The organism is Halomonas urumqiensis (genome assembly GCF_003028575.1).
Taxonomy (GTDB): domain Bacteria; phylum Pseudomonadota; class Gammaproteobacteria; order Pseudomonadales; family Halomonadaceae; genus Halomonas; species Halomonas urumqiensis.
In genome coordinates this window covers 1-57,671 of record NZ_PYUD01000011.1, presented here as the reverse complement: position 1 = coordinate 57,671, position 57,671 = coordinate 1, and the positions used below count along the sequence as shown (strand labels likewise).

General features: G+C 62.8%; 48 protein-coding genes and 1 pseudogene (1 of these 49 running past the window's edge). 29 read left to right on the top strand and 20 right to left on the bottom strand.

What is annotated here, in order from left to right:
• From C6V82_RS17290 to C6V82_RS17280, 3 genes are all read right to left on the bottom strand, one after another.
• Positions 1-1,121, bottom strand: the 5' portion of a protein-coding gene (locus C6V82_RS17290) for an HlyD family type I secretion periplasmic adaptor subunit (RefSeq protein WP_102588499.1). 310 nt of this gene lie to the left of the window's left edge; the window shows 1,121 of its 1,431 coding nt (coding positions 1-1,121); the start codon lies at positions 1,119-1,121; its stop codon lies beyond the left edge, outside the window.
• On the bottom strand, positions 1,121-3,271 hold the full coding sequence (locus tag C6V82_RS17285; RefSeq protein ID WP_180978293.1) for a type I secretion system permease/ATPase: 2,151 nt from the start codon (positions 3,269-3,271) through the stop codon (positions 1,121-1,123). Before C6V82_RS17285 ends, C6V82_RS17290 begins: the two co-directional genes overlap by 1 nt.
• 135 nt (positions 3,272-3,406) lie before the next feature.
• Positions 3,407-5,419 (bottom strand): TolC family outer membrane protein, encoded by a 2,013-nt coding sequence (locus C6V82_RS17280; protein WP_102588497.1) that lies wholly within the window; start codon positions 5,417-5,419, stop codon positions 3,407-3,409.
• Positions 5,420-5,812: 393 nt separating this feature from the next.
• Between C6V82_RS17280 and C6V82_RS17275 the strand changes: the two genes are divergently transcribed.
• Both C6V82_RS17275 and C6V82_RS17270 read left to right on the top strand, forming a co-directional pair.
• Complete coding sequence (locus C6V82_RS17275; protein WP_102588496.1) at positions 5,813-6,094, top strand: hypothetical protein; 282 nt, start codon at positions 5,813-5,815, stop codon at positions 6,092-6,094.
• A 194-nt stretch (positions 6,095-6,288) separates the two neighbouring features.
• Positions 6,289-9,351, top strand: a complete 3,063-nt coding sequence (locus tag C6V82_RS17270) for a transglycosylase domain-containing protein (RefSeq protein WP_102588495.1) — start codon at positions 6,289-6,291, stop codon at positions 9,349-9,351.
• Between the two features lie 60 nt (positions 9,352-9,411).
• On the opposite strand, the gene C6V82_RS17265 is transcribed toward C6V82_RS17270, so the two are convergent.
• Positions 9,412-9,681 carry a hypothetical protein gene (locus C6V82_RS17265; protein WP_102588494.1) on the bottom strand — a complete coding sequence of 90 codons (270 nt, stop codon included), beginning with the start codon at positions 9,679-9,681 and terminating at the stop codon, positions 9,412-9,414.
• Positions 9,682-9,903: 222 nt separating this feature from the next.
• Here C6V82_RS17265 and metG point away from each other — a divergent pair, with 222 nt between their 5' ends.
• The 3 genes from metG (at position 9,904) to nth (ending at position 13,457) form a co-directional block, all read left to right on the top strand.
• Positions 9,904-11,946 carry a methionine--tRNA ligase gene (metG, locus tag C6V82_RS17260; RefSeq protein ID WP_102588493.1) on the top strand — a complete coding sequence of 681 codons (2,043 nt, stop codon included), beginning with the start codon at positions 9,904-9,906 and terminating at the stop codon, positions 11,944-11,946.
• Between the two features lie 9 nt (positions 11,947-11,955).
• Complete coding sequence (locus C6V82_RS17255) at positions 11,956-12,753, top strand: RnfABCDGE type electron transport complex subunit B (protein WP_102588492.1); 798 nt, start codon at positions 11,956-11,958, stop codon at positions 12,751-12,753.
• 65 nt (positions 12,754-12,818) lie between these two features.
• Positions 12,819-13,457, top strand: coding sequence for an endonuclease III (gene nth, locus C6V82_RS17250; protein ID WP_102588491.1), 639 nt, complete (start codon positions 12,819-12,821; stop codon positions 13,455-13,457).
• 30 nt (positions 13,458-13,487) lie between these two features.
• Here nth and C6V82_RS17245 read toward each other — a convergent pair whose 3' ends face one another.
• A complete protein-coding gene (locus C6V82_RS17245; RefSeq protein ID WP_102588490.1) occupies positions 13,488-14,159 on the bottom strand; it encodes a glutathione S-transferase family protein in 672 nt (223 codons plus the stop codon).
• 130 nt (positions 14,160-14,289) lie between these two features.
• On the opposite strand from C6V82_RS17245, the gene C6V82_RS17240 reads away from it, so the two are divergent.
• From C6V82_RS17240 to C6V82_RS17220, 5 genes are all read left to right on the top strand, one after another.
• Positions 14,290-14,661: a response regulator transcription factor gene (locus C6V82_RS17240; RefSeq protein WP_102588489.1), complete on the top strand. Its 372-nt coding sequence runs from the start codon at positions 14,290-14,292 to the stop codon at positions 14,659-14,661.
• Positions 14,661-16,730: a 3'-5' exonuclease gene (locus C6V82_RS17235; protein ID WP_102588488.1), complete on the top strand. Its 2,070-nt coding sequence runs from the start codon at positions 14,661-14,663 to the stop codon at positions 16,728-16,730. The genes C6V82_RS17240 and C6V82_RS17235 overlap by 1 nt, the downstream gene beginning before the upstream one ends.
• A complete protein-coding gene (locus C6V82_RS17230; RefSeq protein ID WP_102588487.1) occupies positions 16,727-16,924 on the top strand; it encodes a hypothetical protein in 198 nt (65 codons plus the stop codon). Before C6V82_RS17235 ends, C6V82_RS17230 begins: the two co-directional genes overlap by 4 nt.
• A gap of 28 nt (positions 16,925-16,952) precedes the next feature.
• Positions 16,953-19,736, top strand: coding sequence for an ATP-binding protein (locus C6V82_RS17225; protein WP_102588486.1), 2,784 nt, complete (start codon positions 16,953-16,955; stop codon positions 19,734-19,736).
• 62 nt (positions 19,737-19,798) lie between these two features.
• The gene (locus C6V82_RS17220) at positions 19,799-20,929 is read left to right on the top strand and encodes a DUF294 nucleotidyltransferase-like domain-containing protein (RefSeq protein ID WP_102588485.1); all 1,131 of its coding nucleotides are present in this window, start codon (positions 19,799-19,801) and stop codon (positions 20,927-20,929) included.
• A gap of 97 nt (positions 20,930-21,026) precedes the next feature.
• Here C6V82_RS17220 and C6V82_RS17215 read toward each other — a convergent pair whose 3' ends face one another.
• Entirely contained in the window at positions 21,027-21,335 is a 309-nt protein-coding gene (locus tag C6V82_RS17215; protein ID WP_102588484.1) for an HlyU family transcriptional regulator, read from the bottom strand.
• 36 nt (positions 21,336-21,371) lie between these two features.
• A complete protein-coding gene (locus C6V82_RS17210) occupies positions 21,372-22,589 on the bottom strand; it encodes an argininosuccinate synthase (protein ID WP_102588483.1) in 1,218 nt (405 codons plus the stop codon).
• 315 nt (positions 22,590-22,904) lie between these two features.
• Here C6V82_RS17210 and rnt point away from each other — a divergent pair, with 315 nt between their 5' ends.
• Positions 22,905-23,573, top strand: coding sequence for a ribonuclease T (gene rnt / locus C6V82_RS17205; protein WP_102588482.1), 669 nt, complete (start codon positions 22,905-22,907; stop codon positions 23,571-23,573).
• Positions 23,574-23,703: 130 nt separating this feature from the next.
• Here rnt and C6V82_RS17200 read toward each other — a convergent pair whose 3' ends face one another.
• Positions 23,704-24,048: a Grx4 family monothiol glutaredoxin gene (locus tag C6V82_RS17200; RefSeq protein ID WP_102588481.1), complete on the bottom strand. Its 345-nt coding sequence runs from the start codon at positions 24,046-24,048 to the stop codon at positions 23,704-23,706.
• Positions 24,049-24,221: 173 nt separating this feature from the next.
• Here C6V82_RS17200 and argF point away from each other — a divergent pair, with 173 nt between their 5' ends.
• Positions 24,222-25,142: an ornithine carbamoyltransferase gene (gene argF, locus C6V82_RS17195; RefSeq protein ID WP_102588480.1), complete on the top strand. Its 921-nt coding sequence runs from the start codon at positions 24,222-24,224 to the stop codon at positions 25,140-25,142.
• Positions 25,143-25,250: 108 nt separating this feature from the next.
• Positions 25,251-25,556, top strand: a complete 306-nt coding sequence (locus C6V82_RS17190) for a hypothetical protein (protein WP_102588479.1) — start codon at positions 25,251-25,253, stop codon at positions 25,554-25,556.
• A 103-nt stretch (positions 25,557-25,659) separates the two neighbouring features.
• On the opposite strand, the gene C6V82_RS17185 is transcribed toward C6V82_RS17190, so the two are convergent.
• Positions 25,660-27,465 carry an IlvD/Edd family dehydratase gene (locus C6V82_RS17185; protein WP_102588501.1) on the bottom strand — a complete coding sequence of 602 codons (1,806 nt, stop codon included), beginning with the start codon at positions 27,463-27,465 and terminating at the stop codon, positions 25,660-25,662.
• A 279-nt stretch (positions 27,466-27,744) separates the two neighbouring features.
• Here C6V82_RS17185 and C6V82_RS17180 point away from each other — a divergent pair, with 279 nt between their 5' ends.
• Positions 27,745-29,322 (top strand): aldehyde dehydrogenase (NADP(+)), encoded by a 1,578-nt coding sequence (locus C6V82_RS17180; RefSeq protein WP_102588478.1) that lies wholly within the window; start codon positions 27,745-27,747, stop codon positions 29,320-29,322.
• Positions 29,323-29,411: 89 nt separating this feature from the next.
• On the opposite strand, the gene C6V82_RS17175 is transcribed toward C6V82_RS17180, so the two are convergent.
• Positions 29,412-30,134 carry a FadR/GntR family transcriptional regulator gene (locus tag C6V82_RS17175; RefSeq protein WP_102588477.1) on the bottom strand — a complete coding sequence of 241 codons (723 nt, stop codon included), beginning with the start codon at positions 30,132-30,134 and terminating at the stop codon, positions 29,412-29,414.
• 324 nt (positions 30,135-30,458) lie between these two features.
• On the opposite strand from C6V82_RS17175, the gene C6V82_RS17170 reads away from it, so the two are divergent.
• The 10 genes from C6V82_RS17170 (at position 30,459) to C6V82_RS17125 (ending at position 41,177) form a co-directional block, all read left to right on the top strand.
• The gene (locus C6V82_RS17170) at positions 30,459-31,436 is read left to right on the top strand and encodes a TRAP transporter substrate-binding protein (protein ID WP_102588476.1); all 978 of its coding nucleotides are present in this window, start codon (positions 30,459-30,461) and stop codon (positions 31,434-31,436) included.
• Positions 31,437-31,513: 77 nt separating this feature from the next.
• Positions 31,514-32,068, top strand: coding sequence for a TRAP transporter small permease (locus tag C6V82_RS17165; RefSeq protein WP_102588475.1), 555 nt, complete (start codon positions 31,514-31,516; stop codon positions 32,066-32,068).
• Positions 32,065-33,345, top strand: a complete 1,281-nt coding sequence (locus C6V82_RS17160; protein ID WP_102588474.1) for a TRAP transporter large permease — start codon at positions 32,065-32,067, stop codon at positions 33,343-33,345. The genes C6V82_RS17165 and C6V82_RS17160 overlap by 4 nt, the downstream gene beginning before the upstream one ends.
• A 13-nt stretch (positions 33,346-33,358) precedes the next feature.
• Entirely contained in the window at positions 33,359-34,390 is a 1,032-nt protein-coding gene (locus C6V82_RS17155) for a 4-hydroxythreonine-4-phosphate dehydrogenase PdxA (RefSeq protein WP_102588473.1), read from the top strand.
• A gap of 35 nt (positions 34,391-34,425) precedes the next feature.
• Positions 34,426-35,598: an L-rhamnonate dehydratase gene (locus C6V82_RS17150; protein ID WP_102588472.1), complete on the top strand. Its 1,173-nt coding sequence runs from the start codon at positions 34,426-34,428 to the stop codon at positions 35,596-35,598.
• A 9-nt stretch (positions 35,599-35,607) separates the two neighbouring features.
• Positions 35,608-36,594, top strand: a complete 987-nt coding sequence (gene araD1, locus C6V82_RS17145) for an AraD1 family protein (RefSeq protein ID WP_107164748.1) — start codon at positions 35,608-35,610, stop codon at positions 36,592-36,594.
• A gap of 253 nt (positions 36,595-36,847) precedes the next feature.
• The gene (locus tag C6V82_RS17140) at positions 36,848-37,597 is read left to right on the top strand and encodes an SDR family oxidoreductase (RefSeq protein WP_102586509.1); all 750 of its coding nucleotides are present in this window, start codon (positions 36,848-36,850) and stop codon (positions 37,595-37,597) included.
• A 24-nt stretch (positions 37,598-37,621) separates the two neighbouring features.
• A complete protein-coding gene (locus C6V82_RS17135; protein ID WP_102586508.1) occupies positions 37,622-38,473 on the top strand; it encodes a fumarylacetoacetate hydrolase family protein in 852 nt (283 codons plus the stop codon).
• A gap of 14 nt (positions 38,474-38,487) precedes the next feature.
• Positions 38,488-39,543, top strand: coding sequence for a zinc-binding alcohol dehydrogenase family protein (locus tag C6V82_RS17130; protein WP_102586507.1), 1,056 nt, complete (start codon positions 38,488-38,490; stop codon positions 39,541-39,543).
• Positions 39,540-41,177: a UxaA family hydrolase gene (locus C6V82_RS17125; RefSeq protein ID WP_102586506.1), complete on the top strand. Its 1,638-nt coding sequence runs from the start codon at positions 39,540-39,542 to the stop codon at positions 41,175-41,177. Before C6V82_RS17130 ends, C6V82_RS17125 begins: the two co-directional genes overlap by 4 nt.
• 118 nt (positions 41,178-41,295) lie before the next feature.
• Here C6V82_RS17125 and nanR read toward each other — a convergent pair whose 3' ends face one another.
• The 8 genes from nanR to C6V82_RS17085 form a co-directional block, all read right to left on the bottom strand.
• Complete coding sequence (gene nanR, locus C6V82_RS17120) at positions 41,296-42,021, bottom strand: transcriptional regulator NanR (protein ID WP_102586505.1); 726 nt, start codon at positions 42,019-42,021, stop codon at positions 41,296-41,298.
• A 64-nt stretch (positions 42,022-42,085) separates the two neighbouring features.
• Positions 42,086-43,162 (bottom strand): Ldh family oxidoreductase, encoded by a 1,077-nt coding sequence (locus tag C6V82_RS17115; protein ID WP_102586504.1) that lies wholly within the window; start codon positions 43,160-43,162, stop codon positions 42,086-42,088.
• A 69-nt stretch (positions 43,163-43,231) separates the two neighbouring features.
• A complete protein-coding gene (locus C6V82_RS17110; RefSeq protein WP_102586503.1) occupies positions 43,232-44,611 on the bottom strand; it encodes a TRAP transporter large permease in 1,380 nt (459 codons plus the stop codon).
• A gap of 39 nt (positions 44,612-44,650) precedes the next feature.
• Positions 44,651-45,184: a TRAP transporter small permease gene (locus tag C6V82_RS17105; protein WP_102586502.1), complete on the bottom strand. Its 534-nt coding sequence runs from the start codon at positions 45,182-45,184 to the stop codon at positions 44,651-44,653.
• Between the two features lie 123 nt (positions 45,185-45,307).
• Positions 45,308-46,309: a sialic acid TRAP transporter substrate-binding protein SiaP gene (locus C6V82_RS17100; RefSeq protein ID WP_102586501.1), complete on the bottom strand. Its 1,002-nt coding sequence runs from the start codon at positions 46,307-46,309 to the stop codon at positions 45,308-45,310.
• Between the two features lie 270 nt (positions 46,310-46,579).
• Positions 46,580-47,821 (bottom strand): four-carbon acid sugar kinase family protein, encoded by a 1,242-nt coding sequence (locus tag C6V82_RS17095; protein ID WP_102586500.1) that lies wholly within the window; start codon positions 47,819-47,821, stop codon positions 46,580-46,582.
• Positions 47,818-48,819, bottom strand: coding sequence for a 4-hydroxythreonine-4-phosphate dehydrogenase PdxA (gene pdxA, locus C6V82_RS17090; protein ID WP_102586499.1), 1,002 nt, complete (start codon positions 48,817-48,819; stop codon positions 47,818-47,820). The genes C6V82_RS17095 and pdxA overlap by 4 nt, the downstream gene beginning before the upstream one ends.
• Entirely contained in the window at positions 48,816-49,580 is a 765-nt protein-coding gene (locus C6V82_RS17085) for an SDR family NAD(P)-dependent oxidoreductase (RefSeq protein WP_102586498.1), read from the bottom strand. Before C6V82_RS17085 ends, pdxA begins: the two co-directional genes overlap by 4 nt.
• A gap of 150 nt (positions 49,581-49,730) precedes the next feature.
• Between C6V82_RS17085 and C6V82_RS17080 the strand changes: the two genes are divergently transcribed.
• Positions 49,731-50,894 carry a fumarylacetoacetate hydrolase family protein gene (locus tag C6V82_RS17080; protein WP_102586497.1) on the top strand — a complete coding sequence of 388 codons (1,164 nt, stop codon included), beginning with the start codon at positions 49,731-49,733 and terminating at the stop codon, positions 50,892-50,894.
• Between the two features lie 63 nt (positions 50,895-50,957).
• Positions 50,958-52,373, top strand: coding sequence for an FAD-binding oxidoreductase (locus C6V82_RS17075; protein WP_229843248.1), 1,416 nt, complete (start codon positions 50,958-50,960; stop codon positions 52,371-52,373).
• A gap of 102 nt (positions 52,374-52,475) precedes the next feature.
• Here C6V82_RS17075 and hpaI read toward each other — a convergent pair whose 3' ends face one another.
• Both hpaI and C6V82_RS17065 read right to left on the bottom strand, forming a co-directional pair.
• Complete coding sequence (gene hpaI / locus C6V82_RS17070; protein WP_102586495.1) at positions 52,476-53,246, bottom strand: 4-hydroxy-2-oxoheptanedioate aldolase; 771 nt, start codon at positions 53,244-53,246, stop codon at positions 52,476-52,478.
• Positions 53,247-53,353: 107 nt separating this feature from the next.
• Positions 53,354-55,111: an IlvD/Edd family dehydratase gene (locus C6V82_RS17065; protein ID WP_102586494.1), complete on the bottom strand. Its 1,758-nt coding sequence runs from the start codon at positions 55,109-55,111 to the stop codon at positions 53,354-53,356.
• A 198-nt stretch (positions 55,112-55,309) separates the two neighbouring features.
• Between C6V82_RS17065 and C6V82_RS17060 the strand changes: the two genes are divergently transcribed.
• The 3 genes and pseudogenes from C6V82_RS17060 to C6V82_RS17050 form a co-directional block, all read left to right on the top strand.
• Positions 55,310-56,251, top strand: coding sequence for an acetaldehyde dehydrogenase (acetylating) (locus C6V82_RS17060; protein ID WP_102586493.1), 942 nt, complete (start codon positions 55,310-55,312; stop codon positions 56,249-56,251).
• Positions 56,252-56,270: 19 nt separating this feature from the next.
• On the top strand, positions 56,271-57,296 hold the full coding sequence (gene dmpG / locus C6V82_RS17055) for a 4-hydroxy-2-oxovalerate aldolase (protein WP_102586492.1): 1,026 nt from the start codon (positions 56,271-56,273) through the stop codon (positions 57,294-57,296).
• Positions 57,297-57,373: 77 nt separating this feature from the next.
• A pseudogene (locus C6V82_RS17050) lies at positions 57,374-57,671 on the top strand (C4-dicarboxylate ABC transporter substrate-binding protein); the annotation flags it as partial.

The window sequence follows — 57,671 nt, the reverse complement described above, 5'->3', positions numbered from 1 at the left end:
GGGGCGATTCTTGCCTCCACCAGCAGTTGATCATCGCTCGGGATGATATCCACGACATCCTGGCCGGGTTGCACGACCCCACCCAGGGTGTTGATCGCGAGCCTCTGGACGACACCATCGACAGGAGAGCGCAGTTCAGCGAGTCTGACCCGATCCTGCAGGCCGGCACTGGATTCATCCAGAGCCGAGAGGTCACCCAACACCTGGGCAAGATCGTTACGCCAGTCACTGCGGCGCTCGACGCCGACCTCACTCAGTTGCGCTTTGGCTTCCTCCACCGCCGACTCGAGCCGGGCAACGGCAGCCGCCGCCTGATTCCGCTCACCCGTCGCTCGTGACACGTCACGCTGCAATCGCAACACTTCGACTTCGGAGACCGCCCCTGAGGAAAGCAGCGGTCGGGTGAGGTTGAGCTCCTGGCTCGCCATGTTGGCCTCACGCTGAGCCGTATCACGTCGCGCGATGGCTTCATTGAGCTCCTCTTCCCGCTGACGGATGCGATCCTCGAGGATACCTTCCTGCTGACGTAGCTCCTCGCGCCGACTTTCGTACACCTCACGCTCCTGGGCGACGATGTCGGGCGCATTGGTACGCAAGTCTTCCGCGGGATTGAATGGCGTCTCCGTCACCAGTGCACGCAGGCGCTCGGCCTTGGCTCGAAGCGACTGGGCCTGGGCGCGATTCTCGCGAAAATTGGAAACGAAGCGTGTCGGGTCGATGCTCATCAGCACCTGGCCAGCCTCGACGAGTTGCCCCTCACGCACCTGGATGTTCTGAACAACACCACCATCGAAGGACTGTACTTTCTGCAGTTGGCTCGACGGGATAACGCGCCCAGAGCCCCGAGTAACCTCGTCGATCGGAGCAAAGTACGCCCAGGTAATCAATCCCGCTACCGCCAGTACCACGACATAAAGGAAGGTACGCGCGCGAATCGGGGCTTGTTGCATGCGAGCCCAATCGGCATCGTTTGCCCAATCACGATCGAGATGGGCCGAACTCACACGGCGTGCGAACAGCCGATCCATGAATGGTCGGAACGGCTTGCGCCCCACTTCCGAGAAACGCCCAATGGCCTCGAAACCCTGTTGTTCGGCCGTTTTCGTTGCTGCCTTGGCCATTATCCCGCCCTCCCGATCTGGCCCTTGCGCAGCGCTTCCACCACCTTGTCACGCGGACCATCTGCCACGATCTTTCCGGCATCGATGACGATGATTCTGTCCACCAGCGAAAGCAGCGACGTCCGGTGGGTCACGACCACCATGGTCTTGCTCTGGGCATACTGCTTGAGCTGTGTCTTGAAGGATTCCTCACTGGCATGATCCATGGCACTTGAAGGCTCATCGAGCAGGAGTATCTGAGGGTCACCGACTAACGCCCTGGCAATTGCCACCCCTTGACGCTGGCCACCCGATAGCGCCTGACCGCGCTCGCCCACCTGCAGCTCGACCCCCTGAGGATGGGCGTTGACCAGCCTGTCGAGCCCGCTCAGTTCAATGGCGCGAAGCAGAGCTTCGTCACTCACCCCATCACTACCGCCACCAGCCACGATGTTGTCGCGCAACGTGCCGTAAAACAGGCTGACATCCTGCGGCACGTAACCGATGTGGCGCCTCAACTGGATAGGGTCGAACTGACGGATATCGACACCATCGATCGATACCGCACCTGCCGTCGGTTGGTAGAGTCCCAGCACCAGCTTGTTGATGGTGGTCTTGCCACACCCGATACGCCCAAGTAACGCGACTTTCTCGCCCGGCGTGATAGTGAAGGACATATCCCGCAGTGCTTCCTGATCCTGCTCGGAATAACGAAACGAGACCTTGTTGAACTGGATGTCGCCTCGAACCACCGGCCGGCTGACGAAGGAAGTTCCCTCAGCGCGCTCCACTGGCTTCGCCATCACCTCGTTGAGCGATTGCAGAGCAGTCGAGGACTGATGGTACTGGGCCAGCAATGCCGCCGCCTGGCTGACAGGTGCCATGGCGCGTGAAGAAAGCAGGTAGGCGGCAATCAGGCCACCTTGGGTCAGATCACCTTCGATGATCAGGTAGACACCGACCAGGATCACGCAAACCGCCACGCTGTGCTGCGCCCAAAGCGCCACGCTGGAGACTGAGGAACTGACCAATCGCAGCTGCGCCGACGTGCGTGACAGAAAGGCCGATGCCTTCTCCCAGAGATGCTGGATACGGCTCTCGGCACGCAATGTCTTGACGGTTTCCAGCTGCGATACCGATTCGACAAGCGTCGCGTTTCGCTGCGCGCTCACCCGCCAGGTGGTTTCGGATAGCTCGTGCAATTTGCCTTGCGCAGCCAGTGCGTAGAGTAAGACGAAGACCACGCCCACGATCACCGGAATCACCAATGGGGGGCCGATCAGGGCGATGATAGCCATGAACATCAATACGAAAGGCAGGTCGACGAGCCCGACGATCGTCGCCGAGCCAATGAATCCTCGCACCGCTTCGAACGACTGCAACGTAGCGGCAAAAGAGCCGGTCGACGCTGGCTTGGCATGCATCCGCATACCCAGCACCCGCGACATGATCGACGAGGAGAGCTTGACGTCGGCACGGCTTGCCGCAAGATCGACGAAGGCGTTGCGCATCAAGCGCAGTGCCAGGTCGAAACACAGCACAAGAAAGATACCGACGGCCAGCACCCAGAGGGTCTCGGTGGCGTGGTTGGGCACCACCCGGTCATAGACATTGAGCACGAACAACGGCATCGCCACGGCGAACAGGTTGATGATCACGGATCCGGCGATCACATCGCGGTACAGCTTGCGGTTTTCGCGGATCACCCCCCAGAACCAATGGCGAGAACGCTGCTTCTTGACTTCAGGCCCACGGTCATCGAAATGAAAACGTGGACGTACGTAAATGGCTTGCCCGCTGTAACCGTCTTCCAGGCCATCCAGACTGATCTCGCTTGTGGCATCTCCCAGCTCAGGGAAGATCACCTGGGCAGATCGGGACTTAAGATCCAGGGCGACCAGGACACATGCACGCCCAGGCTCGAGCAACAAGACCACCGGAAACAATGCTGGATTGAGCTGGACCAGCCGACTCTTGACAATACGTGCGGTCATGCCGGCACGGCTGGCAGCACGTGGGAATACACCAGGCGTCAGGCATCCATCTTCCAGGGGGAGTCCCGCAGTCAAGGCTTCCGCGGTGGTGGTGTGATCATGGAGCTTGGCAATGGCCTGCAGGCATTCGAGAAGTTCATCACGAATGGCGGGGCGCGAAGCCCCAGGTGGATCCAAGGGTTCTCTGCGCGACACAGTTACCTCTCAACTGGCGCGTGGCTCCGCAGGTAAACCTGACGGAGCCACTCGAATGAAAGTCGAATCGGGGAGGTGACGTTGATCCGGCGGCAGCATGACCGCCGGAGACGGGCGTCACCCCCGACCGGCGATGTCGCTACTCGATGAAGCCAGCTCCGTTGGCACCGTGGAAATTTCCGAGTAGACGCTGAAAGCACTTGGCGCAGGCTGCGTTTCCCAGGCACTCGATAGCGCATCGTTATCGCTGAATTGACGTGTCGGTTGTCTCTTCACTGGGGCGGAGGTCATGTCCAGGCGCTCGTCCTCGCGCTCCAGCGTCACTTCGACCCGACGATTCTGGCGTCGCCCTTCTACGGTATCATTGGTGGCGACTGGCTCGCGGGAGCCATATCCCTCCGTCTGGATCAACTCTCTCCTTACCCCTTGGCTGACCAGGTGACTGGCGACGCTATCGGCTCGATCCTGAGACAGCGGATCATTGATGGCGTCATTGCCTGTGGTGTCGGCATGCCCGGCAATGAAGATACGCACGAGATCGTTACGCCCGCGGATCTGGCTGGCAAGCTCGGTGAGTTCGCCCCGCGCCTCGGCGCTGAGTTCAGCGCTATTGATGGCAAACAGCGCATCAGCGGACATCGTGATATCAGGCGCACGAGTCGGCGCTGGTGCGTCACCCCCGGTAAAGTCCGCCAGGGTGTAACCCATCGGCCCTTCCGTGGGGCAGATTGAATCGGGATCCAGGTCGACACCATCCGAGCCCATTTCAGAGAGGGTCGGCATGTCATCACCCACGACATCCAGGGTCTGCATCAACTGGCCCATGGCGGCAAGCGTTCGCGCATCGGCCAGTGCCACGTCGTACTCGGCGTTCACGAAGGCACGACTGGCCTCGAAGAATTCGTTCTCGCTGTCCAGCACATCGAGCAGCGTCCTCTCACCGATATCGAACTGCTGCTGGTAGGCGCCGCGCACTCTGTCGATGGACTGACGATGCTGATTGAGGTAATCGAGTTGTTCACGCAGGCGGCGGGTATCGTTGTAGGCGATCTGGGTGGTCTGACGGACATTGTTGCACGCCACTTCCCGCTGATTGACTGCCTGTTCCACACGATCACTGGCGGCTCTGAATGATGCCAGATCACTACCGCCGCGGTAGAGATTCATGCTGGCCACCAGCTCGAGGCGGTGACGGTCACGACGCCCGACGCCATCGAAGCCGGATTCATTGCGGTAATTGCCGGTTCGGCCACGCAGGTCCAGGCGAGGTTGAAATGCGGCCCGCGTGCCCTGCTGCTCAGCACGACTGGACTCGATATTCTCGATGGCTGCATGAAACTCGGGGTTGCCCTGGAAGGCCAGATCTATCGCCTCGGACACCGAGGCAGGCAAGCGATTATCGAGTTGTGGTGCGGCTGCCAAGGTCTCGGTTGGGAGCTCGCCGACGATACGCAGGTAGCGTGCCGTGACATCATGGAGATTGGCGGCTTCGGTCATCAAGTTGGACTCGGCCAGAGCCAGGCGACCGCTGATCTGCTCGAGATCCACGCCACGGCCGGCACCAGAGCGGACCCTTTCCTCGATCTGGTCGTACACTCGCTGATGCTGCGCATAATTGTCCTGGGCGAGCCTGACCAACTCTCGGTAACGACTGACGTCCAGGTAAGCCCGTGCCGCCTCCAGCGCCACGTTCTCGCTCGCTCCCAGCAGCTCGTAGTAGCGAACCAGCTTGGCACGATCCAATCGCTCGACTTCATTGCGGGTAGCGAAGCCGTCATAGATCATCTGGGTCAGTGACAGCTCATAGAAGCTCGTCTCGTAACTGCCCACGGTATCGAATTCACGGTCCTCGACCCCGATGCCCGCCGAGGCATCGATGCTTGGCAGGTAATTGCCGCGCGCTACGCCGACATCGTTACCCGCGGCACGCAGGCCATTCCAGGCCGCGTGTACTTCCGGATTGGTTGCCAGCGCCTGTTGCACGACCTGAGTGAGATCACTGGTTCCCGGACTAGACAGGCCAGGAGGCAACGATTGGGCCACGGCGGCGGAAAGCGGCAACAGCGCGAGTGCCGAAGTGACAGTGGCGGCTCCTGCTACCTGGCGATTAAACATGCTGATGAGTTTCATGATGATGTCCCTTTGCTTGACCCAGCCGATCCTTAATGAAATGGGATCCTGGCATGCTGTTCAGCGGCACCGAATTATTGGTCTATTTGGGTGGCGTCGCCGTTGAGTCCCCAGTCTACCTTGGCGGATTCCCATGGCTGGGAATCGTCATGTTGACTCAGGGAGGCTTGCCATAACTTCTGCTTAGGGCCGCAATGTTTGTAAAGTAGCGTAACTCATCTTTGCATAATGTCCAGAAATATCAACAGATGCCACCTAAGACATCCTGGACTCTTGTCGTAGGCATATGCTTACAAAGCGTAATCAATGCGTAACCGCCCCCTCACTGGTGCCTGCCAAACATGCTATGGTCATGACATCAATGGCACGGCTGCACCAACACAGGAGATCGCCATGTCCTCATCCGAAATTCAGAAAACCCGGGTCATCAACGAACTGCGCGGGTTCATCAAGAAGCTCCTGCAGGATCCAAGGATCCTCGAACAATCCCTGGAGGTAGCTCGAAAGCACCTACCCGAAGGCAGCAATCGTCAGGTGATGGCGCGAATCGCCAACGAAATATCGGACACCACCAGCGTGCACATCCCCGAGGATCCCGAAGAGCACTCGGAAGCCGACAGGCTGTTTCTGGAGCTGCTCAAGGAAGTGGTCGACGAGGAGCAGGCGCTTTACTGATTTTCCCATCACTTTTCCCCTCATCATTGCCATCTTCGTTCTATGCTACAGAAAGAAAACTTCTGTAACTGAAGCGCAAGCAGTGAGGGATGGTCATGGGCAAGCAAACACGCTCGCCTGGTCGGCGCTCAACCTCGGCGAATACATTTCAAGCAGGGCACATCCGCTCACCGCTGGTCGTTGAACCGTCGTGGATGATGCCCACTCCCCACAAGCCGCGACGCCTGACGCCATGGCTGATCCTTGTCGGCCTGCTGCTCACAGCGTCACTTGCCACACTACTGGTTGCCGAGGCCCGCACTTCACGCCTCCAGTCCCAGGAGCTGTCACGATATGCCCGGGCCTTGACTTACTCCGTGTCACCCGGTGTCAGCGACCTGATTCGCCATCCACAGCACGGCCCTTTCGATACTCGGTTCGGCTATACCCGCCTGCCCGAGTTTGACAGTCGGCTGACGTCCAACGGTTTCATCGTCGAGAGACAGGCGCGCTTCTCCCCCGCGTTGATGGAGTACACCGGCTACGGCCTCTTCCCTCCTTTTCGTGAAAAGACACAGGCCGGGCTGACACTCGAAGAGTGTCGCGGACAGATGCTCTACCAACTTCGCCAGCCTGCTCATCAATACCCGCATTTCGATGCCGTTCCGCCGTTGATTCTCGAGATCCTGTTGTTCATCGAGAACCGTGAATTGCTCGACACCGATGCGCCGAACGCCAACCCGGCGGTGGATTGGCCGCGCTTTGCCAAAGCCGCGGTTTCCCAGATCGGCCAGGCTCTGGACATTCCCGGACAATCCGCCGGAGGCAGCACGCTGGCGACCCAGATAGAGAAATATCGGCACTCGCCCCATGGGTTGACCGCCACCCCAATGGAAAAACTTCGCCAGATGATATCGGCCAGTGTGCGGGGGTATCGGCATGGTCCCCAGACCCTCACCGCCCGCCAGGATGTGGCCCTGGACTACCTCAACAGCGTTCCACTCTCCGCAGTGAAGGGGCACGGTGAGGTACATGGGCTGGGTGATGGGCTTTGGGCATGGTTCAACGCCGACTTCGATCAGTTCAATCGACTTCTCGTCCCCGGCTTCAATGCCCCGGACCAGCATGCCCTTCAGGGACTTGCCGTGCGCCAGGCCGTCGCCTTGATGATTGCCCAGCGACGCCCTTCCTGGTACCTGAACACGGGCCGAGATTCACTGGAACGCCTCACTGACAGCTATCTCAGACTGCTTACCCACGCACAGATATTGACCACGGACCTGCGTGATGCCGCTCTCGATCAACGCCTGGTCTTTCGCGATCACCAGACCCATCCGATTCGCCACCGCGTAGGCAGCGAGAAGGGACTGCAAGTCGCACGCCTGCGTCTCGCCAATCTCCTTGGTACATCATTGCATGAGCTTGACCGACTCGATCTCACGGCAAGCACCACGCTCAACAGCGACCTGCAACGACAGGTCAGCATGTACTTGAAGCAACTTGCTGACCCACAGTTCGCGACCGATATCGGCCTGGTCGGCGATCGACTCTTGTGGCCTGAAACGACCGAGAAGGTGCACTACAGTTTTACGTTGCTGGAGCGTAGCGAAGATGGTTTCAGAGTCCGGGTTCAAACCGATAACGGCGAGCAGCCCTTCGACATCAACGCCGGCAGCAAGCTTGAACTGGGGTCGACCGCCAAGTTGAGAGTGCTTGCCAACTATCTGGAGGTGGTCGCCGAACTCCATGCGCGTCACTCCGGCAAGCCTGCCGCCACGCTGCGGGAGATCCCGGTGGATCGTCAGGACCACCTGAGTCGTTGGGTACTGGAGAGCCTCATGGCAAACCCGAGCATGACGCTTTCCGACCTGCTTGACACCGCCATGCAGCGTCGTTACTCGGCAAGCCCCAGTGAGGCATTCTTTACCGGGGGAGGACGACACACATTCAGCAATTTTCGTCGCCAGGACAATGGCCGACACCCGACCCTCGAGGAGGCAATGCGTGAATCGCTGAACCTGCCCTTCGTACGCCTATTGCGAGACCTCGTGAACTACAGCATCCATCAGGACGAGAACCGCCGTCAGTTGCTCGAGGACGACGGCGATCCGCGCCGTCAGGATTATCTGGCAAGTTTTGCCGATCGTGAAGGACGCGTGTTCCTGCAACGTTTCTGGCGCAAATATCAGCAGCAGGACAGTGCCGCAAGACTCGCCACTCTTGTTTCTACCTTGCAGCTCACCGACTCACGCCTCGCCACGGTGATTCGTTACCTTTATCCGGAGGCGACTATCGACGAATTCGCCAACCTGATGAAGGCTCACCTGCCCGGCACACCGGTCGGCAGTGATAGGCTGGCGACACTTTACGAGCAGTATGCCCCTGAGCGCCATACGCTCACAGACCAGGGATATATCGCTCGTGTGCACCCCCTGGAGCTATGGCTGGTGGGCTATCTGCTAGATGCGCCAGAGGCTACCTACCGGGATGCCGAGGCGGCAAGCCAAGAGCAACGCCAGGAAGTCTATGGCTGGTTGTTCAACACGCGTCACCGCAATGCCCGGGATACAAGAATCCGTACCATGCTGGAAGTCGAAGCCTTCATGGACATCCACCGGCGCTGGGTACGCCTGGGCTATCCGTTCGATCAGTTGGTGCCGTCGCTCGCCACCGCCCTCGGTAGCTCCGGCGACCGTCCTGCGGCGCTGGCCGAGCTCATGGGCATCATCCTCAATGACGGCATTCGATTGCCGACCCTGCGTATCGACGACCTGCACTTCGCCACCGATACACCCTATGAGACACGCTTCGTTGCCGACAACTCGCAAGCAGTGAGGGTCATGCCCTCCGAGGTCGCAAGCGTGCTGCGTCACCACCTGGGACAAGTGGTCGAAGGAGGAACGGCACGCCGGCTAAAGGGGAGTTTCCAGGGTAAGGACGGCACGCTGCTGGCGGTTGGCGGCAAGACCGGCACCGGCGACAACCGCTTCGAAACCGTCACGCGCAGTGGCCAGGTGATCGATTCACAGGCACGAAACCGCACCGCCACCTTCGTCTTTCATCTTGGAGAGGACCACTTCGGCACCCTGACGGCTTTCGTTCCGGGCAGCGAGGCCGATCATTTCGACTTCACCTCAGCCCTGCCGGTGCAAGTCCTCAAAGGCATGGCGCCGATCCTGATGCCATTCCTCACCCCAGGAGGCAGAACCCACTGCCTCCCGCCAGCAAGTCCTGGCATGCTGATGGCCGACTCCACAGCGGCCGGCGGCACCTCATGAAACCGCGCTGCAACACTTGAAGTAAATGCCCCCGCCGAACAGCGGGGGCGATGGATCCTCTCACTCGCAACGAACGACGGCTCGCGCCGAGTCCTTGGCCCACAGGGTCTGGCCATCGGGAGTGGTGCCGTGATCGTTCCAGGTCTCGGTGATCTCTACACAGTAGGAACCCAGGTTCTCGATGCGCTTTTCCGGATTGCCGGGGCGGTTCTCACTGATCCGCATGATATCGGGGTTGCTGCTGGTGTAACTCGGCGAGATGGCATTGCTGGCACAACCGGAGAGCACGGCGGCGGCCAACAGGATCGGCAGTAGATATCGTGTACGCATGGAAACATCCTTGCATGAACAGGCGGGGGCATATGATGGATGATGCGTCACTGGGTAGGCGTTGAGTCTCATCGGCGCCGTCATTCCTATTGACGCCACCGAAAGAGTGACCAATTCTAGCGCAGTCGCACACCCACGCCAATCGTTACGGGATCGGGTGCAGGGCCGGCCCAAGACGGCTACAATCGGGAGTCTGATTTTCTTGGGATTTCCACAGCCGACATGTCGAATACCGCACGCCATCCGCGCCAGATCCTGGTCACCAGCGCCCTGCCCTACGCCAACGGCTCGATCCACCTCGGCCACCTGCTGGAGTACATCCAGACCGACATCTGGGTGCGCTTCCAGAAAAGCCGCGGCCATCAGTGCTACTACGTATGCGCCGACGATGCCCATGGCACCGCGATCATGTTGCGCGCAGAGCAGGAAGGCATCAGCTCCGAGGCGCTGATCGAACGTGTGTCGCGTGAGCACCAGGCGGATTTCGCCACCTTTGGCGTGGCCTTCGACAACTACCACTCGACCCACTCCGAGGAAAATCGCTACTTCAGCGAGCTGATCTACACGCGCCTGCGCGACAAGGGCCATATCGCCACCCGCGACATCGAGCAGATGTATGACCCCGTGAAGGGGCTGTTTCTCGCCGACCGCTTCATCAAGGGTACCTGCCCCAAGTGCCGAACCGCCGACCAGTATGGCGACAACTGCGAAGCCTGCGGCGCTACCTACACCCCGGCCGAACTGATCGACCCGGTGTCGGCGATTTCCGGCGCCACCCCCGAAGTCAGAAGTTCTACCCACTTCTTTTTCAAACTTCCGGACTTCGCCGATTTCCTCAAGCAGTGGACGCGGGGTGGCCACGTTCAGAGCCAGATCAGCAACAAGCTTCAGGAGTGGTTCGAATCCGGACTCAACGAGTGGGACATCTCCCGTGATGCACCCTACTTCGGCTTCGAGATTCCCGATGCCCCGGGCAAGTACTTCTACGTGTGGCTGGATGCCCCCATCGGCTACCTGGCCAGCTTCAAGAATCTCTGCGAGCGCGAGGGGATCGATTTCGATGCCTACTGGAGAGCCGACTCCGACGCCGAGGTCTACCACTTCATTGGCAAGGACATCGTCTACTTCCACGCGCTGTTCTGGCCGGCAATGCTCGAGGGCGCCGAATTCCGCACGCCGACTGCCGTCAACTGCCACGGCTTCGTCACCGTCAACGGGGCGAAGATGTCCAAGTCGCGGGGCACCTTCATCAAGGCCGCGACCTATGCGAACTATCTCAACCCGGAGTACCTGCGTTATTACTTCGCCGCCAAGCTGACCTCGCGGGTCGACGATCTCGACCTCAACCTCGACGACTTCTCGGCGCGGGTCAATTCCGACCTGGTGGGCAAGGTGGTCAACATCGCCAGCCGCTGCGCCGGATTCGTCAAGAAGCTTGGCGGTGGCAAGCTCTCCGCACACTGTACCGAGCCCGAACTCGTCGCCCACTTCATCGCCGCCGGCGACGAGATCGCCGAGCAGTATGAAGCCCGTGAGTTCGGGCGTGCCATGCGCCTGGTGATGGAGCTGGCCGACCAGGCCAATACCTACATCGCCGAGCAGGAGCCCTGGGTACTCGCCAAGCAGGAAGGCCAGGAACAGCAAGTGCTCGACATCTGCTCGGTGGGTATCAACCTGTTTCGCCAACTGATGGTCTACCTGGCACCCGTGGTACCGGCCATGGCCGAAGGCGCGCGCGAGTTCATGAAACTGCAGAGCCTCGACTGGGAAAGCCGCCACGATATCTTGCTGGGCCATGAGATCGCCAAGTTCAAGCCACTGATGACACGAATCGAGAGCGACCGTATCGATGCCATGATCGAGGCATCGAAGGAGGATCTGGTGGAAGAACAGAAACTCAAGGATGCCCCCAAGGGGCCATTGGCCGATGCCCCCATCGCCGATGAAATCGCCTTTGATGATTTCATCAAGGTCGACCTGCGCATTGCTCGTATCGCCAAGGCCGACTATGTCGAAGGCGCCGACAAACTCCTCAAGCTGACGCTGGACCTGGGCGGTGAAACCCGCACAGTGTTCTCGGGCATCCGGGCCGCCTACGCACCGGAAGCGCTGGAAGGGAGGCTGACAGTGATGGTCGCCAACCTGGCACCACGCAAGATGCGCTTCGGCGTGTCGGAGGGCATGGTACTGGCCTCGGCCAACGACGAGGGCATCTACCTGCTGTCGCCGGATGCCGGCGCCGAGCCCGGCCAACGGGTGACCTGAGCCTACCCCATGGCCCTGACGCACGCTGACAAGCCGACGTTGATCGCAGCGATCGATGCTGAATTGCCGCAGACCCAGTGCGGCAAATGTGGCCACCCCGGCTGCATGCCCTATGCCGAGGCCATCGCCGTGGGTGAGGCGATCAACCTCTGCCCACCCGGTGGGCAAAGCACCGTGGAGCGGCTGGCCGAACTCACCGGCCAGCCGCCGCTGCCGCTGGCCGAACCGGCGCAACCACCGCTGGTGGCAAGCATTCGCGAGGCCGAGTGCATCGGCTGTACCAAGTGCATTCAGGCGTGCCCGGTGGATGCCATCCTCGGTGCCGCCAAGCAGATGCACACGGTCATCGTCGACGAGTGCACCGGCTGTGAGTTATGCGTCGCGCCCTGCCCTGTCGACTGCATCGACTTGCTACCCCATCCAGGCTGGCAGGCCGCCGACAGCGACACCGAGCGCGACGCCTATCTCGCCAGGCGAGCCGCGCTGGGGCGCAAGCGTTTCCAGGCCCGCCAACAGCGGCTGGAGCACCAGGCACGTGAAAAGCGGCGCGAGCGCCAGCGCCGGATGATCCGCCAGCGCTCGAGCCAGCCAGGCGGCGATTCCGGACAAGACCATCGGCTGCGCCAGCGCCGGATGGCCGTCAAGGCCGCCGAGCAGGCGCTGAAACGTGCCCGTGCCCAGCTCGCCCATGGGCAACGCGTTCAGGATGACACCGCCATTGACAACGCCCAGCGGCAAATCGACCAGGCCGAGCAACTGCTGGCCGAAGCCAAGCGGACGCTGGAGTCATCAGGCACGCAAGAATAACCTGATACGACCTTTCCGACTCACCGCTCGGGGCTGAACCGGCGACAGGCCTGCGAGGTACTGCAATGAATGCCCAGAAACGCTTCGAGATATTTGCCCGCCTGCGCGAGCATACGCCGGAACCGACCACCGAACTGCACTGGACGACGCCCTTCGAGCTGCTCGCGGCGGTGCTACTCTCCGCCCAGGCCACCGATGTCGGTGTCAACAAGGCCACCGCCCGGTTGTTCCCGGTCGCCAACACCCCACAAGGCATCATCGAGCTCGGCATCGACGGCCTCAAGGACCACATCAAGACCATCGGCCTCTACAACACCAAGGCCCAGAACCTGATGAAGACCTGCCATCTGCTAGTGAATCAGCACGGCGGCGAGGTGCCGGCAACACGCTCCGCACTGGAGTCACTGCCTGGCGTCGGCCGCAAGACCGCCAACGTGATCCTGAATACCGCCTTTGGCCAACCGACCATCGCCGTGGACACGCATATCTTCCGAGTCTCCAACCGCACCGGCATCGCACCCGGCAAGGATGTGGTGGAAGTGGAGCGCAAGCTGATGCGCCACGTGCCACGCGAATTTCGCAAGGATGCCCATCACTGGCTGATCCTCCACGGCCGCTACACCTGCGTGGCGCGCAAGCCACGCTGTGGCAGTTGCGTCATCGAGGATCTGTGCGAATTCAAGGAGAAGGTCGATATCGCCTGATCTGGCTGTCGGCCATGGCCGGGCCCGAGATCACAACGAAAACTCACCGGCCTTCTCCACCGCGCGCTGGTAAGCATCGCGGGCGCGGCAACTGGACAGAAACGCCGCAAGGCGTGGATACCCCTCTAGCCCGCCGCTTCCGGCAATCGCAAGGACCGGAAAGCTCATCTGGATATCAGCGCCACTGAAGGCATCACCGGCAAACCATGTCGAGCGCTCCAGTTCGGTCTCCCAAAAAGCCAGCAAATCCTTGATCTGCGGATCGAGAAACTTCTGTTGCACGCCCTTCCCCAACAGCTTGCCGACCGGACGGATCAGTGCTGGTACCGGCGGCTTGCCGAGCATCGAGAATACCAGGCCCATCACCAGCGGCGGCATTGCCGAGCCTTCGGCATGGTGTAGCCAGAAACGATAGCGCAGCGATTCGTCGCTGCCCGATGGCGGCCTGAGGCTACCGTCGTCGAAACGTTCGACAAGATACTCGATAATGGCACCGGATTCGGCGATTACCCGTCCATCATGGGCCTCATCGGTGATCACCGGCGACTTCCCCAGTGGGTGCACCCGCTTGAGTGACGCCGGGGCCAGGAGTGTCTTGGGATCGCGGCGGTAGGTGACGATCTGATACTCGACACCCAGCTCCTCGAGTAACCAGACCACACGCTGCGAGCGGGAATTTTCCAGATGATGGACCTTGATCATCGAGCGCTCCGTGTCGATAGGTTTGGGGGAAATACCCTATCACCATCCTGCCAAGGTCGTCTTTCATCTCTGCTCATCGCGCCACTAGACTGCAATCAACGGACACGCCATCGCAGAAGGGAGCACCACCATGGCCAAGGTACTGGTAGTGGACGATGAACCCAACATCGTTCTCTCCCTGGAATTTCTGATGCAGCAGGCTGGCTTCGACGTGGTCACCGCCGAGGATGGCGAATCGGCACTGGCACGCGTTTCCGAAGGCGCTCCAGACCTGGTGCTGCTGGACATCAGCCTGCCCGGCATCAGCGGTTTTGACGTGCTGGAACGCCTGAGAAGCGATCCCGCCCATTCACGTTTGCCAATCATCATGCTCACCGCCCACGGCCGGGAGGTCGAGCGCGAGAAAGGTATGGCGCTTGGCGCCGATGACTACATCACCAAGCCCTTTTCGACCCAGGCCCTGGTCGGCAAGGTCAAGTCACTGCTCGATGAGGCCGGCTGATGGCGCCACGACGCACCGGATTACCTCGCCGCCAGCGGCTGATCGGCCTGTGGCTGTTGCTCAGCGGCATCAGCTTGTTCGGTGGTGCGGTCTTCGCCGCATGGCTTGATAGCCAGCTTGCACCAGAAGGCCTGGCGCGCCTGATGCTGTGGCTGGGATGCTTGTCGGGAGGCACGACGATCTTTCTGGTCGGCCTGCTCCTGGAACGGCAGCTATTCTCCCCACTTCGCCACCTGCAGGTACAGCTTGCCCGCATGGTGGCCAACCCAGATGCGCGCGAGGATTACCCTCCCGAAGGTTGGTTGCGAGGACTCGGTCCAGACCTGGTGACCATTCGCGACGCCTGGCGATGTGACCGCGGCGCGCTTGCCACGGCCCATGCCGAGGGCGCTCGCAGTGCCGCACGCATCCGCCAGGAACTCGAGGCCTTGCTGCAGGTTCTCGACACTCCGCTTCTGCTGTGTGATCACCACCGCCGTCTGCTGCTCTACAACCAGGCCGCCGAGACCCTGTTCGATACCCAGCCAGGATTTGGTCTCGGCAAACGCCTGGAAACCCTGCTGCCGGCCGCCAGCCTGCGTGATGTACTGGCTCATCTGCCCGCCGATGGCAGCCCACGCGAGGTGCTGGTGCCAAGCGATCACCGCTGGTTGCGCGTCATGCTGCGCCGCGTTCCCGCAAGCGATGGCGAAACGCTGCTGACCTTGACCGACACCACCGCCGCCTGGACGAGCGAACTCGGGGCAAGGGCCAAGCTGCTGGATACCTTGCCGGAGCTGCGACGCCATACGGCAAGCCTGACCACCGCCACGGATGCGCTGACATCACTTTCCTACACGGGTGATAGCGCGGCCATGCGCAAGCGTCTGGAACAGGTGGTCGGCGATGAGAGCCATGCCCTGGGGCTCTCGATCGAACGACTCGGTACGCTGCTGGAGCTGATGCAGCACGAAGGCGAGCGCCTGGTTCCGTTATGGTCCAACGACCTTTGGGCAGCCCTCGATGAGCGCACCGGCGACACGGCCTGCCGGGTACAGCCGGTCGGTATGCCCGCCTGGTTCAAGGGCGACGCCATCGCGCTGATCAGCCTGCTTGCCGCCCTGCTCGAACGGCTCGGTGAGCACACTGGGCAGGCAATGCTCGAAGGCGAGTTATGCCTGGGCAACAAGCGCGTCTATCTGGACCTGATCTGGACAGGCAAGCCGGTGAGTGAACGGCAACTCGCCGAGTGGCAGCAGCTATCCCTGCAGGATTTGCCCCTGGCACCCCGACTCGTCGATGTACTGCGTCAACATGCCAGTGAGCTTTGGAGCCTTGCCGACCCGGATGGCCAGCGGGCACGCTTGCGCCTGCCGCTGCCCGCCACCCAGCGTGTCGGTGCGCCCCAACCGCGCACCCCACCACGGCCCGAGTTTCATGACTTCGGCATTGCCGAGCTGCCGGCACCCGATGCGCACCTTGCTGCTTGCCCACTACGCGCCCTCGAGGTAGTGGCCTTCGATACCGAAACCACCGGCCTTGAACTTCGCCGCGGCGACACCGTCATCAGCATCGGGGCCTGTCGTATCGTCAATGCACGCTTGCTTGCCAGTGAAACCTTCGACATGTTCGTCGACCCCGCTCGCCCCATCCCGCCCGCGAGCACCGCCATTCACGGGCTTACCGACGACGACGTGGCCGGCGCCCCACCCCTGGCGGTGGCGCTACCGCGTTTTTGCGATTATATCGGCGACGCGGTGATACTGGCCCACAATGCCGCCTTCGACCTGCTGGCGCTGCAGCCCCCGGGGGTCAATGTGACCCTCAACATGCCGGTGCTCGATACCCTGCTGATCTCGCGCGCGCTGGATGCAAGCCTCGATGGCCACGACCTCGACACTCTGGCCGACCGCTATGGCCTGACCTTCCCGCCGGGTACCCGCCACACCGCCCTGGGCGATGCACGAGTGACCGCTGAATTGTGGCTCTCGCTGTTGCCAAGGCTCGAAGCTCGTGGCATCGAGACCCTCGAGCAGGCTCTGGCACTGCAAGCCAGCGCACTCGACAAGCAGGATGCCTTTGCATCATGAGATCCTCACGTGGCAAGGAGCGGCTGATCGCCCTGGTGGTGCTGGCGGTGGTGCTGTTCACTCCACCGATGGTGCTGCTCTTCGACAGCCCCTCCGAAACAGGTATCTCCCGGCTTGCGCTTTACCTGTTCATGGCCTGGGGACTGGTCATTGCTCTGGCCGCGTGGCTGCTGGAACACCCGAGCGAAAAGTGAACATCATCACCATGACGAGAGCCCATCGATGAGAACGGATGCCGTGGTGTTGACGGTGGCCTTCGGCTACCTGGCACTGCTGTTCGTGATCGCCGCCTGGGGAGACAGGCGCGCCGAACAGGGCCGTTCGCTGATCGGCTCGCCGACCGTCTATGCGCTGTCCATCGCCGTTTACTGCACGGCCTGGACCTTCTATGGCAGCGTCGGGCGTGCTGCCCAGTTCGGTCCCAGCTTCCTGTTGATCTATCTTGGACCAACGCTTGCCATGCTGATCGCCCCTTTTGTGATCCGCAAGATGGTGCGCATCGCCAGCGCCCAGCGAATCACCTCGATTGCCGACTTCATCAGCGCACGTTATGGCAAGAGCGCAAGCCTCGGCGCACTGGTGGCGATAATTGCGCTGATCGGGATTACCCCTTACATCGCGCTGCAGCTGAAAGCCATCACCGTCAGCCATGCGGTGCTGGTCAACTATCCACTGGCCGCCGAGGCAAGCATCGCCGACGAGAGCTTCTGGGCCGACAAATCCTTTTGGGTGGCCCTGGTGCTCGCGGTATTCATCATCCTGTTTGGTACCCGCCACCTTGATGCCAGCGAGCGCCACGAAGGCATGGTTGCGGCTATCGCCTTCGAATCGATCATCAAGCTGGTGGCCTTCCTGTCGGTGGGTATATTCACCCTGTTCGTGATGTTCAATGGGCCTGGTGATTTGTTCGCCCGGGTCGCGGCAACACCGGAACTTGCCGGCGCACTGAGCCTCGACGCCGTCCCTGGCGGCGCCACCGGCTGGGTGGGCATGCTGGTCCTTGCGATGCTGGCCTTCATCACGCTGCCCCGCCAGTTCCAGGTGATGGTGGTGGAAAATGTCGACGAACGGCACATCAAGCGCGCCAGTTGGTTGTTTCCGCTCTATCTGCTGGCAATCAACGTACTGGTGATTCCCATCGCCATGGCCGGGATGCTGTTGATGTCGAACGGCACCGACCCCGACAGCTTCGTGTTGACCCTGCCACTGTCGGCCGGGCTCGGGGGGTTGCCACTGCTGGTATTCATTGGTGGGTTGTCGGCAGCCACCAGCATGGTGATCGTCGAAACCATTGCCCTCTCCACCATGGTCAGCAACCAGTTGGTCATGCCGCTGCTGCTGCGCAGCCGGCTCCTCCACCTTGGCTCCAGGGGGCAACTGGCCGGATGGCTGCTGGGTATTCGACGCGTGGCCATCGTGCTGATCCTGCTGCTTGGCTACCTCTATCACGCCTTGATCGGTGACTCCTACAGCCTGGTCACCATTGGCCTGGTGTCATTCGCCGCCGCCTGCCAGTTCGCCCCGGCCATGCTGATCGGCATGTACTGGCGGGGAGCGACTCGCGATGGTGCCGGCCTCGGGCTGATCGCCGGCACGCTGATCTGGGCCTGGACCTTGCTGATTCCCGGCTTTGCCCAGTCTGGGTGGCTTGATGCGGGGTTTCTCGAACAAGGCCCCTGGGGCCTTGAGTGGCTTCGCCCCTATGCACTGTTCGGGCTCGACACCCTCGACATCTACAGCCATTCCTTGCTGTGGAGCCTCTCGGCAAATGTCGGGTTACTGGTGGGTATCTCGCTGTTCTCACGCCAGACACCGCTGGAACAGACCCAGGCGGCGCTGTTCACCGAGGCCATGCATCCGGGGCTGGTGCAGACAACACTCTGGCAGGGCAAGACCACACGTGGCGAGTTGCGAGCGCTTCTCGACCGCTACCTGGGCGCTGGCGCCACGGCAAGGGTCTTCGCTGGCGGCCCCGCAGCCTCAGTCAGCACCGCCGAGCCCCCACCAAGAGACGATCAACCGGCATCGTCGGCACTGATCGCCAGGGCCGAGCAGGCGCTCTCCGGGGCGCTGGGCAACGCCTCGGCAAGGGTATTGATCAATTCGCTGGTGCGTGGTGAAGCACTGGATATGGAATCGATCCTCAGCATTCTCGACACCACCTCCGAGACCCTGGAGGTCAACCGCCGGCTCGAGCAGAAATCGAGTGAATTGGCTCGCGCCAGTGAGGAGCTTCGGGCCGCCAACGAACGGTTGCGAGAACTTGACCGCCTCAAGGATGAATTCGTGGCCATGGTCAGCCACGAGCTGAGGACGCCGTTGACCTCGATTCGTGCCTTCGCCGAAATCCTGCGTGACAGCCACGCATTACCCGAGGAAAAGCGTGTTCACTTCCTCGATGTGGTGGTGCTGGAAAGTCAGCGCCTGTCGCGGCTGATCGAGGAGATCCTCGATCTCGCCCGCCTCGAGAGTGGCCGGCTGACGCTTGAGCCGCAACGACTCGACCTCGTGGCGCTGGCTCGCCACAGCGTGGATGCCGTCCATCGCCTGCAGGAGAACCGTGGCGTGGTGCTCGAGGTGGCGATCGAGGTGGATAGGGCGCAGGTGATCGGCGACCCCGACCGCCTCGAACAGGTGATCATCAACCTGCTCGACAACGCCGGCAAGTTCGCCGACCACGACGCACCACGGGTTCGCCTGCGGCTGTATCGCCACAAGACCCACTATCGCCTGGCCGTAGAGGACAACGGCCCGGGGATCGCCGAGGATGAGCGCGAGCGGGTGTTCGAAAAATTCCACCAGATTCAGCGCCCCGGCGAAAGCGCCGACAAGACACGCGGTCGGCCGCGCGGCAGTGGCCTGGGTCTGCCGATCAGCCGTGGCATCATTGCCCACCTGGGAGGTCGACTGTGGGTAGAAAACGCCAGCTTCCTCGGTGGCGCCTGCCTGGTGATGGAGCTTCCTGAAGCGCCTTCGATAAGCAGTGAAGAAGCGCAACAAGAGTGAATGGCGAATCGTGAGTCGTGAGTCGTGAACAATCAGGCAACTGTGCGGAGGAAGTAACAGCGATGCTTGTGCTGTACCGTGCGTCTTCGTGGCGACAGCTGTTTCAATGCGACTTTCCGCCCGATGCCTCAACCCTGCCGCCGCTGCTTGCCCCGCTGCGCGATGCCTTGCTCGAGCTGGGCCGTGAACCGACGCTCGCCGAGGCACATCGCTGGCAGTCCACGCTGGTGGAGGCACTCACGCGTCTCGACCTTCCCGCCTGGCGCATCAGCCAGCTGATCAGCGATCACAACGACTGGCTGTATCGGCGTGCCATCATGTTGTCGCTCGATGAGATGCAAGGACTGGGCTGGGGCAAACCGCCCGTCGAATTTTGTGTGCTGACGCTAGGCTCGGCGGGCCGGCATGATAGCCTGATGGCGCCCGACCAGGACAACGCCATGATCATCGCCGACTACCCGGATTCACGGCACACCGAGATCGACGGCTACTTTCAGTCACTGGGTGAACGGTTCACCGACAGACTCGATGCAGCCGGCATTCCATTATGCCAGGGACACGTCATGGCGCGTTATCCAATGTGGCGAAAACGGCTCGGCGAGTGGCAGCATCAACTGACCCTGTGGACCGCCGAACGGCGTGTCAAACGCGTGCAGCAAGCCAATATCCTGCTCGATTTTCATCCAGTGCTTGGCGATGCCCGGCTGGCCGAGGCGTTGTCTTCACACGTCACCGAACTGATGCCACGCGCGGGGCTGTTTCTCGACGAGATGGGGGCTTTGCTCGACGAGTATCCCCCCGCACTGGATCGCTTTGGACGCCTTCAAGGGGGTGGCGAGGACGCCCCCCATGACACCGCGTTCAATCTCAAGCACCAGGCGCTGTTACCGCTGGTCAGTGCCATTCGTCTGCTGGCGCTACGCCATGGGGTGTGCGCCATGGAAACTCGTGCGCGCCTCACTGCTCTGGTCATAAAAGATGCACTGAGCATCCACCAGGCGCGTTCCATCGAAGCGACGCTGGGGCGTCTACAAGCGTATTTACTCGACGAACAGCGCCGCAGCCTGAAAGCGCTGCGCCGCATCGACGGGTGGGTAGACCTGGCAAGGCTCGATGAGGGCGAGCGATTGATGCTGCGTCACGATTTACGCCAGATACGCGCATTGATACGCCAGGCCAAAGCCAACGCCTGACGACTCACGATTTTCATCCCTCTACTCACTAAAGCAAACGGCGCCCCTGGTCGGGACGCCGTATGCCGGAGCCTGCGGTCGAACACGCAAGCCAGTTTCAGCGCGGCTTGAACATGTCATCACCCACTTCATCGACGAATCGGCGGGCCTTGGTGACCATCAGCTCATCACAGGCCTCGCGGCCCGTGACCATGTCGGAGCGCTCGAAGCGATGCTCCAGTGTCTCGCCGTCAACGGTCGACTTGCGAATCACCCCGCTGACCCGGAACTGACCACCCTGATCGGCGGGCTCCGAAACGATCTCGTAGCCGTTGTACTCCACCGGCTCGGCCGATCGGGCATGGCCTCCATTGCGTGGCTGGTCATTTCCTCCGCCCAAAAGGCCGGAAAGCAGCTTCTTGAACATGGCTCGGCTCCCGTGAGGTCAGTCCGTGAGATGCGATCAATCCTGCTTGCGACCCTTGCCGGCCGCGATACGCAGGCGCAATGCGTTGAGCTTGATGAAGCCCTCGGCATCCTTCTGGTCGTAGGCACCAGCATCGTCCTCGAAGGTCGCGATGGACTCATCGAACAACGACTGCTCGGACTTGCGGCCCACCACGATGGCATTGCCCTTGTAGAGCTTCATGCGCACCACGCCGCTGACGTTGTGCTGGGTCTCATCGATGGCGGCCTGCAGCATGCGGCGCTCCGGGCTCCACCAGTAGCCGTTGTAGATGACTTCGGCGTACTTGGGCATCAGCTCATCCTTGAGATGCGCCTCCTCGCGGTCGAGGGTAATGGACTCGATGGCACGGTGGGCGCGCAGCATGATGCTGCCGCCGGGGGTCTCGTAGCAGCCGCGGGACTTCATGCCCACGTAGCGGTTCTCGACGATGTCGAGACGGCCAATGCCATTGTCTCCCCCGAGCGTGTTCAGCCGCTCCAATACCTCGTGAGGCCTCATCGGGGTACCGTCGATGGCGACAATGTCACCCTTCGCGAAGGTCAGCTCCACATAGGTGGGCGTATCCGGAGCGGCTTCAGGCGACACGCTCCAGCGCCACATGTCCTCCTCGGCCTCGGCCCAGGGATCCTCGAGGATGCCGCCCTCGTAGGAGATGTGCAGCAGGTTGGCGTCCATGGAGTACGGCGACTTCTTCTTCTTGTTGAAGTCCACCGGAATGTCGTTCTCGGCGCAGTAGGCCATGAGTTTTTCGCGGGAGTTGAGATCCCACTCGCGCCACGGCGCAATCACCTTGACGCCCGGCTTCAGCGCGTAGGCGCCGAGCTCGAAGCGTACCTGATCGTTGCCCTTGCCGGTGGCGCCGTGGGAAATCGCATCGGCACCGGTCTGGTTGGCGATCTCGATCAGCCGCCGGGCTATCAGCGGTCGTGCGATGGAGGTACCGAGCAGGTACTCCCCCTCGTAGATGGTGTTGGCGCGGAACATCGGGTAGACGTAGTCCCGCACGAACTCCTCGCGCAGATCCTCGATGTAGATTTCCTTGACGCCGAGTGCCTGGGCCTTGGCGCGTGCCGGCTCGACTTCCTCGCCCTGGCCGATGTCGGCGGTGAAGGTCACGACCTCGCAGTTGTAGGTCTCCTGCAACCACTTGACGATCACGGAGGTGTCCAGGCCGCCGGAGTAGGCAAGCACGACCTTCTTCACATCGGACATTCGAGGCTCCTCGTTGGATGGGTTCTAGGTAGCCTTGGATTATAACGCGCCAGCCCCACGGCGAATACCAGCGCCGGGACGTAGCTTTCGCAAACTGCTAGACTTTCGCGGATTCGTGGCCAGCCCCAGGAAAACGCTGCACAAACCGCCGAGCTGGATGAAGCGCAAGGCGCACGGAGCACAGGAACCGGAGCCTATGGGGTATAGGTGAGGATTCCGCGCACCGCGCAACGCAGCGATTCGCTCGCGCAGGCATTTGTGCAGTGTTTTCCCAGGGTTCGCGGCCAATTCAGGCGTCCGAACAAGGAGAGGTGCATGAGCGAGGCGATCGCCCGCGAACTGTTGGCGCAGCGATTCCGCAGCTTCCTGCCAGTGGTGGTGGATCTTGAAACTGGCGGCTTCAACCCCGCAAGCGATGCGATCCTCGAGATTGCCGCGGTGACCCTGACCATGGACGCCGAAGGCACGCTCATTCCGGAATCCACCCACGCCTTCCACATCAAGCCGTTCGAAGGCGCCAACGTCGAGCAGTCGGCGCTGGATTTCACCGGGATCAACCTCGACGACCCGCTACGCCAGCAGGTGGCGCTCACTGAAGCACAGGCGCTAGGCGAGATATTTCGGCCGATTCGCAAATCGATCAAGGCCCATGGCTGCACCCGCGCGGTGCTGGTGGGTCACAACGCCGCCTTCGACCACGGTTTCCTGAACGCCGCCGTGGCGCGTTGTGGTATCAAGCGCAACCCATTCCACCCGTTCTCCAGCTTCGATACCGCATCGCTTGCCGGGCTGATGTACGGCCAGACCGTACTGGCTCGCGCCTGCCGGGCCGCAGGCATCGAGTTCAACAACAACGAGGCGCATTCGGCGCGCTATGACACCGAACGCACCGCGGAATTGTTCTGCGCCATGGTCAACCGCTACAAGGAGATCGGCGGCTGGGCCCAGGCCCAACGCGAGCAAGGGTTGGAAGAACAGCCGTAAGCGGCAAGCCTGAAAACTTGTTATCTGAAAGCAAACACCCCTGCAGTTCGTGAACTGCAGGGGTGTTTAACTTCCAGCTGCGAAGCAGCGCTCTTCCAGCTTCCAGGCGCGAAGCGCCGTGCTTCAGGCTTCAGCTCTCGGGCTGGTCGTCCTTGTGCTTGGCCGCGGTTTCCTTGACCAGCTTTTCCAGCTCGCCGTTCTGGTGCATCTCGATCACGATGTCGCAGCCGCCGACCAGCTCACCCTCGACCCACAGCTGCGGGAAGGTCGGCCAGTTGGCCACCTTGGGCAGTTCGGCGCGAATGTCCGGGTTGTCGAGCACGTTGACGAAGGCGAACCGCTCGCCGCAGGCCATCAGTGCCTGGACGGTCTGTGCGGAGAAACCACACTGTGGCAACTGCGGTGTGCCTTTCATGTAGATGAGAATCGGATTTTCGCTGATCTGGCGCTGAATGTTCTCGACGGTAGTGCTCATCAGGGGGCTCCCTTGAATGTCATATGGGGGCCGAACCCCATCGGGCGTGCCTTGCGACAATACCCGAGTATGCTGCTCGGCCTTGAGGATGACCCCATTCTACTGATGCCAAGCGCGTTGCGCATCCCCCGCCGGCTGGCTAGGATGGTCGTTTTTCTCCGTGGAGCGACCCCATGGCCACCCGCCACTTCCTCACCCTTCTTGATCTCAGCCAGGACGAACTGCGTTACCTGATCCAACGCGCGATCGCCATCAAGAATGGCTTGAAGACCCAGGGGCCGACTTACACCCCACTGCCCAACCGCACCATGGCGATGATCTTCGAGAAGTCATCGACGCGCACCCGAGTGTCATTCGAGACTGCCATGGCCCAGTTCGGTGGCCACGCGCTGTTCCTGTCGCCACGTGATACCCAGCTAGGCCGCGGCGAGCCCATCGAGGACACCGCTCGCGTTCTGGCCGAGATGGTCGACATCGTGATGATCCGCACCTTCTCCCACGCCGGCCTCGAGACCTTCGCCAGCGCCAGTTCGGTACCGGTGATCAACGCGCTGAGCGATGATTACCACCCCTGCCAACTGCTGGCAGACGTGATGACCTGGACGGAGCTTCGCGGCAGCCCCAAGGGCCGAGTCGCGGTGTGGATCGGCGACGGCAACAACATGTGTCACTCGTGGATCAACGCCGCCCGTCAGTTCGACTTCCAACTGCGCATCTGCTGCCCGGAAGGCTACGAGCCTCGCCAGGACATTCTCGAGGCCGCCGGTGAATGTGTGAGCATTCATCGCGACCCCACCGAGGCGGTAAAGGATGCCGACCTGGTGACCACCGATGTGTGGGCTTCCATGGGCCAGGAGGAGGAACAAGCCAAGCGCGAAGCCGACTTCGCCGGCTTCCAGGTCACCGAGACACTGCTCGACCTGGCGAAATCCGACGCGCTGTTCCTGCACTGTCTGCCGGCCCACCGCGGCGAGGAGATCAGTATGACACTGCTCGATGATCTACGCGCCGTGGTCTGGCAGGAAGCCGGCAACCGTCTGCATGCCCAGAAGGCACTTATCGAGTTCCTGCTGCTGGGTCGGGTCGAGAGCTGAACAACCACCTGAGTTGAGATTAGACTTTAGTCTATGCCCGCCATCCGTTATAATGCACCGCAACACGCCGGGCCATCCGGCACCCCGAAGCAGGAGTTGCGGATCATCATGACCATCAATACGTCTCCAGAACGCTTCATGCAGCGCAGCCTGCGCCAATGCCTGTCCAGCATGGCGGCGCTGCTTTACCAGCACGGACATGTGCTCGAAACCATCTCGATTCCCCATCGTGGCCTCGACACCGATAGCCTCGCGGCGCTCAATCGGTCTTCACGCGAGTGGCAAACCTGCCAGCGGGTGCTGGAAGAGAGCCAAGCGGCTGAACGCAATGCCCACGGCCGCCTGGTGCTGACCCAACTGGGTCGAGAACTACTCTTCGATATGTACGGGGAAGGTGCGGCCGACTGCGCCTGACAGCCCAACCCCGGAAATATCAGGACCAGGACGCCCGCCTCGAGAGCATCGAGGCGGGCGTCTTGTCTTCAGGCCAGGCGCAATGGGCAGCGTGGTCAGTCGATCAATGGTTATCGCGCGGTGGGCTCTTTCTCGCCACATCGCGGTATGACGTGGCATTGGCCAGCGTCATACCCCTGTCCAGTGGCTCGACCAGAGTGCGCTGAATCTCCTGCCAGGGGGTCTGGTGGTCGGGATAGCGATACCCCCCCGCTGCCTCGAGGCGCTGGCGCCGTGAAGCCAGTTCGACGTCATCTACCAGCAAATTGACCTCACCGCGCCGCAGGTCGATGCGCAACCTGTCGCCGGTCTCGAGCAGCGCCAGCCCGCCGCCCGTGGCTGCCTCTGGCGAGGCATTGAGGATCGATGGAGAGCCGGACGTGCCCGACTGCCGACCATCGCCCAGGCACGGCAGAGACTCTATTCCCTGGCGAATCAACGCCTCTGGTGGTTGCATGTTGACCACCTCGGCGCCGCCAGGGTGACCCACCGGCCCGGCCCCGCGCATCACCAGGATGGTGCGCTCATCAATACCAAGCGCCGGATCGTCGATACGTGCGTGGTAATCCTCCGAACCTTCGAATACCACCACGCGGCCCTCGAAAGCCTCGGGATCATCCGGGTCGGCCAGGAAACGCTGGCGAAAGAGCGCCGAGATCACGCTGGTCTTCATCAGCGCCGAGTCGAACAGGTTGCCCTTGAGGTTGAGAAAACCGGCATGATCGACCAGCGGGTTGGCGAAGCGGCGAATGACCTCCTCGTCGCCAGTCTCCTTCCCCGCCAGATTCTCGGCCATGGTGGCCCCGTTCACGGTCAGAGCGTCGCCATGCAGGTGACCCGCCTCAAGCAGTTCGTGCATGACTGCCGGAACGCCGCCCGCGCGATAGAACTCCTCGCACAGATACGCCCCAGCCGGCATCACGTTGGCAAGCAGCGGCACGCGATGGCCGAGGTGCTGCCAGTCGTCATTGGAGAGCTCGATACCGGCATGGCGGGCGATGGCGTTGACATGGATCGGCGCATTGGTGGAGCCACCCAGCGCCGAGCAGGTAGTGATGGCGTTCTCGAACGCCTCGCGGGTGAGAATCTCCAGCGGACGCAGATCCTGCCAGACCAGCTCGACGATACGTTCGCCGGTCTGGTAGGCGGCCATCGAGCGTTCCTTGTAAGGCGCCGGAATGATCGCCGAACCGGGCAGGCTCATGCCCAGCGCCTCTGCCATGGCATTCATCGTCGATGCGGTGCCCATGGTATTGCAGTGGCCCACCGATGGTGCCGAATCGGTGGCACGCGACAGAAATTCGTCATAGCCGATATCGCCCGCCGCCAGGCGCTTGCGCAGCTCCCAGATGATGGTGCCGGAGCCGACGCGCTCGGCGCCGCGCCAGCCATTCAGCATCGGTCCACCGGAGAGCACCATGGCCGGAATATTCACCGTGGCTGCCGCCATCAGCGCCGCCGGCGTGGTCTTGTCGCAGCCGGTGGTCAGAACCACGCCATCCAGGGGATACCCATGCAGCACTTCCACCAACCCCAGGTAGGCCAGGTTTCGGTCGAGTGCCGCCGTGGGCCGGCGGGCATTCTCGTGGATGGGGTGCATGGGAAATTCGAACGGCACGCCGCCCACGGCGCGAATGCCATCCTTCACCCGCTTCACCAGATCAATGTGGTGACGGTTGCATGGCGTGAGATCGGAGCCGGATTGGCTAATGCCAATGATCGGCCGACCACTGGTCAGCTCTTCCAGCGTGATCCCGTAGTTCATGTAGCGTTCGATGCACAGGGCCGTCGTGCCGGGATGGTCCGGGTTGTCGAACCACCACCGCGAGCGCAGCTGATCGGGAGACAGGCGAGGACGAGATTGGGTCATGGTAACTCCAGAGTCGCTGGCCAGCGTTTCGACACTGGCGTCTGTTGTCGAGTGGCGGTAGGCTTGTATGATGACATGATAGGTATCACGCTTGGTACCAAGCAAGCTGTTCAATGCAACCATCCATAACAACCATCCATAACAACCATCCATAGCGCTCGACCCGACCACTTGGGTCACCGTTCATTGCTCAGCTGATTTCAATGCAGCTTGGCCAAGCGCGGAAATTAGAGACACCCTCACAGCCAGCGATTGGCCCAGCCAACTGAAGGAGCCCGAATGACTACCGAACTTCAAGGTACCAGCCTGATCGGCCAACAGTCCGTCACCGGCAAGGGTGACCCCATCCATGCCATCAACCCCGCCGATGGCAAGCCACTGGCACCCGACTATCCCGGCCTCGGTCGCGCCGAGGTGCAACAGGCCACCACCCTCGCCTGGGAGGCCTTTGATCGCTACCGTGAAACCTCGCTCGAAGCACGCGCCAGCTTCCTTGAGCGCATCGCCGAGGAAATCGAGGCGATCGGCGACCAACTGACCGAACGCGGTGTGGCGGAAACTGGCCTGCCCGCAGCTCGCCTGGAAGGCGAGCGCGGCCGCACCTGTGGCCAGCTTCGCCTGTTCGCCTCCGTCGTGCGCGCCGGGGAATGGCTTGACGTACGCATCGACCCGGCCATGCCGGACCGCCAACCCATGCCGCGCGTCGACCTGCGCCAGCGGCATATTGCGCTCGGGCCAGTCGCGGTATTTGGCGCCAGCAACTTCCCGCTGGCCTTTTCGGTGGCCGGTGGCGATACCGCCTCAGCACTCGCCGCCGGCTGCCCGGTGGTGGTCAAGGCCCACTCCGCGCACCCCGGCACCTCCGAGCTGGTCGGGCGGGCGATCCAACGCGCCGTCAGCGCCTGCCAGTTGCCGGAAGGCACCTTCTCGCTGCTGTTCGGTGCCGGTCGCGAGGTCGGCCAGGCGCTGGTCGCCGACCCCAACATCAAGGCAGTGGGCTTCACCGGTTCACGGGCCGGCGGCACCGCACTGATGGCCACCGCCCAGGCACGCCCCGAACCGATTCCTGTGTACGCGGAGATGAGCAGCATCAACCCGGTGTACCTGATGCCCGAAGCGCTGGCCGCGCGTGGCGAGGCCATCGCCGAAGGCTTCGTTGGTTCGTTGAACATGGGCGCCGGTCAGTTCTGCACCAACCCGGGCCTGGTGATCGGCGTGGCCGGTGGCGCCCTGGATGCCTTCATTGCCGCCGCCGGCGAAGCCGTCAAGGCAAGTGCGGGCCAGACCATGCTGACACCGGGAATTCACGACGCCTACACCCAAGGCATCGCTGGTCTCGCCGAGAGCGCCCGCGAGATCGCCCGTGGTCAATCCAGCGACGGCCCGAATCAGTGCCAGACCAGCTTGTTCGCCGCCATCGCACGCGACTTCCTGGGTAGCGAGGCGCTGCAGGCGGAGGTATTCGGTTCCGCTTCGCTGGTCATCGAGTGTGCCGATCTCAACGAAATGGCCGCCGTCACGGAAAAACTCGAAGGCCAGCTCACCGCTACCCTGCAGATGGAAGACGGCGATAACGACGCTGTCCGCAGCCTGCTGCCGGCGCTCGAGCGTCGTGCCGGGCGCATCCTGGTCAATGGCTGGCCGACCGGTGTCGAAGTCTGCCATGCCATGGTTCACGGCGGCCCCTACCCGGCCACCTCCGATTCACGCACCACGTCGGTTGGCACCGCGGCCATTCATCGCTTCCTGCGCCCGGTGTGCTACCAGAACCTGCCCGAGGCGCTACTCCCCGAAGCGCTGAAGGATGACAACCCGCTGAAGGTCAGCCGCCTGATGGACGGCAAGCGCGAGGCCTGATCGCCCGCGTCGACGGACCATGCCCCGGTCAAGCGGCCAGCCGCTTGACCGGGGCGTTTGCTTTCCAGAAACATCATCCTTGCTGCCCTTCAGCCTGTCAGGCGCGCCTTGGTGGTGCGATAGACGCTATCCAGATGCGACAGCATGGCCCGCTCGGCAGCGTCCGGGTCACCACGCTTGAGTGCTTCGACAACGTGTAGATGCTCATGGTAGCTGCGCTCGATGGCACCGGGTTCCAGCATCACCAGACGGCGCACATTGAGCCCATAGGTGTAGAGCTCTTCGGCATAGCGCAGCAGGATCTCGTTGTCGGCGTACTCGGAGATCAGCTTGTGAAAGTTCTGATCGGATAGCTGGAAATGCACCGGCAGATCGAACATCCGGCTCTGCGCCTCAAGCAACTGCTCGAGCTTGGCAATGCCCTCGGCATCGATCTTCATCGCCGCCCGCCGGGCGATCGCCGCCTCCACGACGATGCGGCTTTCGAACACGCTGTCGACATCGAAACGATTGACCTGCTCCTGGCTTTCGTCGCCAGCGCGAAAACGCGCAAGCACGGCTTCGCTTGCCCGCACGCGGCTCTTGCTGCCATGGGATATCTGAACCAGCCCATGGGCTGTCAACTGCGACAGCGCCCCACGCACGGTTTCGCGGCTGACGCCAAAGAGCTGCGAAAGCTCTCGTTCGCTCGGCAGCTCATCGCCATCACGCAGCAAGCCCGTGAGCACCATGTCGACCAACTTGCCGGCCAGCACTTCCTTCTTGGTGCGATTCCTCAGCACCTGTTCGAACGCGAAAGCGGGATTGTCCATGCTTGGCACTCCTGAATCATCTGGTATGCATACTAGACCAGAACAATGTGCGCGCCAACCATGCCGGGCAATCCTGCGCATTTCGCTGCTATACGCTGCGTGCCTTATCACGCCAATCAGCATAAATCCCATGAAAGAATCATTTGACAGCGCCGTCACGACTCTCCTAAATTCCACTCAGCTGGTATGGTATACCGACCAGCAGACCAGAAAGATGCATCAGACCATAAGAATGCGTCAGCTCAAGTAACGATCGAGAACGACCTGACACAGACGTCTCGATCACCGAACGCCATATCACGGGAAAACAATAAGGATTCACTCATGATCACCAAGACACTCGCCCTGTCCGCCCTGACACTGGCCATCGCCGCCGGTAGCGCCCAGGCCCAGGAGACCATCACCGTGGCTATCGGTGGTGCCCCACAGAGTCTGCAGGGCCAGACCTCCAAGCAGTTCGCCGACCGCCTGCAGGAACGTCTCGGCGAGGAGTACGAGGTGGAGTACTACGACAGTGCACAACTCGGCGATGATCGCCAGCTCGTGCAGCGCATGCGCATGGGCACCGTCGACCTGGCTGCCATTTCGTCAATCATGTCATCGGTTTCCTCGGACTTCGCCCTCTTCGACCTGCCCTACCTGGTCAAGGATCGCGATCACCTCAAGCGCATCGATCAGGAAATCGTCATGGAGGACCTGGCCGCCAGCGCCAAGGAGCAGGGCCTTACGGTCATCTCCACCTGGGAGAATGGCTTTCGCCACATCACCAACAGCGAGCGGCCGATCAACACGCCGGAAGACCTCGACGGCCTGCGCATTCGCACTCCGCAGAGCGACTGGCGTACCCGCATGTTCTCCGCCTGGGGGGCCAACCCCACGCCGATGGCATTCTCCGAGGTGTTCGTCGGCCTGCAGACCGGCGTCGTCGATGGCCAGGAGAACCCGCTGAGCAATATCTACGGTGCGCGCTTCCACGAAGTGCAGGACTACCTGTCGCTCTCCAACCATGTCTACAGCCCCATCTGGCTGATGGCCGGCAACGGTGGGTGGGACAAGTTCTCCGACGAGGAGCGCGAGGCAATCAACGCCGCCGCCGCCGAGACCCAGGACTGGGCACTGGCGCGTGGCGCGGAGCTTGACGAGGAGCTGCTGACCCAGATGCGCGATGCCGGCATGGAAATCAACGAGGTCGACCGCGCTGCCTTTATCGAGGCCAGCGAGTCCGTCTACGCGGCCTTCGCCGAGCAAGTGTCAGGCGGCCAGGAAATGATCGACCGCGCCATGAAACTGGCAGACGAGTAATCCACCACCTCGACGGGCACCGCGACGGCGCCCGTCCATCCCAATCAGACCTTTCCTACCAACGAGAGTGTTCCACCATGGTCCTGATCGACCGGATACGCTTGTGCCTCGAGAAGCTGCTCGAGGTGTTCACCGTTTTCCTGCTGATTGCCCTGACTACCATCGTGCTGGCCGCCGTGGGCTTTCGTCTGCTCGGGGCGTCACTGCACTGGTACGACGAGGTCGCCTCCATCGGGCTTGGCTGGCTGACCTTCTACGGCGCCAACCTGGCGGCGATCAAGCGCGCCCACATGGGCTTTCCTGGCCTGGTCGGTTCGGCGCCGGTCGCCCTGCGCGCCTCACTATTCGTGATCAGTGAAATCATCGTCATCGGCTTCTTCGTCGTGATCGCCTACTACGGCTATCTAGTGCTCGACATCCTCGCCTGGGACCGGCTGGTGTCGCTGCCGTCGATCAGCCTGACGGTCACCCAGTCGGCCATTCCCATCAGCGCGGTGCTGTTCATCCTGTGCGAACTGCTCAGCATGCCAGGTGCCTGGGCCAAGATGCGCCACGGCATCGACAGCGAACACGAAGCCATCGAAGAGGCCATCCGCATGGCCGAGCAGGACCTGCAGGAGAGCCGCTCATGATCCTTTTGATCGTCATCGCCGCGCTGTTCGCCCTGGTGCTGATCAATGTCCCGATCGCCGTTGCCATCGGTGTGGTCGGCACTGTCGGGGTGTTCATCAACATGGGGCCGGAACACCTGATGAACGTGGCCCTGACACTATTCAAGGGCGCCACCAACTTTCCGCTCATCGCCATTCCCTTGTTCATCTTCGCCGGCGCGCTGATGAACACCTCCGGCATCTCCACGCGGCTGATCAACCTGGTCACGGCCATGGTCGGTTTCGTGCGTGGCGGGCTCGCCATGGTCAATGTCGGGGTGTCGATGTTCTTCGCCGAGATTTCCGGTTCCGCCGTCGCCGACGTGGCGGCCACCGGCTCGGTGCTGATTCCGGAGATGAAGCGCAAGAAGTACAACCCGGAGTTCTCCGCCGCCATTACTTCCTCCTCGGCATCGCTTGCGGTGATCATTCCGCCTTCGTTGTCGATGATCCTCTACGGGGCCCTGGCGGAAGTATCCATCGTGCGGCTGTTCGTTGCCGGCATCATCCCGGGGATTCTCGGCGGCTTCGGCCTGGCCTGCTTCTGCTACTACTACGCGGTGAAGTACGACCTCCCCCGCGAGCAGGCCTTCTCGCTGCCGCGTCTCGGCAAGGCCTTCAAGGAAGCCTCCTGGGCGCTGTTGCTACCGGTAATCATTCTCGGCGGTATCTTCGGCGGCTTCGTCACCGCCACCGAAGGCGCCGGCATCGCGGTACTGGCCGCGCTGATCATCGGCGGCCTGGTCTATCGCGAGCTCAACCTGCGCATCCTCTACCGCTCGCTCACCGAAGGGGTCATCCAGACCGCCGTGGTGATGCTGCTGGTGGCGACCTCCTCGGTGCTCGGCCTCTACCTCACCGAGATGCAACTGCCCCAGGAGCTGGCGCGCCAGATCACCCTGATCACAGAGAACCCCTACGCGGTACTGGCACTACTCAACATCCTGCTGTTGATGCTGGGCATGTTCCTGCATGGCGCAGCGGCCATCATCCTGGTAGTGCCGATCGTCATGCCGCTGGTACACCAGATCGGCATCGACCCGATTCACTTCGGCTTGATCCTGACCTTGAACCTGGCCATCGGTCAGCAGACGCCACCGGTTGCCTCGGTACTGGCCACCTCCTGCTCCATCGCCAAGACCGACATGTGGAAAACCACTCGCGTGAATCTGCCGATGATCGGCGTGCTGTTCATCGTGCTGATGCTGGTGACCTACATCCCGGCCATTCCCCTGACACTCGTCGACCTCTTCTATTGAACCGGAGATTCTCATGACCGATACACGCCCCGTCATTGCCGTGATCCTCGGCGACCCCGCCGGCATCGGCCCGGAACTGATCGCACGGCTGTTCGCCGAACAGGACCTGTTCCAGGACGCTCACACCGTACTGCTCGGCGACCGTTGGCTATGGCAGGAAGGCCAGCGAGTGGCTGGCATCAGCCACCAGTTGCCGGAAGTCGACGACTTCTCAAGCGCCCGCGACCATCAGGGCCCGGTGTTCCTGCCCGTGGACAGCGTCGCGGAGGGTCAAGTGGGCTATGGCGAAGTGACGACAGCGGGTGGCGCCTCGGTGCTGGCGCTTTTGACACGCTGCCTGGACGCTGCCCAGGCCGGCACGGTGGACGCCATCTGCTTCGGCCCGCTCAACAAGCTGTCGATGAAGAAAGGCGGACTCGCCCATGAGGATGAGCTGCACTTCTTCGCCGAGTATCTCGGTGTCGAGGACTACTTCTGCGAGTTCAACACCCTCGGCAACCTCTGGACGGCGCGCATCTCCTCCCATGTTCCGCTCAAGGATGCCGCGAGTTACATCACCGAGGAGCGCATCGTCGCCGCCACGCGGCTGATCAGCGATTCTCTGTCGCTGGCCGGCAACCCGGCACCGCGCGTCGCCGTGGCGGCCTTCAACCCGCATGCCGGCGAGGGTGGCACCTGCGGACGCGAAGAGATCGACGTGATCGCGCCGGCCGTCGAGGAATGTCGTGCGCAGGGCTATCCGGCCAGCGGCCCTTACCCTGCCGACACGCTGTTTCTCAAGGCCCGCGACGGCGAATTCGATGCAGTGGTCACCATGTATCACGACCAGGGGCAGATCGCGATCAAGCTGATGGGATTCATGGAAGGCGTCACCGTGCAGGGCGGCCTGCCGATTCCCATCACCACGCCAGCTCACGGCACCGCCTTCGATATCGCAGGCCAAGGCCAGGCCAATGTCATCCCGACCCGCAACGCCTTCGCGATCGCCAGCCGCATGGGCGCCAATCTGCGCCGCCAAAGACTCGATGAAAGTGCCACCGCTTGAGCGCCACCTACCACTTGCACAAGGAACCCCCACACATGAAGATCACTCGCGTACGCACCCGCGTCTTCGAATGGAAAGGCCATACCGTTCCCGCCCAGCCCCACTTCTGCTCCAACGCCATGGACGAGTTGTGGGACAAGAGCGACTCCATGGGCACCTTCCGCTTCCACGGCTGGACCACCGTCGAGGTCGAGACCGATACCGGCATCGTCGGCCTGGGTAACGTGGCCCTGGCACCGCGCATCGCCAAGGCGATCATCGATCAGTACCTCGCTCCCCTGGTGGTCGGCCAGGACCCCTTCGACTACGAGTACCTGTGGCAGCGCATGTACCGCTCCACCCACGCCTGGGGCCGCAAGGGCATTGGCATGGCGGCGATCTCCGGCGTCGATATCGCCATCTGGGACGTCATGGGCAAGGCGGTCGGCAAACCGGTCTTCAAGCTGCTTGGCGGTCGCACCAAGGAGAAGATTCCCTGCTACGCCTCGAAGCTCTACCGTACCGATCTCAAGAGCATGCAGGAGGAAGCCCAGTCCTACCTCGACCAGGGCTTCAAGGCGATGAAGATGCGCTTCGGTTATGGCCCCAAGGATGGCCCCACCGGCATGCGCGAGAACCTCAACAGCGTGGCGGCGGTGCGCGAGGTGATCGGCGAGGACATCGACCTGATGCTGGAGTGCTACATGGGCTGGAACCTCGAATACACCAAGCGCATGTTGCCGAGGCTCGAACGTTTCCAGCCGCGCTGGCTCGAGGAGCCGGTACTGGCCGATGACATCGACGGCTATGCCGAACTTAACCAGCTCACCAGCATCCCGATCTCCGGCGGCGAGCACGAGTTCACCTCCTACGGCTTCCGCCAGTTGCTCGAAAAGCGCGCCGTCTCGGTGATTCAGTACGATACCAACCGGGTCGGCGGCATCACCGCCGCGCACAAGATCAACGCCATCGCCGAATCGTTCAGCGTGCCGGTGATTCCCCATGCCGGCCAGATGCACAACTACCACCTGACCATGTCGACCCTGGCCTCGCCGATGTCGGAGTTCTTCCCGGTTCACGATGTGGAGATCGGCAACGAGTTGTTCTACTACCTCTTCGAAGGCGACCCGGAACCGGTCAATGGCTTCCTCGACCTCGACGACGACACCCCCGGCCTCGGGCTCACACTCAACGAGCGCTACTTCGACCAGTTCCATATCATCGAGTGAGGCCCGGCGATGCGATTGATTCAATGCCAACATCAAGGCCAGGTGCGTGCCGCCCTGGTGGAAAGCGACCAGCAGGTCCACCTGCTGGACCGTGACACCTGGACCCTGGCGCGCCGCGCCATCGAGGCGGGCAGGCCATTGGCCGATATCGTCGAGGCCTCGCTCACCGAGACGCGCCTCGACTACCCGACGCTGATCGCCGAGCGTCATCTCCTGCCACCGTTGACCCATCCCGACCCGGCCCACTGCCTGGTCACCGGTACCGGCCTCACTCACCTGGGCAGTGCCGACACGCGTTCAGCGATGCATGCCAAGGCGCAGGTCAGCGAAGAGGAGATGACCGATTCGATGCGCATGTTCCGTCTAGGCCTCGAAGGCGGCAAGCCCGACGCCGGACAGCCCGGCGCCCAGCCGGAGTGGTTCTACAAGGGCGATGGCAGTTGCGTGGTGGCCCCCGAGGCTGACATCCCGGTGCCCGCCTTCGCCCAGGATGCCGGCGAGGAGCCAGAGCTCGCCGGGCTGTACGTGATCGCCGACGACGGCACCCCCTGGCGGGTCGGCCACGCCATCGGCAACGAATTCTCGGACCACGTCACCGAGCGCTTCAACTACCTATGGCTCGCCCATTCCAAGTTGCGTGCCTGCAGCTTCGGCCCCGAGCTTCTGGTGGGTGAGCTTCCCGAACACCTCGAGGGCACCAGTCGCATCGTGCGCAATGGCGAAACGCTGTGGGAGAAGCCGTTTCTGACCGGCGAGGCCAACATGGCCCACAGTCTGGCTAACCTTGAGCATCACCACTTCAAGTACGCCGGTTTTCGCCGGCCGGGGGACGTGCACGTGCATTTCTTCGGCACCGCCACCCTGAGCTTTGCCGATGGCATCGAAACACGTGAAGGCGACCGCTTCGAGATCGAGCTTCCGACACTGGGGCGGCCGCTGCGCAATCCGCTAGCCTTAGAGAGGCAAGCCAATGAGCCACAAATCCGAGCGCTCTGACCCTCGTCTCCAGAAGACACTAAAAGATAGCCGAGAATCACTTCTAACGATCAGCATGGGGGACGGTTTCGACCGTCCCTTTCGTGTTTGACGGGATACCCCGGGATGTTGGCAACTGAGAGTAACTAGGCCATACTCGGGCAAACATCATCCTAGCATCCTGTCATACCATATGACGTTTCAAGCGGATCGCGACTCATCATCGGATCTACAACAACTTATCGGATCTACAACAACAGCACCGGACACCGCCATGCGACTCAACGACAAGACGGCCTTGATCACCGCCGCGGGCCAGGGGATTGGCCGAGCCACCGCACTGCGCTTCGCTGCCGAGGGCGCACGGGTGATCGCTACCGACATCAATGCCCAGAGCCTTGCCGAACTGGCCGATACCCCCGGGATCACCACCCGCCGACTGGATGTCCTGGATGCCGCCGCCATCGAGGCCTTGGCCGCCGAGACAGGCACCGTCGACATCCTCTTCAATTGTGCCGGCTACGTAGCCAATGGTTCGCTGCTGGATGGCACGGACGACGACTGGGAGCTATCGCTCTCGCTCAACGTGATGGCCATGATGCGCATGATTCGCGCCATGTTGCCGGCCATGCTCGACAATGGCGGTGGCAGTATCATCAACATGGCCTCGGTCGCTTCGAGCCTCAAGGGTGTACCCAACCGTTGCGCCTACGGCACCACCAAGGCGGCGGTGCTCGGCCTGACCAAGTCGGTGGCCGCCGACTACATCGGCCAGGGAATTCGCTGCAATGCCATCTGCCCCGGTACGGTTGACTCGCCTTCGCTGCGCCAGCGCATTGCCGAGCAAGCAAAACGCCAGGGCCGAAAGGAAGATGAAGTCTACGCCGAGTTCATCGCACGGCAGCCTCAGGGGCGTCTGGGCAGCGCGGAAGAGATCGCCGCCCTGGCCACCTACCTGGCCGCCGATGAATCCGCCTATACCACGGGTACCGCCCAGATCATCGACGGTGGCTGGCTCACCTGATTCCATAAACGGAGGAACCGACCAATGAAACTGTTACGCTTCGGCCCGAGCGGCCAGGAAAAACCCGGCCTGCTGGATGACAATGGGGTGATCCGCGACCTGTCGGCCCATGTCACCGATCTGGCCGGTGAACACCTCGACCGCCATGCTCTCGAGAGCCTGGCCAAGCTGGATGCGGCAAGCCTTCCCGAAGTGCCCGCCGATACGCGCATCGGCGCTTGTGTTTCCGGCGTGGGCAAATTCATCTGCATTGGCCTCAACTACTCCGACCATGCCGCCGAAACCGGTTCGCAGGTTCCCCCGGAGCCAGTGATCTTCAACAAGTGGACCAGCGCCATCTGCGGCCCGGATGACGAGGTGATCATTCCCCGCGATTCCGAGAAGACTGACTGGGAAGTGGAACTCGGCGTAGTGATCGGCAAGGCCGGACGCTACATCGACGAAGCGGATGCCATGCAGCATGTCGCCGGTTTCTGCGTCGTCAACGACGTCTCCGAACGCGAGTTCCAGCTCGAGCGCAGCGGCACCTGGGACAAGGGCAAGGGCTGCGACACCTTCGGCCCGCTGGGCCCCTGGCTTGTCACCCCCGACGAGGTGCCGGACCCCCATCAGCTCGACATGTGGCTCGAGGTGGATGGCAAGCGTTACCAGGATGGCAACACCCGCACCATGGTCTATCAGATTCCGTTTCTGATCAGCTATCTGAGCCGCTTCATGAGCCTGCAGCCGGGCGACGTGATCTCCACCGGCACTCCCCCCGGTGTCGGCATGGGTCAACAACCGCCGGTCTACCTCAAGCCGGGTCAGCGCATGCGTCTCGGCATCGAAGGGCTCGGCGAGCAGCACCAGACTGTCGTTGCCGACCAGCAGGGCTGAGCCAGGAGACCGAAATGCGTACCGTCGTATGTGCCGAACCGGGCCACATGACCCTGGAGCAGCGCGACCCTCCAAGCTGCGGCGAGGGGGAAGCGCTGTTGCGTATTCGTCGTATCGGAGTGTGTGGCACCGATATACACGCCTATGGCGGCAATCAACCCTACTTCAGCTACCCTCGCGTACTCGGTCATGAACTGGCCGGCGACATCGTCGAGGTGGGGACAGCCGGCGATCCAGAGTTGATCGGTCAGCGCGCCTACGTGATCCCTTATCTGCACTGCGGACAGTGCCGGGCCTGTCGCAATGGCCGCACCAACTGCTGCCAGCGGATGCAGGTGATCGGGGTCCACCGTGATGGTGGCATGTGCGACACCCTGGCGGTGCCACTCGATCATCTGGTGGTCTCCGACACCCTCGAGCTCGATCAACTGGCACTGGTCGAGTGCATGGCCATTGGCGCCCATGCGGTGCGCCGCAGCGAGCTTACGCATGGCGAACTCGCGGTGGTGTGTGGCGCCGGCCCCATCGGCATGGGGGTCGCCCAGCTTGCCCGCGAACGCGGTGCGCGGGTCGTGGTGATCGACACCAACCCGGAACGCCTGGCCTTCTGCCGCGACAAGCTCGGCATCGAGCTGACCTTGAACCCCAGCGAGAACGACATCGACGCCGCGCTCAAGACCTTGAGCGATGACGAGCTTGCCGATGTGGTGTTCGATGCAACCGGCAACCCCGCGGCCATGCAGGCCGGGTTCGACCTGGCGGGCCACGCCGGACGCTACGTGCTGGTGAGCATCGTCAAGGCCGACATCACCTTCAGCGACCCCGTCTTCCACGGCAAGGAACTGACCCTGCTGGCCAGCCGTAACGCCACCCGTGTCGACTTCGACGAGGTGACCCGGCTCATGGAGAGCGGTCGCCTGAAAGCCGATGCGATGATTACCCACCGTGCCGAACTGGCCGATGTGCCCGAGCGGATGCCCGCCTGGTGCACGCCGGCCACCGGGGTGGTCAAGGCGATGATCGAGCTCGACGACTCGCCCCGACAATCGACGACTGGAGCCCCGTCATGAATCAGACCATTGCCAGTGATAGTGGCCAGTTGGATACCCTGCGTGTACATGCCGCGGACAACGTACGCGTCGCCCTGAAGGATCTGCCCGCCGGCACCGACGTCACCGACAACGGCCAGCACATCACGCTCACGGAGGCGATTCGTCACAAGCACAAGTTCACGCTTGAGGCCCTCGAACCCGGCGATACCGTGATCATGTACGGGGTTACCGTGGGACGCGCTACCCGCCCCATCGCCCAAGGGGCCGCCATCACTACCGACAATGTCGAACACAGCACCGCCAGCACTGCCCCTCAGGCCAAACGCGGCAGTTGGCAGGCGCCGGATGTCTCGCGGTTTCAGGGCGCCACCTTCGATGGCTACCAGCGTCCGGACGGTCAGGTGGGCACCGCCAACATCTGGCTGGTCGTACCACTGGTATTCTGCGAGAACCGCAATATCGAGGTACTGCGCCAGTGCATCGCCGACGCCCTTGGCGAAGATCCTTTCCGCGAGTACAAGCAACTGGCCCGGCAACTGCTCCACGGCGATGCGGGCGAACCCTCACCGCCTCCGCGCGAACGTCTGTTTCCGAATGTCGACGGGGTACGCTTTCTGACTCATACCCTGGGCTGTGGCGGCACGGATGGCGACGCCCAGGCGCTTTGCCAGTTGCTCGCCGGGTATATCTGCCACCCCAACGTGGCCGGCGCCACGGTGCTGAGCCTTGGCTGCCAGAAGGCACAGATCGACATGATCAAGGCAGCGGTAGAGGACCGCGACCCCAAGGGGCTTCGCCCGGTGCACTATCTCGAGCAGCAGGCCAGTCAAAGCGAACAGGCGCTGATCCACGAATCCTTGACCACCATCTTCGACGGTCTGGCCGCGGCCAATCGGGTCGAACGCACGCCTGCCCCGCTGTCGAAGCTCAGCATCGGCGTGGAGTGCGGCGGGTCGGACGGCTTTTCCGGGCTTTCCGCCAACCCGCTGGTCGGCGCGGTGATCGACCGCCTGGTGGCCCTTGGCGGCAGCGGCATCCTGAGTGAATTTCCGGAGTTGTGTGGCGTCGAGCACGAGCTGATCGCCCGCTGCAGCGACGATGCGGTAGCCGAGCGCTTCAGTGAATTGATGGAGGCCTATCAGCGGCATGCGGCCACGGTCGGCGCCGACTTCTCCATGAATCCGTCACCCGGCAATATCCGTGACGGCCTGATCACCGATGCCATGAAGTCCGCCGGCGCGGCCAAGAAAGGCGGCGACAGCCCGGTGGTTGATGTGCTCGACTACACCGAACCGCAGACCCTGCAGGGGCTTAGCCTGCTGTGCACCCCGGGCAACGACGTGGAATCGACCACAGCACTCGCTGGTTCCGGTGCCAACCTGATCATGTTCACCACTGGGCTTGGCACCCCTACCGGCAATCCCGTCACCCCGGTGCTCAAGATCGCCAGCAACAGTACCCTTGCCACGCGCATGAGCGACGTCATCGACTTCGATGCCGGGCCGATCATTCGCGGCGAAGTGGAGATCAGCGAGTTGGCCGACCGCCTGCTCGAACTGTGCATCGAGACGGCGTCCGGTCGTTACCGGCCCCGCGCCGTGGAGCTCGCCCAGTACGACTTCATACCCTGGAAGCGGGGCGTGTCACTGTAGCGTCCCGGCGCCAGACCCAGACGCCATTCTCAAACGCCATGCCTAAACCCCCCGGCCCGCTTTCAAGCGGGCCGGGGGGTTTACGGATGCGCCACTCGCGTGGCGGTGTCGGAGCATATCACTCTGGCGTGGGTGCCAGGCGCTGCTTGAGTTGCATGTAGGTGCCATAGTGGCGGTCCAGATGACGGCGCATCGCCGCTTCGGCGGCATCCGGATCGCGTGACTCGATGGCCTCGACGATCTCGGTATGGGCGGCGGTGGCGGCCTTGTCCTCGTCTTTCTGCTGCAGGACCTGGGCACGTCGGTCGTCGAGCCATTCAGACAGCGCCACATGGATGGCGTCGAAGATCGGGTTGCGCCCGATGCTCGCCAGAACGCCATGGAAGTCATTGTCGGAACGCTTGAAGCGTGCCTCATTGCCGATGGCATCACGATTGTCGGCAAGCGCCAGCCGCAGTCGGGCAAGATCATCGTCGCTTGCATTGCGCGCGGCATAGCGCGCCAGCGATATCTCGAACATCGCCCGGGCTTCCTGGAAATACTGCTGGCCGTCGGGCTTGGAGAGCAGTTGGCGGGTCACCCCGGAGAGCCGCGCCATCACCGCCTCGGCGGTGGGACGAATGACGCGTGCCCGGGTACCGCTGTTGATGGCGATCAGCCCGAGCTGCTGCAGATGGAAGAGTGCCTCGCGTACCGCCGGACGACCGACACCGAACTGCTCCATCAACTCCCGTTCGGAGGGCAACTGGTCATTCTCGCCAAGACGCCCGTCGAGGATCTCCGCCTCGAGCTGTTCGGCGACCTGTTCGGACAGCGTCTTGCGCTCGACCCGGTATCGGCTCATGGGCACGTTCTCCTTGTTAACCTCGGATTCGCCGCCATTTTACTGCATTTCTCGGCAATGTCGCTCAACCGAGGCTGGCTAACGGTGAGATTCGGTACTCATCTGCCAGTTCGGCATAGGCCAACTGATTGGCAGAGTCGAGCGGAATGCCTTCGGCATCCCGATGCGTCTGGCAACGCCACTCACGGTCTCCTGGCGCCATCACCCGGGCATTGGCCGTGGCCGGCTGGGCACGCAGATCGGCGAGATACTCGGCCAGGCCGCGCGCGAAAGTGCCCTCTTCAACGAAGGCATCGGGCTTCATGGCAAGAAAGAAGTGCCCTACGCCACGGGGGGTCGACATGTCCGGTCCGCCCATGGGCAACAGGTTGAAGCCATGCTGCATGCCGGAAAGCGCCGAACTCAGCACCTCGACCATGCCCCCCAGGCCTGCCCCCTTGAAGCCGAAACCGCTGCCGCCCAGAGGCAGCAGCGCCGCGACCTCGGCGGGTGTGCGACTGACCTGCCCGGCTGCATTGGCGGCCACCTGATCGGGCAGCTCACGGCCAATGGCGCCAAACTGCTGCACGCGGTTCCAGGGAATCGAACTGGTCGCCATGTCCAGCAGGTACGGCATGCTCCCCGCCACGGGTGCGGCGAAGGCGATTGGATTGGTGCCGTGAAACGGTTTGGTACTCTGGTGCAACAGCACGAAGGGATCGGAGTTGCAGAAGGCCATGCCGATGAAGCCACGTTCAGCCGCCGCCAGGGCGTAGACGCCCGCCGCACCGAAGTGTGACGAGTTGCCCACCGCCACCGCACCCATGCCGACCTCGTCGGCCATCTCGGTGGCATGCTGCATGGCGGTATAGCCGGCGAGATGGCCAAGGCCATCGTCGGCATCCAGAAACCCCGTGGCCGCCAGGCGGCGGTGGAACACCATGTTCGGTGCGCCCTTGATACGCCCACCCGCAAGCGCCTTGAGGTAGTGCGGCAGCAAACGCAGGCCATGGCTGTCGGTGCCCATGCGCGAGGCGGTCACCAGAGCGCGGGTCACCGCCGCAGACGACGCCTGGTCGGCACCGGCTGCGCTGAGCGCCTCGCCCATGAAGCGCTCCAGATCCTCGCGGGCAACGCGGAAATCCTGCTGGGGATCAGACATGAATCGGGTTCTCCTGGAAACGATGAAGCCGATGGCCGCCACCTTGCAGGTGCCGGCCATCGGGTCCGGTCAACGGTAGATCAGGGTCGGCAGCCACAGTGAAATGGCTGGGATGAAGGTGACCAGCAATAGCGAGATGACCAGCGGCACCAGGAATGGCAGGGTCCCGCGCATGCATTTCTCGAACGAGATGCCGGAAACCCGCGACAGTACGTAAAGCACCATGCCCACTGGCGGCGTCAACAAGCCGATCATCAGGTTGAGCACCATGATCACGCCGAAGTGCACCGGGTCGACCCCGGCGGTGACCGCCACCGGCAGCAACACCGGCACCAGGATGGTGATCGCCGCAATGGTCTCCATGAAGCAGCCCACCAAGATCAGTACCAGGTTGATGATGATCAGCGTGGCGATGGGGTTATCGGCGAACGGCCCGAGCAGGTTCACGACATGTTGCGTGACCTGATTGCTGGTGAGTATCCAGGCGAATATCGAGGCACCCGCGACGATCAGCAGGATGACCGCCGTGGTTTCGATGGTCTCCATGCTGACCTTGAGCAAGCGGCGCCAGGTCAGGCTGCGGTAGACCACGCCCCCCAGCACCAGGGCATACACCACCGCGGCGATGGCCGCTTCGGTGGGCGTAAAGGCCCCGCTCATGATGCCACCGACGATGATGACCGGTGTCAGCAGTGACAGGAAGGCACGCTTGAAGGTATGGCCGAGCACCGGAATCGAGAACACCGCATCGCGGGTGTAGCCGCGGCGCCGTGAAATGATCGTGATCATTGCCATCAGCACCAGCCCCATCAGCAACCCCGGCACCAGGCCCGCGACGAACAGCTGGCCGACGGAAACAGACGCCATCACGCCATAGATGACCATCGGCAGGCTGGGGGGAATGATCGGGCCGATGGTCGAGGATGCTGCGGTGATGCCGACCGAAAACTCCTCGTCATAGCCGGCATCCTTCATGGCCTTGATCTCGATGGTGCCAAGACCTCCGGCATCGGCCACCGCCGCGCCGGACATACCGGAAAAGACGATACTGGCGCCCACGTTGACGTGGCCAAGCCCGCCACGCATCCAGCCCATCAGGGCCTTGGCGAAATCGAAGATACGCGAGGTAATGCCACCGTTGTTCATCAGGTTACCCGCAAGAATGAAGAACGGTATCGCCAGCAGCGGGAAGCTGTCGACACCATTGATCATGCGGTGCACTACGACCACATCCGGCACACGGCCGGTAAGCAGCACATAAAGCAGGCAAGAACCGGCGAGACTGATGGCGATCGGCACCCCCATCACCAGCAGGGTGAAGAGTGCCGCGAACAGAAACAGTAGATAATTTTGTGTGACGGCCAGCGCGATGCAGCCGAGTACCGCGACTGCCGCGACCAGCGGTGGCACCATCGCGCCACCGCGCCGCATGGCCAGGATGTTGGGCATTGGAGTGATCTCCGGGGCGAGGGTCGTTATTGCGTGTCGTTAAGGAGTGCCGAGCAATTCACTGGTGCCCGAGCGCCAGTGTCGGATCGCCACCTGGACGCCTCTCACCAGCATCATGATGAAGCCCACCATGACCAGGTAATAGAGCCAGCTCTTGGGAATATCCACCGACACCATCATCGCACTGGTGCGGTCTGCTAGCTTGAAGGTGATCCAGGCCATGATGGCGAAAAAGGCAATGTTGATCAGGTCCACTACCGTGGACATCAAGCGTCCAAGCCAGTCCGGCATGTAGCGATAGAAGAACTCCACGGCGATATGCGAGCCCTTGCGCACGGCCATGGTGCTGCCAAGAAAGCCCACCATCACCAGCAGGTAGCGAGCCATCTCTTCGGTCCAGGCGATGGAATTGCCGAGCACATAGCGACTGAAGAACTGCAGAAAGACATCCAGTGCCAGCAGCCAGAAGATTCCCAGGGTCAGGAAATCCTCCAAGCCATATTCGTGGGGATCGAAGGTGTCATCGTCGAGACCTTCGAAGCTGATCTCGTCAGTGGGGTCGTGTTGGCTCATGGCAGGTTTCCGTTCGTCCCACCCAGTGCTTGGGTGGGACGAGTCTTGGTCTACGAAAGGTCAGTTCCAGGAAAGGTCGGATCCAGGAAAGGTCGGATCCAGGAAAGGTCAGGTCACCTGGCGTTACTGACCGATGGCCTGCAGACGATCGTAGGTTTCCTGATCCCAGGTTGCCGCCTCGCCGTTGTGCGCTGGCATCGTGGCTTCGCGGAACGGAGTGATGTCGACTTCGTTGACGGTCACGCCCTGCTCTTCGAACCAGGCGACCAGCTCTTCCTCGGACTGCAGGATGTCCTGGGTGATGCGCTCGCCCGCTTCGGTGTAGACCTCACGGAAGATCTCGCGGTCCTCCTCGGAGAGACGATTCCACAGCGGCCCACCAGCGATGGTGATCAGGGAGTCGGTGATGTGACCGGTCAGGTTGATGTAATCCTGCACCTCATGAAACGCCTTGGCGCGGATGGTCGGCAGCGGATTTTCCTGGGCATCCACCACACCTTGCTGCAGCGCCAGATAGACCTCGGCGAAGGCGATCGGCGTGGGATTGGCGCCCACCGCTTCCGGGAACATCATGTACATCGGCGCATTGGGTGTACGAATCTTCAGGTCCTGCATGTCCTCCGGCGTATTGACCGGCTCATTGGAGGTCACGTGGCGACGCCCGTAGTAATTCATGGCCAGCGGTACGTTGCCGGTTTCATCCTGGTAGCCTTGGGCGATTTCCTGGAACAAGTCGCTGTCCGCATAGGCCTGCCAATGGTCGAAATCACGGAACATGTAGGGCGCGCCAGCGATCCCGACAGGGCCATAGAAGCGGCCAGCGAACTGGTTACCGGTATAGATCAGGTCAACCGTGCCGAGCTGCAGGCCCTCGTTGATGTCCGACTCCTTGCCCAGTGACGAGGCCGCATGAACGTTGATCGAATAACGGCCATCGGTACGCTCCTCGATCTCATCCGCCGCCCACAGCGCCCACTCGTGGTAGGGCTCGGACGTCTCGTAGACGTGGGCGAAGTTGAGTGCTTCCTGCGCATGTACGGCACCAGCGACCGTGAAGCCGCCGGCGATCAGTGCCGCGGTCATCATGCGGGTCAGCTTGAGGTGGCGTTGGCTCTGTTGGCTCATCTTGTTTTCCTCACTACCTGTCGAGTGGATGGTCTTCGAGTAGATTGACTTCGAGTAGATTGTCGTTATTGGCGGTTTGACATCACGTTGCGATAAATGACCATTGTGGCCAGGTGGTAAGGGGCAGGAATGGACCATTCTGGTTACCTGACCCCTGCTTAAGTGTCTTGCTGTATACGTATCATACCACCCGACCTCAACCTAGCTTCTCCTCGGTGAATGCGCAACACCCATCCGACCATCATGAGCCGAAGGTCTAAGCCACGACGATCAGCGCATTCCTTCAAGGCGCAACTGACAGTGCAGGCGTGCCAGCAACCCCGGCTCACCAAAGCCACCCGCCTTGGTCATCACCCGCTTGCTTGGGTTGCCATCCAGGCTGCCAAGAGCCACGCCTGGCGACCATTCCGCCTCGACGCTGATTGAGGCCACACCCAGCCGGGACAGAGCGGCCATGGCGATATCGCCCCCGGTCAGGAACAGCAGGCTTTCCCGTTCGTCCGGCCAGCGCTGGATCACGGAGGACGCTTGCCGCGCCAGGCAACCGGCGACCTCGGCGGCAGCCACAGCAGCCGGTGCCGAAGCCTGAAAGGTCGCGGTATCGTGCGCGGCGGTCGGGACGTGCATGGCCGGCTCCCCCGGGATCAATAACGTGGCTTGACCCACGGGGTCCGCTGGCATTCCCGCAAGCACTTCAATGGTCTCGAGCGTCGGGGCGGCCTCACGCAGCGCAGCAAGTTGCTCGGCGGCACGCGGGCTTCGCGACCCCACCACATAGAGCACAGACTGCACGCTGGAGAGCGCGCGGTGCGTGGCTCGTAGCCGGCCGAAGCAGCGTTGCGCCATGGCCGTGGCGAGCCCCGCCGCCCCCGCCATCAGCCGGGCATGACCAGCGAGCAATACCGCATCGTAAAGTGACGCCAGATCCTGGTCGCTTTGGGCGTCGGCCACGGCATCATCATGCGGCAGCGAAGCCCCCGAGCGGGGATGTCGGGTGACCGTCAGACCCGCGCGCGCAAAGGCCTCATCCAGCGGCCCGCTTAGCGGGGCCGAACGGGCATCCGCCTGATAGGCACTCTCGGACAGCCGCATGCCGTCCACCCATACCTCGGCATCACGCACCACGCGGCCCTGCGCTGGCACTGCCGGGGCCAGCATGAGCGCTTGCCCCGTCGTCTCCCGCATGGCCAGGCACTCAGCCACCACCTGTCCACGCAGGGTCGAATCGATCTTCTTGAACCAGACAGCGGGAGCTGCACGCGCAAGCCACCGGGCCGCCCTGGCCACCCGTTCGGCAGCGGCGCTGGCCGAAAGGTGACGCGACTCGGTGTTGACCGCGATCACGGCCGGCCAGGCGCCCTCCCAGCCAGCCATCACCACCTCGAGAGCTTCCAGGGAGATCACCACCCGGGCATCGGCGCCACGCGCGGCGAACGGCGCCGCCGCATCGAGTGCCCCGGTCAGGTCATCGGCGATGATGGCGACACGGCAACCGTTGTGGCGTGAACTCATTCACCGGCCCCCGCCGCCAGGCGCCGTGCATAGGCGATGGCCGAGCCCATGTTGGTGGCATCCGCGCGGCCCTGCCAGGCGATATCGAAGGCGGTGCCATGGTCCACCGAGGTGCGCTGGATAGGAAGCCCCAGGCTGACATTGACCGTGGTATCGAAGGCGATCAGCTTGACCGGGATGTGGCCCTGGTCGTGATACTGCGCCACCACCAGGTCGAACTCACCTCTGCTGGCCCGATAGAACACGGTATCCGCCGAGATCGGCCCACTGACCGCGAAGCCACGCGCCTTGAGCGCCTCGACCGCCGGCGCAATGATCCGGGTATCCTCGTCACCGAAGATGCCGCCCTCGCCGCAATGGGGATTGAGGCCCGCCACGGCGATGCGTGGCGATTCGATGCCCATGGCCAACAGATGCGCGTGCCCCGCCTCCACAGTCTCGGTGATACGCTCCTTGGAAACGCGCTCGATGGCGCCGCTCAGCGACACATGGGTCGAGACATGCAGGGTCGAGAGCGTCTCGGAGGCCAGCAGCATGAACGAGGATGGCGCACCAGTCAGCGATGCCAGCATGCCGGTATGGCCATCGTAGTGATGGCCCGCCTCATGCAATGCCGCCTTGTTGAGCGGCGCGGTGACGATCACTCGCGCGCGTCCGCTCTGGACCAGGTCCACCGCCGCCTTGACGCAGCGAAAGCTCATGTCGCCCGCCGCGGCACTGATGCGCCCATCGGGAATCTCGACGCCCTTTGGCACCTCGACGACGGCCACGGCCACGCTGTCGTCGCCTTCCGATGCCTGATCCAGCGGAACGAAGTTGAGCTTGGCATCGAGCGTTGCCGCAGCGCGACGAAAAATCGCCGGGTCACCGACCACCAGGCTGCTGGCCCGCTCCTCGGCAGACATGGCCACCAGGGCACGGCAGATGATCTCGGGCCCGATGCCCGCCGGATCGCCCATGGTGATGGCGATATCGAAGGTGCGCGTGGAAGCATTCATGGCATCAACTGCCCACCGTTGACTTCGATGACCTGGCCGGTGACGTAGCCGCTCATGCTATCGGTACCCAGGAACACGTAGGCGCCCACGCACTCCTCGGAGCTGCCGAGCCGACCCATGGGAATCGACGCACGGGCCGCTGCCAAATGGTCTTCGTTAGAGTGACGCTCGTGGAAGTCGGTGGCGATGGTGCCGGGTGCCACACCATTGACGCGGATGTTCTCGCCGGCGAGTTCCTTGGCCATGTTGCGGGTCAGCGTGCTGACCAGGCCCTTGGCCGAGGCATAGAGCCCGGCACCCAATCCACCTCCGTTGCGCGCCGCGATGGACGTGGTGTGGATAATGTTGCCGCCCCCGGCCTGGCGAAAGTGTGGCAGCGCGGCACGGCTGGCCATGATCACCGAGCGAGCGTTGAGATCCATCACACGATCGTACTGTGCATCATCCATTTCCTCGAGGGTGACCCTGCCGAGCATGTCGCCGGCGTTGTTGACCAGCAGATCGAGACCACCCAGGCGCTCGGCCGCCTCATCGACCGTCCGCCGGGCTTCGCTTGATTGGCTTACGTCCCCCTTCAGGGTGAAGGCCTGACCACCGGCATCGCGAACCGCCTGTGCCACCGCTTCGGCGGGTGCTTCACTACGGTGATAGTGCACCGCAACATGCGCGCCCAATGCACCCAATTGCCTGGCCAGCGCCGCACCGATGCCTCGGCTGGCCCCGGTAATCAGTACCCGCTTGCCCTTCCACTCATCGAACATGCCATTCTCCTTTTTACAGTCGACCCGAAACACGGCAGTGCGCTAAAGTGAGTCATGTTTTGGCATACCTGTCATACAACACGACATCAATAACATGATAGACGATGGCGGGCCACCCGCCAGATCGTCGTATTGGCACCGGAGGCGCCCATGACACCCTTGTCCGTTTCAGAGTCCCTTCCCGAAGACTTCTCCCGTGCGCTGCTGGTCGGCCGCGTATGGTGCGATGGCACCCACCCCGGCCCGGCGTTGGTCACCCTGCGCGGGGGTCAGGTGATCGACATCACCGAGCATGGGCCCACCATGGCCGATCTGCTCGAACGCGATGATCTGCTCGATATCGTCGCCAACGCCGAGGGTCCCTCACTTGGCAGTCTCGAGACGCTGCTCGCCAACTCCCAGGCCACCCCGGCCCGTGCACCCTTTCTGCTCGCCCCCAGTGACGTTCAGGCCATCAAGGCCTGCGGCGTCACGTTCGCGGTCAGCCTGCTCGAGCGGGTGATCGAGGAACAGGCCGGCGGCGACCCGGCACGTGCCACTTCGTTGCGCGATGAGCTCCAGTCGTTGATCGGCACCGACCTGTCACGCATCGCGCCCGGCTCCGAGGAGGCGATGTCACTCAAGAAGGCGCTTCAGGCACGCGGTGGCTGGTCGCAGTACATGGAAGTGGGTATCGGCCCGGATGCGGAGGTGTTCACCAAGGGACAGCCCCTCTCCTCGGTCGGTTTCGGCACCCATGTTGGCCTCCACCCCGCATCGCAGTGGAACAACCCGGAACCGGAAATCGTGCTGGCCGTCACCAGCCGCGGCGACGTCAAGGGCGCCACCCTCGGTAACGACGTCAATCTGCGCGACGTCGAAGGCCGCAGCGCCCTGCTGCTCGGCAAGGCCAAGGACAATAACGCCTCGTGTTCGCTCGGCCCGTTCATTCGCCTGTTCGATGAGCATTTCGACCTCGATGACGTGCGTCGTTGCCAGGTCTCGCTGCGCATCGAAGGGGATGACGACGGCTTCCTGCTGCAGGGCGAGAGCGACATGCGTGAGATCAGCCGCGACCCGCTGGACCTCGTGCACCAGACCATCGGCGACCACCACCAGTACCCGGATGGCTTCATGCTGTTCCTTGGCACCATGTTCTCGCCGATCCAGGATCGTGATGGCGAGGGGCAAGGGTTCACCCATCACATGGGCGACCGCGTCACTATCGCGACCCCGGCGCTGGGTGCGCTGGTCAACCCGGTGGGCAGAAGCGACCAGTTGCCGCCATGGACATACGGTATCCGCGACCTGATGACCTACCTGGCGCGTCGCTGAACGCTTTCACTCATCACTTTCGCCGCTTGCTATCAACGTCCCATGTCTATTCAGGAGGTCAGCATGACCACCACCTTTCTTGATGAACTGACAGCCCTGCTCGGCGAGCGGGGCCTGCTGCGCGACCCCGATGCCATGGCGCGCTATGTCAGTGACTGGGCAGGTGATCGGCTCGGCATGCCGCTGGCCGTGGCGCGACCCGCCACTACCGCCGAGGTCGCCGAGGTCGTAAGGTGCTGCCATCAACATGGCGTCGGCATGACGCCGCAAGGGGGCCACAGCGGCCTGGTGGCCGGCGCCCTGCCGGCGGCCGATGGGCAGGAACTGGTGATCAGCCTGGAACGGCTGGATCGTGTTCGCGACATCGACCCGGTCAACTTCACCATGACGGTGGATGCCGGCTGCATCCTCGAGAACGTCAAGCAGGCCGCCGCCGAGCATGACTGCGATTTTCCGCTGTCGCTCGGCGCCCAGGGCAGTTGTCAGATCGGCGGCAATATCGCCACCAATGCCGGTGGGCTCAATGTGCTGCGCTACGGCATGATGCGCGAGCTGGTGCTGGGGCTCGAGGTGGTGCTCCCCGACGGACGCGTCTGGGAAGGCCTGGATGCCCTGCACAAGGACAACCGTGGCTATGACCTGCAGCAGTTGTTCCTCGGCAGCGAGGGTACGCTGGGGATCGTCACCGGCGCGGTGCTCAAGCTCTCGCCCCGCCCTACCCAGAGCCGCACCGCACTGCTGGGCCTGCCCTCGGTTCAGGCGGTCATCGACCTCTACGGCCAGGCCCGCCGCGACTGCTGCGACCTGCTCACCGCCTTCGAGCTGATTCCCCGCCGCTGCATCGAGCTGGCCATGGAGGCGACCCCGGAACTACGCGATCCCATGGACGACAGCTACCCGTGGTACGTGCTGATGGAAGTGGCCGCCACCGGTCCCATCGATCTCGGCGAGCTGCTCGAACAGCTGCTCGAGTCGGGCATGGAGCGCGAACTGGTGCTGGATGGCGCGCTGGCCTCGAGCGATACCCAGTCGGCCCAGTTGTGGCAATTCCGCGAGAGCATGCTGGAAGGCCAGCGGCGGCGTGGCGAACACCTGCGCACCGACATCTCGGTGCCGATCTCGGCGATCGCCGATTTCGTCAGCCAGGCAAGCGATGTGGTGATGGCCGCCTCACCGCAGTGCGAGATCATCGCCTACGGGCATATCGGCGATGGCAACCTGCACTTCAATATCCTGCCCCCCACCACGCTGGCCGATGCCGACAAGAAAGCCCATCTGCATGAGCTGGAAGAGCGACTGTTCGAGGTCCTCGACAGGTTCAAGGGCAGCATCAGCGCCGAGCACGGCATCGGTCGTACCAAACAGGCCCCCTATCTGGCCAGGCTCTCGCCGCTGGAGCGAGAACTGGTGGCCGGCATCAAGACGCTGTTCGACCCCAAGGGGTTGATGAACGCGGGGCGCATATTGCCCACCGAGTGACTCCGGCGCGCTTCGCAACGCAAGCTGCCACGCCCTGGATGGTACGTGGCAGCTTGCGTTGGTGAGGATGAGCGGGGCTGGGGCGCCCAACCCGTTGCCGGATCAACGAGACGCGAAGCGTCCAGCCAGCCCCCGCAAGGCGCTTGCCAGCATCAATGTATCGATCCCCACGCCAACGAAAGTACAACCCGCCTCGAGGTAATCACGTGCCTCGCGTTCATCGGCGGTGACGATCCCCGCCGCCTTGCCGGTGGCACGGATTCGTGCGATGGCGTCACTGATCACCGCCACCACCTCGGGGTGGCCGGGGTTGCCCAGCTGGCCCATGGCCGCCGACAGGTCCGCCGGGCCGACGAATACGCCATCCACCCCATCCACCGCGGCGATGGCCTCGAGGTTATCCAGCGCCTCGGGGCTCTCCACCTGCAGCAGCAGGCAGATTTCATCATCGGCGCGCCACAGATAGTCCTCCACTTGCCCCCAGCGCGAGGCACGGGCCAGCACATGCCCGACGCCACGCTTGCCACGCGGCGGATAGCGGGTCGCCGCCACCAGCTCGGCGGCCTGCTCGGGCGTCTCGACCATGGGAATCAGCAGGTTCTGAACACCAATATCGAGGTAGCGCTTGAGCAATACCGCATCGCCGGTCGGCGGACGCACCACCGGGTGGCTCGCGTAGGGCTCCATGGCCTGCAACTGGGCCAGCAGGCTCGTCAGATCGTTGGGGGCGTGCTCCACGTCGAGCAATAACCAGTCGAACCCAGCGGTGGCGGCGATCTCCGCCGCATAGGGGCTGGTCAATCCCAGCCAGATACCGGTCTGGGGCTCGCCGGCGAGCAGGCGCTGCTTGAAGGCGTTGGGGGGCATTTGCATGTTGGGTTCCCGAGTGAATGCTGACCAAAGAGGCACCCCGATGATCTTGCCACTCATCGGGGCGGGAGGCCCACCGGCATCACGCGATGCCGGGCGGGCCACCCAAGTCAGTGCGAATGACGCGGCACCTTGGCGCCACGGCAGCCCACCAGGAAGTCGAAGTCACACCCCTCATCGGCCTGCAGGACTCGCTCGATGTACAGCTGGCGGTAGCCGCCTTGGCTTGCGATCAACCGCGACGCCTCGGTGGGGTCACGCTCGGCCAGCCGCGCGGCGATCTCCTCGTCACTGACCTCCAGGTGCAGCCGGCCGCTCTGGCAATCCAGCTCGATCCAGTCGCCATGGCGCACCGCGGCCAGAGGTCCGCCCGCCGCCGATTCCGGCGCCACATGCAACACCACGGTGCCATAGGCGGTGCCACTCATGCGGGCATCGGAGATACGCACCATGTCGGTGACACCCTGGGCGAGGATCTTCGACGGCAGGCCCATGTTGCCCACTTCGGCCATGCCGTGATAGCCGCGCGGACCACAGTTCTTCATCACCAGGATGCTGTCGGCCGTGACGTCGAGCTCGGGGTCGTCGATTCGCGCCTTGTAGTCGTCGAAATCCTCGAACACCACCGCCTGACCACGATGGGTCATCAATGCCGGGGTGGCCGCCGAGGGCTTCAGTACCGCGCCATTGGGGGCCAGGTTACCGCGCAGGATGCTCATGCTGCCATCAGCGCACAACGGGTTGTCGAGGGTCCGCACCACCTCGTCGTTGTAGATCGGCGCCTCGCGGACGTTCTCCCACAGGCTCTGGCCATTCACCGTCAAGGCATCCGGATTCGGCAGCCGCCCCGCCTCGCCGAGCCGGCGCATCACCGCCGGGAGTCCTCCCGCATAGTAGAAGTCCTCCATTAGGAATCGCCCGGACGGCTGCAGATCCACCAGGGTCGGGGTACCGTGCCCGACACGGGTCCAGTCCTCGAGATCGAGCTCGACCCCCATGCGACCGGCGATCGCCTTCAAGTGGATCACCGCGTTGGTGGAGCCGCCGATCGCCGCGTTCACGCGAATGGCGTTCTCGAACGCCTCGCGGGTCAGCACCTTGGAGAGGTCCATGCCCTCCTCGACCATCTCGACGATACGCATGCCGGAGAGGTGGGCCAGCACGTAGCGCCGTGAGTCCACCGCCGGAATCGCCGCGTTGTGCGGCAGCGAGGTCCCCAGCGCTTCCGCCATGGAGGCCATGGTCGACGCGGTGCCCATGGTGTTGCAGGTGCCCGCCGAACGCGACATCCCGGCCTCGGCGGCCATGAAGTCGTGCAGCGAGATCTTGCCCGCCTTGACGTCCTCGGAGAGCTGCCAGACTACCGTGCCGGAGCCGATGTCCTTGCCCTGGTGCTTGCCATTGAGCATCGGCCCGCCACTGACCACGATGGTCGGCACATCGCAGGAGGCGGCCCCCATCAGCAGCGCCGGGGTGGTCTTGTCGCAGCCCACCAGCAGCACCACGGCGTCGATGGGATTGCCACGAATCGCCTCCTCGACATCCATGCTGGCCAGGTTGCGGGTGAACATCGCCGTGGGGCGCAGGTTCGATTCCCCGTTGGAGAATACCGGGAACTCCACCGGGTAGCCGCCAGCCTCCAGCACCCCCTTCTTGACGTGCTCCGCCAGCTTGCGGAAGTGGTGGTTGCAGGGGGTGAGCTCCGACCAGGTGTTACAGATGCCGATGATCGGCTTGCCCTGGAACTCGTGGTCGGGAATGCCCTGGTTGCGCATCCAGCTGCGGTACATGAAACCGTTCTTGTCGGTGGTGCCGAACCATTCGGCGCTGCGCAGCGGTCGGGCGCGGGAGGAATCTCGAGAGGACATGGCATGGGCTCCTGTTGGGGCAGTCGGTCCTGAATGGCAAGCGCCAACGAGCTTGCCTGAAGGGTGACGAACCTGACAGACAGTAATGCCATAAGGGTTGCATAGTCGACACATACGAAAGTATATGTTGAACAAATACCCCTCATGTTCGACATTCACTGCACGCTTTCCGTCCTCTCGCCCACCGAGGAAGTCCTCATGCAGCAGCGCGTCAAGGTCGCCATCATTGGCTCCGGTAATATCGGCACTGACTTGATGATCAAGATTCTTCGCCACGGCCAATACCTGGAAATGGGCGCCATGGTCGGTATCGACCCGGCATCCGATGGCCTGGCCCGTGCCGAATCCCTTGGCGTGCCGACCACCGCCGATGGCATCGAAGGCCTGCTAGCCATGCAGGATGTCGATGCCATCAAGATCGCTTTCGACGCCACCTCCGCTGGAGCCCACCGACACCACAGCGCGCTGCTCGAAGCACGCGGCATCAAGGTGATCGATATGACGCCGGCGGCCATCGGCCCCTACGTGGTGCCGCCGATCAACCTCGATGAGCACCTCGATGCGCCCAACATCAACATGGTCACCTGTGGCGGCCAGGCCACCATCCCGATGGTCGCGGCGGTCGCACAGGTCGCCAAGGTCCACTACGCCGAGATCGTCGCCTCCATCGCCAGCAAGTCGGCGGGGCCGGGAACGCGCGCCAATATCGACGAGTTCACCGAGACCACCGCCAAGGCCATCGAGGTCTGCGGTGGCGCGACGCGTGGCAAGGCCATCATCGTTCTCAACCCCGCCGAACCCCCGCTACTGATGCGCGACAGCATCTTCGTGCTCTCCGAACCCGCCGACCAGGCGGCCATTGCCGCTTCCGTCGAAGAGATGGCGCTGGCGGTACAGCGTTACGTGCCTGGCTATCGGTTGAAGCAGCAGGTTCAGTTCGAGGAGATCCCCGCCGATGCGCCCCTCAACGTCCCGGGCATCGGCCCCGTCAGCGGGCTCAAGACCTCGATCTATCTCGAGGTGGAGGGCGCGGCGCACTACCTGCCCGCCTACGCCGGCAACCTCGACATCATGACCTCCGCCGCCAAGGCCTGCGCCGAGCGGCTCGCCGAAACCCGCCTGCTGGCCGCTACCGCCTGAGAGCCCGAGGAGTGACGATATGTCCGCCCATACCAAGCCTGACAACAAGCTATATATCTCCGATGTCACCCTGCGCGACGGCAGCCACGCGGTTCGTCATCAGTACAGCCTCGACGACGCCCGGCGGATTGCCCGTGCCCTCGACGCCGCACGCGTCGACTCCATCGAGGTCGCCCATGGCGACGGCCTGCAGGGCTCGAGCTTCAACTACGGCTTTGGCGCCCACAGCGATATCGAGTGGATCGAAGCGGTGGCCGAAGTGGTCGAGCACGCCATGATCACCACCCTGCTGCTGCCCGGCATCGGTACCGTCCATGACCTGGACGCCGCCCATGCCGCGGGCGCCAGGGGCGCACGAATCGCCACCCACTGCACGGAAGCGGATGTCTCCCGCCAGCATATCGAGCATGCCCGCAAGCTCGGCATGGACACCGTGGGCTTTCTGATGATGAGCCACATGCAGAGCCCCCAGGGCCTCGCCGAGCAAGGCAAGCTGATGGAGAGTTACGGCGCCCAGACCATCTACGTGGTCGATTCGGGCGGCGCCTTGACCATGCAGGATGTACGAGAGCGCTTCCGTGCCATGAAGGACACCCTGGACCCCGCCACCCGCACCGGCATGCATGCCCACCACAACCTGAGCCTTGGCGTCGCCAACTCCATCGCCGCGGTGGAGGAAGGCTGTGACCGCGTGGACGCAAGCCTCGCCGGCATGGGTGCCGGTGCCGGCAACGCGCCGCTGGAAGTCTTCATTGCCGCCGCCGAACGCATGGGCTGGCACCACGGCTGCGACCTGCTCACCTTGATGGACGCCGCCGACGACATCGTGCGACCGCTGCAGGACCGTCCCGTCCGGGTGGATCGCGAGACCCTGGCGCTTGGCTATGCCGGCGTCTATTCGAGTTTCCTGCGCCATGCCGAGGCCGCCGCCGCGCGCTACGGCCTGAAGACCGTGGACATCCTGGTGGAGCTTGGCCGACGCAAGATGGTCGGCGGCCAGGAGGACATGATCGTCGACGTGGCGCTGGACATGACCCGCCGATGACGGCGGGGTTCCTGACCACCCTGGTCCTTTCCAACATCGCAGCAACAAAACATCGCAACAACAACGAGGAACGCTACATGAGCTCACGCACTTCCCAACCCCGTTTCGCCCGCCGTACCCTGGCCACCGCCGTCGGTAGCCTGGCCACCCTGGCCCTGGCCGGCGTCGCCCTGCAGGCCCAGGCCGCCACCGAGATCAGCGTCGGCTACGCCATCTCCAGCAACTCCCACTACGGCGAGGGCTCGCGCGCCTTCAAGGAGACCCTCGAGCGCCTCTCCGATGGCGAGTTCACCGTCACCGACCACCCCAGCGGTGCGCTGGGCGGCGAGCGGGCGATGATCGAGGGCCTGCAGATCGGCACCGTCGACATGGTCA

Excerpts from the sequence above, each read along its gene's own strand:
- C6V82_RS17280 (WP_102588497.1), bottom strand. The coding sequence starts at position 5,419 with ATGAAACTCATCAGCATGTTTAATCGCCAGGTAGCAGGAGCCGCCACT.
- C6V82_RS17275 (WP_102588496.1), top strand. The coding sequence starts at position 5,813 with ATGTCCTCATCCGAAATTCAGAAAACCCGGGTCATCAACGAACTGCGC.
- C6V82_RS17270 (WP_102588495.1), top strand. The coding sequence starts at position 6,289 with ATGATGCCCACTCCCCACAAGCCGCGACGCCTGACGCCATGGCTGATC.
- C6V82_RS17265 (WP_102588494.1), bottom strand. The coding sequence starts at position 9,681 with ATGCGTACACGATATCTACTGCCGATCCTGTTGGCCGCCGCCGTGCTC.
- metG (WP_102588493.1), top strand. The coding sequence starts at position 9,904 with ATGTCGAATACCGCACGCCATCCGCGCCAGATCCTGGTCACCAGCGCC.
- C6V82_RS17255 (WP_102588492.1), top strand. The coding sequence starts at position 11,956 with ATGGCCCTGACGCACGCTGACAAGCCGACGTTGATCGCAGCGATCGAT.
- nth (WP_102588491.1), top strand. The coding sequence starts at position 12,819 with ATGAATGCCCAGAAACGCTTCGAGATATTTGCCCGCCTGCGCGAGCAT.
- C6V82_RS17245 (WP_102588490.1), bottom strand. The coding sequence starts at position 14,159 with ATGATCAAGGTCCATCATCTGGAAAATTCCCGCTCGCAGCGTGTGGTC.
- C6V82_RS17240 (WP_102588489.1), top strand. The coding sequence starts at position 14,290 with ATGGCCAAGGTACTGGTAGTGGACGATGAACCCAACATCGTTCTCTCC.
- C6V82_RS17235 (WP_102588488.1), top strand. The coding sequence starts at position 14,661 with ATGGCGCCACGACGCACCGGATTACCTCGCCGCCAGCGGCTGATCGGC.
- C6V82_RS17230 (WP_102588487.1), top strand. The coding sequence starts at position 16,727 with ATGAGATCCTCACGTGGCAAGGAGCGGCTGATCGCCCTGGTGGTGCTG.
- C6V82_RS17225 (WP_102588486.1), top strand. The coding sequence starts at position 16,953 with ATGAGAACGGATGCCGTGGTGTTGACGGTGGCCTTCGGCTACCTGGCA.
- C6V82_RS17220 (WP_102588485.1), top strand. The coding sequence starts at position 19,799 with ATGCTTGTGCTGTACCGTGCGTCTTCGTGGCGACAGCTGTTTCAATGC.
- C6V82_RS17215 (WP_102588484.1), bottom strand. The coding sequence starts at position 21,335 with ATGTTCAAGAAGCTGCTTTCCGGCCTTTTGGGCGGAGGAAATGACCAG.
- C6V82_RS17210 (WP_102588483.1), bottom strand. The coding sequence starts at position 22,589 with ATGTCCGATGTGAAGAAGGTCGTGCTTGCCTACTCCGGCGGCCTGGAC.
- rnt (WP_102588482.1), top strand. The coding sequence starts at position 22,905 with ATGAGCGAGGCGATCGCCCGCGAACTGTTGGCGCAGCGATTCCGCAGC.
- C6V82_RS17200 (WP_102588481.1), bottom strand. The coding sequence starts at position 24,048 with ATGAGCACTACCGTCGAGAACATTCAGCGCCAGATCAGCGAAAATCCG.
- argF (WP_102588480.1), top strand. The coding sequence starts at position 24,222 with ATGGCCACCCGCCACTTCCTCACCCTTCTTGATCTCAGCCAGGACGAA.
- C6V82_RS17190 (WP_102588479.1), top strand. The coding sequence starts at position 25,251 with ATGACCATCAATACGTCTCCAGAACGCTTCATGCAGCGCAGCCTGCGC.
- C6V82_RS17185 (WP_102588501.1), bottom strand. The coding sequence starts at position 27,465 with ATGACCCAATCTCGTCCTCGCCTGTCTCCCGATCAGCTGCGCTCGCGG.
- C6V82_RS17180 (WP_102588478.1), top strand. The coding sequence starts at position 27,745 with ATGACTACCGAACTTCAAGGTACCAGCCTGATCGGCCAACAGTCCGTC.
- C6V82_RS17175 (WP_102588477.1), bottom strand. The coding sequence starts at position 30,134 with ATGGACAATCCCGCTTTCGCGTTCGAACAGGTGCTGAGGAATCGCACC.
- C6V82_RS17170 (WP_102588476.1), top strand. The coding sequence starts at position 30,459 with ATGATCACCAAGACACTCGCCCTGTCCGCCCTGACACTGGCCATCGCC.
- C6V82_RS17165 (WP_102588475.1), top strand. The coding sequence starts at position 31,514 with ATGGTCCTGATCGACCGGATACGCTTGTGCCTCGAGAAGCTGCTCGAG.
- C6V82_RS17160 (WP_102588474.1), top strand. The coding sequence starts at position 32,065 with ATGATCCTTTTGATCGTCATCGCCGCGCTGTTCGCCCTGGTGCTGATC.
- C6V82_RS17155 (WP_102588473.1), top strand. The coding sequence starts at position 33,359 with ATGACCGATACACGCCCCGTCATTGCCGTGATCCTCGGCGACCCCGCC.
- C6V82_RS17150 (WP_102588472.1), top strand. The coding sequence starts at position 34,426 with ATGAAGATCACTCGCGTACGCACCCGCGTCTTCGAATGGAAAGGCCAT.
- araD1 (WP_107164748.1), top strand. The coding sequence starts at position 35,608 with ATGCGATTGATTCAATGCCAACATCAAGGCCAGGTGCGTGCCGCCCTG.
- C6V82_RS17140 (WP_102586509.1), top strand. The coding sequence starts at position 36,848 with ATGCGACTCAACGACAAGACGGCCTTGATCACCGCCGCGGGCCAGGGG.
- C6V82_RS17135 (WP_102586508.1), top strand. The coding sequence starts at position 37,622 with ATGAAACTGTTACGCTTCGGCCCGAGCGGCCAGGAAAAACCCGGCCTG.
- C6V82_RS17130 (WP_102586507.1), top strand. The coding sequence starts at position 38,488 with ATGCGTACCGTCGTATGTGCCGAACCGGGCCACATGACCCTGGAGCAG.
- C6V82_RS17125 (WP_102586506.1), top strand. The coding sequence starts at position 39,540 with ATGAATCAGACCATTGCCAGTGATAGTGGCCAGTTGGATACCCTGCGT.
- nanR (WP_102586505.1), bottom strand. The coding sequence starts at position 42,021 with ATGAGCCGATACCGGGTCGAGCGCAAGACGCTGTCCGAACAGGTCGCC.
- C6V82_RS17115 (WP_102586504.1), bottom strand. The coding sequence starts at position 43,162 with ATGTCTGATCCCCAGCAGGATTTCCGCGTTGCCCGCGAGGATCTGGAG.
- C6V82_RS17110 (WP_102586503.1), bottom strand. The coding sequence starts at position 44,611 with ATGCCCAACATCCTGGCCATGCGGCGCGGTGGCGCGATGGTGCCACCG.
- C6V82_RS17105 (WP_102586502.1), bottom strand. The coding sequence starts at position 45,184 with ATGAGCCAACACGACCCCACTGACGAGATCAGCTTCGAAGGTCTCGAC.
- C6V82_RS17100 (WP_102586501.1), bottom strand. The coding sequence starts at position 46,309 with ATGAGCCAACAGAGCCAACGCCACCTCAAGCTGACCCGCATGATGACC.
- C6V82_RS17095 (WP_102586500.1), bottom strand. The coding sequence starts at position 47,821 with ATGAGTTCACGCCACAACGGTTGCCGTGTCGCCATCATCGCCGATGAC.
- pdxA (WP_102586499.1), bottom strand. The coding sequence starts at position 48,819 with ATGAATGCTTCCACGCGCACCTTCGATATCGCCATCACCATGGGCGAT.
- C6V82_RS17085 (WP_102586498.1), bottom strand. The coding sequence starts at position 49,580 with ATGTTCGATGAGTGGAAGGGCAAGCGGGTACTGATTACCGGGGCCAGC.
- C6V82_RS17080 (WP_102586497.1), top strand. The coding sequence starts at position 49,731 with ATGACACCCTTGTCCGTTTCAGAGTCCCTTCCCGAAGACTTCTCCCGT.
- C6V82_RS17075 (WP_229843248.1), top strand. The coding sequence starts at position 50,958 with ATGACCACCACCTTTCTTGATGAACTGACAGCCCTGCTCGGCGAGCGG.
- hpaI (WP_102586495.1), bottom strand. The coding sequence starts at position 53,246 with ATGCAAATGCCCCCCAACGCCTTCAAGCAGCGCCTGCTCGCCGGCGAG.
- C6V82_RS17065 (WP_102586494.1), bottom strand. The coding sequence starts at position 55,111 with ATGTCCTCTCGAGATTCCTCCCGCGCCCGACCGCTGCGCAGCGCCGAA.
- C6V82_RS17060 (WP_102586493.1), top strand. The coding sequence starts at position 55,310 with ATGCAGCAGCGCGTCAAGGTCGCCATCATTGGCTCCGGTAATATCGGC.
- dmpG (WP_102586492.1), top strand. The coding sequence starts at position 56,271 with ATGTCCGCCCATACCAAGCCTGACAACAAGCTATATATCTCCGATGTC.